Below are 57671 nucleotides of genomic sequence, written 5' to 3'. Positions count from 1 at the left end.
TCGAATTCATCGGGCGGCTGCGCATGTCCGATGTCTCCTCGGCGACCCTGGACGCCATTCGTATTACCGCGGACCGGCTCTGCTCGGAGTATCCGTGCGCGGATCCGCATGAGCTGCACTCCGAGGGCACGGCGTGGCTGCGCCGCATCACCTCGCTCTTGGATGGACGACTCACGCTGGGGCAGCATCGGGAAGTGCTCGTGCTCGCGGGATGGGTTGCGCTGCTGGTCGGTTGCGTGGATTACGACCTGGGTTGGCGGACCGCGGCCGAGGCCACTCGCCGGGCCGCCCTGTCGCTGGGGCAGGAGGCCGAACATGCCGAAATCATCGGCTGGGGTGCGGAAATGGCTGCCTGGTTCGCCCTGACCCAGGGGAACTATCGGGGAGCCATCGAGACCGCCGAGGCCGCGCACTCGGATACCGGGCACCTCGGCGTCGGGGTGCAGCTGTGTGCCCAGCGGGCCAAAGCCTGGGCCCGGCTGGGCGACCGGCGTCAGGTGGAAGCCGCACTCGCCCAGGGGCGTTCAATACTGGACAGATTGGACCATCCGGCCAATTTGGACAATCACTTCGTGGTCGACCCGCAGAAACTCGACTTCTACGCAATGGACTGCTGCCGTGTCGCCGGGGACGATCGCCTCGCCGAAAGCTATGCGCGGCAGGTCATCCTGTCCGCCACATGCCCCGATGGAACCGTTCGCAAACCCATGCGGGTCTCCGAGGCACATCTGACGCTCGCGGTTGTCGCGGTGCGCGATCGCAATCTGGAGCTCGCCCTCGACGAGGGTATGCGCGCCTTCACCGGCAAGCGGCGTTCACTCCCCTCGCTCATGTGGATTGCCGGGGAGACCGCGCGCGAGATGATCCAGCGCTTCCCCAGCGATCCGCGCACCCGCACCTACCTCGATCAGCTGCGCGCCCTCGCGGCGGGCTGAACCCGTTCCGGTTACGCTCGCGCCCATGGACTTCAGTCTGTGGACCTGCGCTCTTCGCGGGCATGAGACCTATGCGCCCGATGAACCCGAGTTGGCCGCGCGCCTGCATGTGACAACGCCCGCCGGGGAGTCGTGGCGTTGCCTGCGGTGCGGTGATTTCGCACCGGGTGAGCCGCGCGGGTACGGCCCCGCGGACAATGCGCCCGAGGTGCCGCGCGGGCATCTGCTGCGCGACCGCATCATCATGCGACTGCTCGCCGCCGAGCGCGTGATTCGCGCGCTGGTGCTGATTCTGGTGGGTGCGGGTGTGCTCAAACTCCGTGGCTCACAGGAGCATTGGCGGTCCAAGTGGGGTGAGGAGCTGCCATTGATCCGGCAGCTGGCCGATCAGATCGGCTGGGATCCGGATCATTCCAAGATCGTGCACTGGATCGATACCGCCTTCACGCTCTCCCCGACGGTGCTGGTGTGGGTGGCGGTGGGCATATTCGCCTATGCCACAATCCAAATCGTCGAGGCCGTGGGACTGTGGCTGGTCAAGCGCTGGGGCGAATACTTCGCGGTCATCGCCACCAGCCTCTTCCTGCCCTTCGAGATCTACGAGCTGACCGAGAAGGTGACGGTATTGCGCGCGGGCGCGCTGCTGATCAATCTCGCGGCCGTCATCTGGCTGCTCTGGAGCAAGCGACTCTTCGGCATCAATGGTGGCGCGAAGGCGTACTACGCCGAACACCACACCGAAAGCCTGCTGACCGTGGAGCGTTCGGCCGTGGCGGCCGAAGCCGCCACCTGAGTATCAGCCGTCACCGGCCTGTCACGCCGAGTGCCTGGATCGCGAGCCGGGTGGCATCGGCGATCAGGGCATTGTCGCCCTCGGCGTGCGGGTCGGGTTTGGTGGTCTGCACGACAATGACGATGGGCGCGTGGTTCGGGGGCCAGACGATGGCCGCGTCCGAAGCCGAGCCGTAGTCCCCGGAGCCGGTTTTGTCGGCGATGGTCCAATCGGCCGGCAGGGCCGCGCGGACGCGTTTGCCACCGGTGGTATTGGCCAGCAGCCACGATTTCAGTTGGGCGCGTTCGGGTTCGGCGAGTGCGTCACCGACGACCAGGGCGCGGTAGTCGGCGGCGAGCGAGGCCGGAGTGGTGGTGTCACGTTCGTCACCCGGGATGGCGGTATTCAGTTCGGTCTCCCAGCGGTCCAGTCGGGTAATGGGATCGCCGAGGGTCCGAATGACGGCGGTGAGACCTTCCGGGCCGCCCAGCAGTTTCAGGAGTTGATTGCCGGCGGTGTTGTCCGACAGCGTGATTGCCGCCCGGCACAGTTCGGTGACGGTCATCCCGGAATCGACATGCTTCTCGGTCTCGGGCGAGTAGGTGACGAGATCGCTTGCCGGATAATGGATTACCTGATCGAAGTAGCCGGAGGACAGCGGGTGACCGCGCAGCAGCGCGCCGCAGGCCAGGCCCTTGAAGGTCGAGGCGATCGGGAATCGTTCACCGTCCCGGTAGGTGACGGTCTTACCGGTGGCGGTATCGATCGCGTATACGCCAAGTCGCCCACCGGCTTTCGTCTCGAGGTCGGCGAACGGCTGGGTATCGACGGCGGTCGTGGGCGTCGCGGCGGCGGTGTCATCGGACTGTTCATCGCAGGCGGTGGCAACGGTCAACGCGCCGACCGCGAGCACCGCCGCGAGGAATCGGCGGTGCGGAAGCAGGTGGCTGAGCACGGAGGGATTCACCGGCGCAGCTCATCACCCCCAATGGCGAACTGGCCAATAGCGCACCATCGGGGCGGCGAGTCGCAGTGGATATCACCGCAGTTCACCTCCTACACTCGCGCCCCGATACCGGACGACGACCCTCGGCCGGACGAGTTCGCCGGAACGCTGCTGGTTCAATGGCGGCATGGATCTGGTCCGCCATCTTCGCTTCTTCGTATCCGTCGCGGACGAGGGGCATTTCGGTCGGGCGGCGGCCGCATTGGATATGACCCAACCGCCGCTGTCACAGGGTTTGCGCAGGCTCGAGGAGCATCTCGGCGTCGAGCTCATTCATCGGACCCGGCAGGGCGCGATGCTCACATCGGCTGGGGTGCAGCTACTTCCGCGTGCCCGGCTGCTCGTCGATGATGCCGAGCGGCTGCTCGCCGAATCGCAGCGCATTGCCCATGCGCGTGGGACCGTCGCCTGGGGTGCGGCCACGGCGCTGCCCGACCGGATGGTCACCGGTTGTGTGACCGCACTGCGCGCGGTGAGCGGACCGGGTACCGCCGTATCCACGACCATCGCGACCAGTGTCGATCTCGTCGCCGATGTGCGGGCCGGGATATGTGAGGTGGCGGTGATCGAGCATCCGGCCCTGGTCGACGGTGTCGAGATCGGACCTGTCATCAAGGTGCCGCGGTGGCTGGTGGTACCGGCCGATCATCGCAGCGCGGACGCCGAGCGACCCACGCTGCCCATGCTTACCGGACTGACCTTCGCTCACTCACCGCGCGGGGCGAATCCGCCCGCCTTCGATACCGTGGTGGATCTGCTGCGTGAGCGCGGCCTCGATGCCATCGCCGTCACGGCTCGAGACGATCGCGCCGTGCTCGCGGCGGTCGCCGCCGGCACGAGTTTCGGGCTCACCGCGACACCTCCGGCCGATACCCCGGGAGTCACCTGGTTGCGCCTGGCACCGCAGGCGATCGCGTTGCGGCTCAGGGTGATTCACCGGCCCGGTGCGAGTGCGCACGCCGATGCGGTGGATCGCGTGCTGTATCGGGAGCGGCTGCGATGAGCACCGCCGCGGACCGCATTCGCGCCGTATTCGCCGATGCCGGCTGCAGCGGTTGGCTGCATGCCCGCCGTTGCGCCGACCCCACCGCCGAGGTCACGGTGGACGGCCACGCGCGCGTGGTGACCGCGTCGGTCTACAAACTGCCACTGTTCGTCGCCTTCTGCCGCAGCGTCGACGCCGGGCGGATCGACCCCACCGCACGGCTCACGGTGATCCCCTCGGATTGCACGCCCGGCCCGACCGGTATTGCCGCACTTCATGATCCGGTCACCATGAGCTGGCGCGATCTGGCCACCTCGATGATGACGGTCTCCGACAATGCCGCCGCCGACGTCCTGCTCGGCGAGATCGGTCTCGCCCCGGTCGAAGACCTGCTGCGCGATCTCGGCCTCACCGAGACCCGCATTGTCGGCGGCACCGCCGACCAGCACGAAAGCCTGGTCCGCGATACCGACACCCCCAGCACCGCAGCCGCTTTCGCCACCCTCGCCGACAATGACGAAGCCTGGTCCATTTCCGCCTACGACCCGACCTACGCCAGCGCCACCACCCCCGAAGAGATGACGCGCTTCCTCGCCGCCCTCTGGACCGGCACCCTGATCTCCCCCGCCCAAACCGATTTCGTCCGCGCCGTCATGCGCAACCAGGTCTGGCCACACCGCATCGCGGCCGGCTTCCCCCACCGCGGCGTCTCGGTGGCAGGCAAAACCGGCACCGTCGGCATCATCCGCAATGAGGTCGCCGTAGTCGAATTCCCCGGCGAATACCCCGTCACCGTAGCCGTTTTCACCCGCGCCGCCCGCGCCGACCCGGTCCTGCCCGCGGTCGACGCGGCCATCGCCGAAGCCGCCCGCATAGCCGTAACAGACCTCCGTCGCCCCCTGCCCGAGTAGCCACCCCTTCCTGGTTCGTGCGTACCACTTTCATGGTACGGTCATACCATCAACGAGGATCAAGGGGACGCTGTGGCCAAGATCGGACGGTTCAAGAATGACCAGGCGCGGGCTGAATACCTGCGCGCCTACGATGCACTGGAGACGCTGTGGCCGCTGCCGCAGACCCAGGTCGATATCGAAACCTCTTTCGGCACAACACATGTGCGCAGTTCCGGATCGGGGTCGGGTCTGCCGCTGGTGCTACTCCCCTCCTTTCCGGGCAATGGGCTTCAGTGGCATGGACTGATCAAGGATCTGACCCGGGATCGAACCGTCTACGCCTTCGACGCGATCGGCGCGGCGGGCAAGAGTGTGCAGACCGCGCCGTTCACCGGTGAGGCCGATATCGCCGCCTGGCTGGCGGAGGTCTTGGCGGGCCTCGGACTGACGCGGGCGCACGTGCTCGGCTACTCCCAAGGCTCTCGGCTCGCATCACTGCTCGCGCTGTACGCACCGGAGCGGCTGGCCAGTGTGACGCTGATCGAACCCAATGGCCTGCTCGTCAAGATGAAGTGGAGCGTGCTGTTTCGGATCATGCGCTTCGGGATCCGGCCGACCGAGGCCAACCGGGTGAAGATGGCGGCGTGGCTGACGCCCGGCGTCACCATGAACGAGCGCGAAATCGCCTGCCTCCATGCCGCACTCGCATTCCATAACACTCTCGGCTGGCCGCGTCTTCTCGAAGATGCCGAACTACAGTCGATCTCGACCCCGGTGCTGGCCGTGTTCGGCGGCGACTCGGTCGCCGGTAATGCCGTCGCCGCCGCGGAGCGCGTCACCGATCTACTGCCGCACGGGCAGAGCCGGATCGTTCCGGGAATGGGTCACGGCGTCATCGATCAGGCGCCCGATGAAGTGGTCCCGCGGGTGCTGGAATTCCTCGCACAGCATGATCACTCCGATGCCACGCCTCGGTAGCCGGGGACGCGTTCCCGGCTACCGAGCGGGGCGGATGCGGGTGCGGGCGCGCCGAGACCGGGCGCAATGCCGGACCGGTCGGTGGGCGGTACTAACCTTCCTTCGGTGACCGAAGCCGCTGACGGATTGCTGTCCGACCCCGGAGGGGCCGGGGTCGAGGAGTTTCCGCATGCCGGGCGGCTGCGTTTGTTCTCCTTCGCCACGGCCGAGAAGCGGGGCGACTACCTGTGGGTTTTGCGTGCTTTCGATATGGCGCGCGGGGCCTATGTGGTGCTGTTGCACGCCTCCGATGTTGTCGAGACGCTCAATCGTTGCCCCGGTGCACCGCAGTTGACTCCGACCGAGGTGGGGCCGCTGCTGGAGCAGCTGCATCAGTGGGGGGTGCTGGAGCGCAGTTATGACGGGACGCGGGCCGCGACGCTGGCCGAGTATCGGAACCGGCACTTCGTATATCAGTTCTCCCAGGCCGGGTTTCAGGCATATCGGGCAGTGTCGGAGGTATTGGAGGCGCGGCTCGACGAGGCGTCGCTGTCGCGGCTGGTGCTGCCGGAGTTGCTGGCGGATCTGCACACTCTCGCCGAAGCGAACAAGAGCGGGGACGCGCCGCGGGTGTATCGGGTACTGAATCGGCTCGATCGCGCGCTCTCGGATCTGGCGGACCGGGCGGCGCATTTCTATCTGACGCTGGGCGATCTGGTGCGCACCACCGAGGCCACGCCCGAGGCGTTCCTGGCGCACAAGGACGCGCTGCTCGCGCATATGCGGGAGTTCTCCATGGATCTGGCGCGGTTCGCGCCGCGCCTGGCCACGGCCATTCGCGAGGTCGAGGAGACCGGCGTCGAGGAGCTCATCGAGCGGGCGGCCCGGTGTGATGAGCGAGTCCTGCTCAATACCGCTGAACGCCAGGCGGATTGGCGTGCCCGCTGGCAGGGACTGCGGTCCTGGTTCGTCGGTGATGGCAGCGAGGGCGGGCTCACCGAATGCGAGCGGCTGCGCGAGGCGACCATGAGCGCCATCGCGGCGGTGCTGTCGCTGCTGCGCCGGGTCACCGAGACCCGCAAGGGCGGGGTCAGCCGGGAATCGGCGCTGCGGCATCTGGCGGGCTGGTTCACCGCCGCGCCGACGGCCGATGCGGCGCACGCGCTCTTCGATGTGGTCTTCGGATTGGGGCGGCCGCGACATCTGGCCATGCACCATCCGGACGCCGATGTCATTCCGGCGATTCGATCCTGGTGGGACGCACCACCTTTGGAGATCGCACGCACCCTCGCCGAGACCGGACGCCCGCCGACACCCGGCGCTCCGGCACGCCTGCAGCGCAATGACGCCGGAATTCGCCGCCTGCGTGAGGCACAGCTGGAGACCCAGCGCGCCCGCGCGGCGGCCGCCCGCTCCCTGGCCTCGGCCGATGTGCACGACCGCGAACTCGACGAACGCGAGACCGAGGTGCTGCTGCGTTTGATCGACGCCGCCTCCACCGCCTGGGTGCCGGTCAGCGGAAGACTCTCGGGCACAACAGGTTCCGACAGCGGCGTCACGCTCACCGTCTCGGAACACGAGGGGTCCACGGTGGTGCGTACCGCGCGCGGGCTGTTGCATCTCAACAATCGCAAACTGCAGGTGCGCGAGACGGTGTCCGCCCGCAAGAGCAAGGCCGCCGGGAAGGACGTGGGCTGATGCACGCGCGCACCATCGACTCACTCGCGCTGGACAGTTATCAGCGGGCCGCGCGGGTGGTGCTGGCCAATCATCTGATCACCCGGACCTATCCGGATCGTATTGCGCTGCCGTTGATTCGGCGCTGGGCGACCGAATTGCGGGAGGACCTCGCGGAGCTCTTCGGCTACCGCCTCGAGGTCACCGAGACCACGGCGCGACTGTTCCCCGTGCTGGACAAGCTCGATGCCGGACGGCCCGCCCGCACCACCGCGGACCGGTTGTTCGATCGGCGACGGTACGCCTACCTGGCGCTCGCGCTCGCGGCGCTCGGGCGGGCCGGCGACCAGATCACCTTGTCCGAGTTGGCGGATCAGGTCGCGGCGTACACCGAACGGGTCGACGGGCTGGACCTCGCCGCCGACCGCGCCGGAGATCGTGATGCCTTCGTGGACGCGGTCGGCTGGCTGGCGGCGCGCGGCGCGGTCACTCTCGCCGATGGTGATGCGGGCGGCTGGGCCAGCGATCCCGAAGCGGGAGAAGCGCTTTACGATATCGACCGCTCGGTGGTGTTCGCGCTGTTCCGGCCGCCACGCGCACTGCAGCATCTGCAGAGCGTGACCGGGCTGCTCGGCGAAGAGGCCGGTGGTGGCGATACCCGCTCCCCCGCACTGGCTTTGGCTTCACGGGCGGTGCGACGGGCGCTGGTGGAGCAGCCGGTCGTGTACGCAGACGACCTCGCCGAACCGCATCGGTCGCTGCTCGCGCAGGAGAAACTCGTCCAGGAGGTCGAGCAGGTCACCGGGCTCAAGGCCGAGCGGCGCGCGGAAGGCGTTGCGCTGATCGACAGTTCGGGTCGGCTCTCCGATGTGCGGTTCCCCGGCACCGGGACGCTCGCGCAGGTCGCGCTGCTGCTCGCGGGTGAAATCGCCGATCTGGTATTGGATCTCGACAATCCGGTGGCTCGTATCCCCCGGCCCGAGAAACCCCTGGCAGATCTCGCCGAGCAACTCGATTCGGCGATACCCATGACCACGGTGTTCGCGCCGCTCGCGGACAGCATGGATATCTTTGCCACCGAAGAGGATTCGGAGTTCGACGAGCCGGAAGAACCGGAGATTCCGGTGTACCCGTTCATCGAATCGGCGTGGATCCGCGACACCGTCAAAATGCTCGCCGCGCGCTACGGTGCCACCTTCGCAGCGCAGTGGCAGGCAGACGTACCCGGTCTGACCACCGAGGTGGTGGGCCTGCTGGAACGGCTGCAGCTGATCGAGCGCATCGATACCGGGGCGTCCGGTACGCCCCCACCGCCGCACGACCTCGGCTCCGGGCTGCTCATCTTCCCCGCGCTCGCTCGCTATCGCGGCGCGATCGTCACCATCCGCACCCGCGCGGAAACCGAATTGTTCATCTCGCCAACCGATATCGGCGCGGGGGCCGACCCGGTCTCGGCTGCGCACGCCACTGCCGCCGATCCGGCAGTGGATCACACCGAGCTTGTAGCTACAGAGAAGGGATCCGGGAACTGATGGCCGACCTCATTCACGGTGGAGTCCGCTTCGTCCCCACCCGCGCGGGCATTGTCAATCTGTGGGACTACCGGGACCAGGAGTTCTGCTTCGCCGACGGGCGACTGGTGCTGCGCGGGCCCAACGGTTCCGGTAAGACCAAGGCTCTGGAAGTGCTGTTCCCCTTCGTATTGGACGGGCGCATCGAACCGCGCCGGTTGAATCCGTTCGCGGGTGAAGAGCGCACCATGAAGTCGAACCTGTTGTACCGCAAGCAGGAATCGGCCTACTCGTATGTGTGGATGGAGTTCGCGCGCGGCACCTGGGACGAGCCGGAGACGGTCACCGTCGGTATCGGTATGCGCGCCACCCGCTCCTCGGACAAGGTGACGCGCTGGTATTTCGTCGCCGATGGCCGGGTGGGCGTGGACTTCTCGCTGTTGGGACCGGATGATCGGCCGCTCACCCGCAAACAACTGGCCGAGCAGATCGGCGGCGACGCCATCGTGGATCGGCCGGTGGAGTATCGCGCCGCCATCGACGCCCGCATGTTCGGGCTCGGGCAGCAGCGCTACGACCAGCTCATCAATCTGATTCTCACGCTGCGCCGCCCGCAGCTGGCCAAGAACCTGGATCCGCGCGGGCTGTCGCAGGCACTCACCGATGGTCTGCGGCCCCTGGACGAGCAGTTGATCCTGGACGCGGCCCGCTCGTTCAGCGATATGGAGGAGGTCGGGCGCACCCTGGAGGGGCTCGTCCAGGCCGATACCGCCACCCGCGCGTTCGTCGGCGTATACCGCAAATACCTTGCGGTGCAGGCGAAGACGGATATCGATCAGGTGCGTTCGCGCCTGGACACGGTGACGCACGCCAGTACCGCCCTGCATGCCGCGGCGGCCCTGCGCCAGCGCCGCGAGACCGATCGTGCCGCCGCCGAAACCCGCGCCGAGGATGCCGACCGCTCCTATGAGCAGGCGCTCTCGGATCGCGAAACCCTGCAGCGCTCCAGCGCCTACGAGGGCAAACAGCAGCTCGACGATCTCGCCGATGCCGTGCGCCGCCTGGAGACCTCCGCCGCCGCGCACCGCGACAAGGCGCTCAAGGCCCGTCAGACCGTGGACCAGCGTGCCCAGGAATCCGAGCGCGCCCAATCCGCCGTCCAGCACGCCTCCTCCGCCCTGGCCCGTGGTGAGGACGAATTGCGTTCCGCCGCAGAGGAAGCCGGCATCCCCTGGACGTCGCTGCCCGAGCAGTCCCGCGCCGACCACCTCACCACCACCGTCCGCAGTCACGCCGAGGAGCGCGACGCCGACGTCCGCGCCGTCCGCCGTGCCCTCACCCTGGTCGACGCCGCCGTCACCGAACGCACCCGCGCCGAACGAGCCGCCCAGCGCGCCACCGAACTCCGCGAATCTGCCGCCGCCGAACTCGCCGAAACCGAAGCCTCGGTAGCCCTGGCCCGCTCCAATACCGCAGTCTCGCTCCGCAATTGGTGGGACGAACACCGCGAGGTCTACACCCCCATCCGCGACGGCCTCTTCGAAGCCCTCAACGACGCCCTCGCCTCCGCCGGCACCGAGAACCCCGCGCCGCAACGCCAGAACTCCGCCGCCGGAATGCTCGGCACGACAGGCGGTTCCGGCTCCGGTAAGAGTCGCGGACGCAAGGGCGGAGCCGCCGAGACCACGGCGGTCAACGGCGCGACCAATCCGACCGCCGTCAGCAAAGCCGCGAACGGCACCGAAGTACCAACTGCCGCAGCCGATGCCGACGCTCCCGCGAATGCCCGCAAGGGTGCCACCTCGGCCGCGGGTTCGAGCGGCCGACACGACTCCGCACCGGACGGCGGCCCCTTCGGCGAGGGCGAAGCGGTCCCCGCCACCCCGGCGGAGGTCCTCGCGGATCGCACCGAGCCGCTGACCGAGGAGATTCGCGGCCGTCGCCAGGAGGCGCGTGCGCACGCCGCTCAGGCCAAGGCGCGCACCGCCGAACTGCGCGCCGAGCGGGAACAGGTCGCGGCCGAACGCGATGACGCGCCAAAGGCATTCGCCGCACGCACCGATGTGCGCGGCGACCGCCCCGGCGCACCACTGTGGCGACTGGTGCGCTTCGCCGACCATGTGAGTCCCGAAGCCGCGGCGGGTATCGAGGCCGCATTGCAGGCCGCGAACCTGCTCGACGGCTGGGTATGTGCCGATTCCGCACTGCCCGACCACGCTTCGGATCAGTTCCTGGTACCGCTGCCGAAGGCACAGCGCCCCACCGGGCGCACGCTCGCCGATGTGCTTGTGGTGGAGGACGATTCCGACGCACTCACGGTGCCGCGTCGAACCGTCGCCGATGTGCTCGCCTCTATCGCCCTGCACGAAACCGCGCCCGGCGTCGGTAGCACGACCAAGGGCACGAAAACAGCTGCGGGGCAAAGCGCCACGAGCCCGGCGACCGCCACAGCCACGGCGGACGGCGCGATCACTGCAGCCGGAGAGACCGGCGCTGCCAACGGTCGTTCGAAGGCGGGCACCGATTCGCACCCCAAGACTCGAAACTCGGTCGCCGACACGGCCGAGCCGCTCACCATTGCCACCGATGGCTGCTACCGGCAGGGCGTTCAGGTCGGGCGGCACTTCAAGGGCGATGCCGAATTCATCGGAACCACCGCTCGGGCGCGACGGCGTGAATTGCGGCTCGCGGAGCTGGCAGCGGCAATCGAGGCGGCCGAGACCGCCACCGAGGACGCGCTGAACGAAGAGCGGGCCGCTACCGAGGAGCTCGCGCGGGTTTCCGCTGCGGCCAAGGCATTACCGCGCACTACGGCGGTTACCGCTGCGCTGCGGGCTGTTTCGGAGGCGGCGGGCATGCTGCGGTCGCGGTCCGAGGCGGCGGCGCAGGCGGAGCGGGATCTCGATCAGGCGGTGGGCGAGTATTCGACCGCCGATAAGAAGGTTCGGGCCATCGCCGCCGAGCACAAGGCCCCGCGCGATCCAGCCGAATTGGATGCGCTCGCGGCTGCCGTGCGGCACTTCGAGAATGCCGGGACCGCGCTGCTGCGACTGCGCGGCGACCATCAACGCGAGAATGAACGGTCTCGCGAGTCCGGGGACCGCCTGGACGAGGCCACCGACCTCGCGGAGGCGTTCGCCGAGGAGGCCGAGGCGGCACGAAGCGGGTACGAGGAGCAACAGCGCAAGCTGGAGACGCTGCGGGAGGCGCTCGGCGCCGGGGCCGCCGATATCGATCGGGAGCTGGAGCTCGCGCGCGAACGCATCGATGCCGCACGCGCGGAACAGAAGTCGGCGCGTAAGGCCGCGCATGAGGCGATCGAGGCCGTCGGTACCGCCGAGGGTGCGCATCGGGCCGCGCATGACGCGCTCGGGACCGCGCTGACCGAATTGCTCGCCGATGTAAGGCATCTGGCCCCATACGCGCGTCCGGATCTGCTGAGCCTGCTGGGCGCTCCGGTCGAAAGCCGGTGGCCCAGTAGCGATGCCGCCTGGTCCACCCCCGAGCAGCTGCTGTACCGGATCGAGAACGGCGACCCCGAGCAGGAGCCCAAGGTGCTGCCCGACGAGGTGGCCGAACTGTTCGAGAACCTCTCCACCGCAACGGGTTCCGTGCGCGCCGGGGAGGCCACCCGCAAGTCGACTCGCAGTGCGGTCACCACCGCTCTGCAGGAGTTCGATGCCGCGCTCACCGCCGCCCGGCAGGACTACCGCCTGCACTGGGATGCGGCGGACGGGCTCACCGTCGTGCAGGTGCACGACGATCACGGACTCTCCTCCCTCGCCGATTTCGCCGAGCGCATCGGCGGGGCGCGCCGCGATCAGGAACTGCTCCTCACCGACTCCGAGCGCCGGATTCTGGAGGATGCCCTGCTCACGGGTCTGGCCCAGCAGATTCACGAACGCACCAGTGACGCACGCGATCTCATCAATCGCATGGGTATGGAGATGAAGCAGCGGCGCATGTCCTCGGGCAACACCATCGGCGTGCACTGGGTACTGGCGGACGCGCTCTCCGAACCCGCACGCGTGGTGTGCAAGCTGCTGGATCGCGACTCCTCCGAGCTCAATCCGGACGATCTCGCCACCATCCGTTCGCATTTCGCGGCCGAGATCCGCTCCGCGCGCGCCTCGCATCCGGAGCGTTCGTTCCCGGAGATTCTGGCCGCCACCCTGGATTACCGCACCTGGCGGGCGTTCTCGTTCACCATCATCACCTCCGACGGCACCGAGGACCGGCTCACCGTGGCCCGGCACAGCGCGCTGTCGGGTGGTGAACAGTCCGTCTCCCTGCACCTGCCACTGTTCGCGGCCGCGCACGTCATGCTGGATTCGGCCGACCCGCAGGCGCCCCGCCTACTCGCCCTCGACGAAGCCTTCGCCGGTGTCGACGACAACGGCAAGAGCGAACTGCTGGGCCTGTCCGTCCAATTCGACCTCGACCTGTTCATGACCGGCTACGACCTCTGGATCACCTACACCCATGTCCCCGGCTGCGCCCACTACGATCTCGCGCACTCCGCCGCCGAAAACACCGTCAGCGCAACCCTGCTCGTCTGGGACGCCGACGACCTGCTCGCCGAACACGACGGCACCGATCTCGCCGCCGCCCTCGGCTCCCCCAACCGGCGCCGCCTCCCGCATCGCGTGGAAGGCGCGATCGCCCTGCTCTGAGCATCACCGGAATCACCTCCGTGCGCTGTCCAGCCTCCTGGACAACGCCGCGGCACGCCCGCTCCGCACTCGGTCTGAAACGGCCCTGGTAAACACCCCGTGTCCCATCGGATTACGCGTGTCGCGGCGCGCCACGCCGTAGGGATTGGTGTATCGGCAAATCAACAGTTTCGCCAATGGCGGTGTATGGACTAGAAATGTTTTCCGTGCCGATCCCTATCGAGTTCACCTGTCAGCCATCGAAACTCCCCGGGCGGGGGACCCGATGACGATCGAACATCCGCTCGAGGACGAGGTCTCACTCCTCGCCCGGCGCGTCGAGAAGGCCCGCGGTCGACTGGCCTACCAATTCGACCCCGCGCTCACCGAAGCCCTCTCCGAGAACGAACTCCAAGCCGAGCGCGAGCTAGCCGAGCGCATCCGCGATGAGGATCGTGCTCAGCGTCTGAAGCAAGTCAACGCGGCGGCCGCCACGGCGGACCGGGCGCGCCAGACGACCGAAGAAATCGAGAAGGCCGACATTCGGGACTTGTTGATGGCCCGCAAGGCGATTGCCGCGCAGCGGCGCGAATCCAGCCCGCACGCCAAGCTGGCCTCGCTGTACAAGCATCGCGCGTGGTCGCTGCGCGCGCTGGCGGGCGTGGTCGCGGCGGGCATGCTGTGGTCCGCGGTCAATGTGCAGCACAATATCGCTCCGGGTGGCGCGGTCGATCCGCTGTTCTGGTTCAGCTACCTACTCGAAGGCATGATCAGCGTCTGCCTCGTGATCATCATGATCGGCACCAACAAGGTCGCCGAGTGGGGTGTCATCGACAGCACCAAGCAGGTCCTCGCGGCCGAGATGGCGCTGCTGGGCCTCACGGTCACGCTGAACACCTACCCGTACCTGAAAGTCGGTAGCTGGTACGACGTCTCGGTACACGCCATCGCACCGGTGATGATCGGTGTCGCGCTGCTCATCCACAATGCCGCCAGCGCCCGGTACGGTCTGGCCATCGTCCGCGCCACCGATCAGATCCGGGATCTGCCGGATCCGGCCGAGACGATTCGCCGCACGCTGCCAAGCATGGTCACCTGGCCGACCCGGCCGACCGCGACCACGCCCAACCCGAGCATGGTCGCGCCCACCCCGGCATTGACCGCGGCCCCCGAGGCCGAGGCTCCCCGGGTGGTGGAGAGCGAGCCGGATCCGGTGCCGGTCAAGCCGACGCCCAAGCCCGCGCCGAAGAAGGAAGAGCGGACATCGGCCACCAAGTCGACCAAAACCGCTGAACCGGACAATCATTCAGATATGAACGACGGTACGCCGCCGTTGAACGTGTACGACACCGGCCAGTTCCGCATTGCCGAGACCCTGGAGCAGGAACTCGCCGAACTCCAGGCCGCCCGCCGCCGCGCCCGTGCCGCGGCCCGCGCACGCAATGGGGGAACCGACGTCGACTGACCCCCTCCCGGCACCCGCAACCGCCCGCAGCTTCGGCCGCGGGCGGTATTCGCGGTTCGAGGGACAGATCGATTTCGAGGTGTAGTACGAACGATTCGGCCCGCCGCGCGGCCGGCCGAATCCGTTCAGGCGACTCCGGCCACGCCCGAGAAGTCGCGCAGCACAACGTGATTGCGGTCCGCACAGCTGCCCAGCGAGTGATCCGGGTGCAGCCCCAGGTATTGCCGCCGGGTGCGGGTGCTCCAGCGCCGCGCCCGCTCGGAACGGGTCTTGTAGAAGTTCGCCATGTACCCGCCCTCGTAGAGGCGCAGCAGCATGTACCCGCCCGGATACTCCTTGACCGCCGCCACTTCCAGGAATTCGACCGGAATGCCGGAATCGGCTCGGGTGACACGGTTTCGGTGCGTATGACCGCTGTGATGCAGGAAAACGCCCGGGGCCGATCGGTAGAGGGCGTGTAATGCCGCCGCATTCGCCCTGTCGAGCACGAAACCCGGTCCGCCGGGGTTGCTTACCGCCGCGTGCGTCGTAACCGGGTGGTGGCCGAATACGAGTGTCGGCCGCTCCGGATCGGCATGCAGCAGATCCCGGAAATGCGCCAGCTGCGGGAAATCCAGGGTGCCCCCGCCCCCGCGTAGTCGGGTGGTGTCCAAGCCCACCAGACGCAGTCCGCCCAAAGCGAATTCACCGAGCTGCTGATACGGATAGAACACCGAACCCCAGTGATCGGCCTCATCCTTGGGCGGCATATCGTGATTGCCCCGGCAAGCGAAGTAGTCCCGCCCCAGCTCACCCCAGGTATCCAACTGCGCCCGCACACCTCGCGACTGCGCGAGCGTCCCGGAGTCGGTCAGATCCCCCGCCGCGATGAGATGGTCCGCACCCCTACCGGATTCACGCAGATCCTCCAGCATCGCGCCCAGCATGAACTCCGGATAATGCTCGGTGCCGTCCCGCAACCCCTCGACCAGCCCACCCGGCAGCAGCCCGCTGTACTCCTCGCCATGGTGCAGATCGTTCGCGAGCGCGATAGTCCGCAACAACCGCCCCGGCGGCGGAATGAGCGTGGTGATAATCCCCGTAGACTCCGGAGCCCCCGACCGCCGAGTCACCAACGTCCGCGCCGGCATGGCCCGGCACCCCTGCGAGTACGCCTCGAACCGATAAGCCCGCCCCGGCTCCAGCCCGCCGATCTCCGCGTAATGGTATGCCGTAGGCGAGCTTTCGAGAAACCGCACCGGCAACATACCGATCCCATCGGCAGGCCCGATCCGCACCTCGGTATCGGCCACCGCCGGCTGCAGCCTCCCCGCCCGATTCCGACTCCGCGAGGTCCAAGTCAAAATCACCGAACGATCGGTAACAGTGACAACCTCCAAATCCGAAACCGTCAACGAATGCCGTTGCACCCGAGCCCCATACGCGGCAAACCCCGGCCGCTGCGCCCGCACCGCCACCGCCGCAGCCCCCGTAGCCGCATTGGCCAGCCACAATGTCCGAAGTCGCGGATCCAACATGCCATTCTCCGTCCGCCGCCAACAGCTATTACCCGACGGTACGTTCACCGATTGAACGCCGATGCCCTCGAACATGACGGATCAGTTGCCAGCACGACACAAGGACGAAAGCCCCAAAGACAAAAGACGCCAGGACAAGAAGAGAAGAAATAGGACAAAACACCCACCCCGACCTGGACGTGCAATCACCGGGAACTCACCGTCGCCACTCGCGGCGTGTCGCCCCGGTCAGTTCCCGGTGATCAATCGTCCAACCCCGTGAATGCCTGGTTTGGTGTCTTTGTCTTTGTCTTTGGTTCTTTGGCTCGAGAAGGTGACCACGGCCAGTCTTCCCGTCGAGAACGGGACGATCCGGGCGTAGTCCGGTAGCTCGAGTCGGGTACGGCAGGTGACGTGCCCAGCGATGCCTGCTTTGCCACGGAAATCGCATGCGCAAAATGCAACCGTCGCCGCATTGGGCGGCCTCGAACCGCGATCCGTTCCCAGGGCATACCCGTGATGCTCCAACCGATGTGCCGAGTGTGCACTCGCGGCGGTGTTTTGTCTTTTTCCCCGCCACAGTTGCACACTCGCCCGCCATACCTGCACACTCGGCAAGCACCCTGCCGGTCGGTAGATGAATCCCGCCCCGCCGCTGCCGGTTTCGTCCAGTTCGGGCGGCAAATCGTGGTGCAGCAGAGGAGTGCAGCCCGCCCGGCGGTTGTCTCAGCGGCCCTGGACAGGGTGGTCCGCAGGGACCACTACCGCGGGGCGGGGTTGGGAGGGGGTGCCTGAGGGTTGGGCGTAGCCGAGCCAGCCGGTGCCTACGAAGATTGCCAGGAGGATGGCGGTGGGGAGTTCGAGGAGGAGCCAGTTCGGGGCTGCGGCGGATTCGCGGGCGGGGTGCTGGGTGCGGGCCGGGTGGGTGAGGCGGTGTGAGCGGATGGGCGAGCGCTGCCTGCCGATGCTGTTGTGCCTCGAATGCTGTTGTTGCCGGACCACCCATTGCCTCCGTAGCTAGAAATGTGCCGAACCCCAGGATGCCGAATATGCGGCGTGCGCACAGCGGTGAACGACCGGACAACAGGGTGTCCGGTCCTTTTTCAACGCACGCTCGCGTCGGGTAGTCGTGCGGGACACGACATTCCGGGCACGGTCACCAGCTCGAAGTGCCACCATTCATTGTCGTAGGTGCGGCACAGACCCCACCGATTTCCGTTGTCCTCCAACCACTGTGCGCCCGCGCGCGGACCCACATCGATGGCCTTGCCGGACACATGGGTGGAATCCTCCGGCGGCAGCACCCACTGCCGCGCCGCCTCGGGACTGCCGTACTTGCGAATCCCGTCCTCCCACATGGCCTGCTGCTCGGCGGGCGTGCGATACCCGGAGGTGATCCAGATGGTCACCCCCTCTTCCCGCGCCGCATCCGCCGCGTGCGAATACGCCGCCGCGAGCATGGGATCGAGACCGTCGGTCTCCTCCGCGATCGCCGACGCCGACGGCAGCAGGCCGATCTCACCGCCGACCGTCGAGTCCGTCGGCGCCGATCCGGGCACGGTGACAACGCTTTCGGGCCCGGCGTGCGCGAACGGCGCCGCAGCCGGCAGACCGGCCGCGAAGAGCCCCGCCCCCGCGACCAACGCGACAACAGCCGCCCGGGACGCCCCGCGCGCCGACCGGTCTCTGACCACCGCACTGCCGATTGCCGGGTTTGCCTGGGGGGCAAGCATTTTCGGCTTGCTCAGCGGCATTTCATCACGGCGCTCGGCGCGCATGCGGTGCTCTCCTTTGTTCAGACTCGTTCCTTGGACCGTTCGCGGACGCGCAGGGCGATCGGCTTCGAAGTTTCGGCGAAGAAGTCATTGCCCTTGTCGTCTACGACGATGAAGGCGGGGAAGTCCTCGACTTCGATCTTCCAGACCGCTTCCATGCCGAGCTCAGGGTATTCGAGAACTTCGACGGATTTGATGCAGTCGAGGGCGAGTCGCGCCGCGGGTCCACCGATCGAGCCGAGGTAGAAGCCGCCGTGCGCCTTGCACGCCTTGGTGACCTGCGCCGAACGATTACCCTTGGCGAGCATGACATGCGAACCGCCGGCAGCCTGGAACTGATCGACATAGGAGTCCATGCGGCCCGCGGTGGTGGGACCGAAGGAACCCGAGGCGTAACCGTCGGGGGTCTTGGCGGGACCGGCGTAGTAGACGGCCATATCGCGCATGTACTGCGGCATGGGCTCGCCCGCGTCCAGGCGCTCCTTGATCTTGGCGTGCGCGATATCGCGCGCCACGACGAGTGGACCGGTCAGCGAAAGCCGGGTCTTCACAGGATATTTCGACAGTTCGTCACGGATCTCCGCCATCGGCCGGTTCAGGTCGATCTTGACCACGTCGCCGCCGAGAATGCTGTCGGTCTGCTCCGGAAGATACTGCGCCGGTTCACGTTCGAGCTGCTCCAGGAACACGCCCTCGGCGGTGATCTTGGCGCGTGCCTGACGGTCCGCCGAACAGGACACCGCGATGGCGACCGGCAGCGACGCCCCGTGCCGAGGCAGACGGATCACGCGCACGTCATGGCAGAAGTACTTACCGCCGAACTGCGCGCCGATCCCGAACGACTGGGTGAGCTTGAAGACCTGCTCCTCCAACTCCAGATCTCGGAAACCGTGCGCCGACATCGACCCCTCGGTCGGCATATTGTCCAGGTAGTGCGCGGAGGCGTATTTCGCTGTCTTCAAAGCGAATTCGGCGCTGGTACCGCCGATGACGACCGCCAGGTGGTACGGCGGGCAGGCCGCGGTGCCGAGCGAACGGATCTTCTCGTCCAGGAACTCCAGCATGCGATCCGGGTTCAGAATCGCCTTGGTCTCCTGGAACAGGAACGACTTGTTGGCCGAGCCGCCGCCCTTGGCCATGAACAGGAACTTGTACGCCGGATGCGTGGGATCGCCTGCGTCCGAATACAATTCGACCTGCGCGGGCAGATTCGACCCGGTGTTCTTCTCATCCCACATATTGATGGGCGCGAGCTGCGAGTACCGCAGATTCAACTTGGTGTAGGCATCGAACACACCGCGCGAGATCCACTCGCCGTCATCGGCCCCGGTGAGCACGCCCTCGGATTTCTTACCCATCACGATGGCGGTGCCGGTGTCCTGGCACATGGGCAGAATCCCGCCCGCGGAGATATTGACGTTCTTCAGCAGATCCAGCGCGACGAACCGATCGTTCCCACTCGACTCCGGATCATCGATGATCTTGCGAAGCTGTGCGAGGTGCGCGGGCCGCAGATAATGGCTGATGTCATGCATCGCCTCCGCGGTCAGCATGCGCAGCACCTCGGGCTCCACCTGCAGGAAACTGCGCCCATTCGCCTCGAAGGTACTGACGCCCTCGGTGGTGAGCAGCCGATAAGGCGTGTCATCGGCACCGGTGGGCAGCAGATCCGAGTACAGGAAATCAGGCGCGGTCACGGTTCGCACTCCTCGAGCAGGGCTGGGGGCTGTTCAGCCGACGGTTCAAGCAGACAGACTCTATCCAGCACCCGGACAACCCCGGCAACCAGGCGAACCTAATCGCCCCTCGCCACCGCGCGAATCAGCGGAATCGGCATGTCGATGCCATATTCCACGCGTCCGCCGCGAACTCCGCGGTAGCGGCCGTCACACCCCGGTGCCAGGGTGTTGCCATCGGACCGATCAGCCATTCCGACGCCCTCCTCAGCTGCCTCCGGGAGACGGTCACCTCAGGATCACCACACACCGGATCCGCCTTGTACCACCAGATTCACTCCGCGGTGACTCGTACATATGCAATCTCATTTGCACATACGTAGTTTGCTGGGGACATACCAATCCCCTTCTGCGCGTGCCAAACTCGCTCGGTGTTGAACACACGGAAAACGGCAAGAAAACGGACGATCCAGTCGAATCGCCGCCGAATCCACACCAAGACAAAGCCTTTGCCCGCCATCCTCGGCGCGAGCATAGGTCGGCTCCGGACCGCGAGTGGCGTCCCTCGAAAGCGCGCCGCGCGGGCCTTGCACCTTGACGTCTCGATGATCAGCAGGCTCGAAGCCGGGCAAACCACCTTCAACGACGAGTACCTGGACACCCTATTGCGGCTGTACGGCGTCGACCCCTGCGAACAGTCGAGGTATCGCGCATGGGCGGGTCGCATACGGACCGATGCGGCGTGGTGGCCCGACACCCGGCACAACGAGAGCTCCGGCCTGGACGAACTACTGGACCTGGAGCCCCCCGCCCTCATTCGGAGTTATGACCTGGCCGTGGTGCCCGAACTTCTGCAAACCCCCGACTACGCGCGCGAGCTGCTACGGCTCGAGCATGAAGAACTCGCCGCCGACCGAGTTGACCGACTGCTCGAAGCGCGTCTGACGCGCGGGCGAATCCTCTCCGGCGAAAGGCCGCCCGTGGTGTGGCTGATTGTCGAAGCCGCCGCGCTGCGCCGCCGAATCGGCGAATACATGGTGTGGCGCAGGCAGATTCACCACCTGCTCAGCACCCTCGAGATGCCGAACGTGCGCGTACAGATACTCGAGGACTACGAGCACGGACCGGTACTGGCACACCACGCCTTCGCTTACCTCCGGTTCGCTGATCCCAGCCTGTCGGACCTGGTACGAGTGCGGCAATTGACCGGAACCATGTGCCTCGCGGATACCGAACGCTATCTGCAACTCGCCGATGAATTGGCGATCATGGCGAACCCACCGCAGTGCACCGCGGACCGACTACGCGAGCTACTGCACTGAGGGTTCCGCTCACCATTCCGCACGCACCCACGCCTGGAGAGCAATTCCATGACACAGCAACACAATCCGTGGCTCGATCTCGCCGCACTGGTCATCCTGATGGCCACCGTCGTGGCGCTGGTCGTCTTCGGGAACGCGGGCGCGGCCGTACTCACCGCCGCCGGCACGCTCATCGCGGCCGGTATGCGCGGATGGGTGCGAATGCGCCGCGGCTGAACTGCGGGGCTGTGCGGATGTTCGCGAATTACGCTGCGGATTGTGCGAATCGGCACAGGTTGCACCTTCAAGTCGGGGGGTGTTACCTGTGATGATGCGCTTGTCAGCGGCGGAGGGGAATTAGCATGGCAGCAGAACCCGGGAGTGGAACCGTGACCGAAACCCGTTGGCTCGACGATGTCGAGACGCGCGCGTGGCTGGGATTCGTGTTCACCCGCGACCTCATTGCCGCCGCGGTCGGACGCGATTCACTGCGCGAATCCAACCTCACCTATGTCGAGTACACCGTACTGGCCAGACTCGCCGACGCGCCCGATCATCGGCGCAGTTTCGCCGAACTCGCCGCCGTGCTGGAGTGGTCGCAGAGCCGGCTCTCGCATCAGATCACCCGAATGGAGAAGCGCGGCTTGGTCGCTCGCGAATCCATCCCCGACGATGCCCGGCGCACCGCCGCGGTGCTGACCGCGAAGGGCGAGCAGGTGCTGGCGGGGGCGGCGCCGGCACATGTGGAGAGCGTGCGCCGGCACATGATCGATGTACTGGACAACGGTCAGCTCACCGCCCTGGCCGATATCTACGACACCTTATTGGCGCATCATCGAAGACCCGATACGCGCAACCCCATCTGATGGCACCCTCGAAGGAATCCACAACCCCGCCCGGCAAGATCATCGAACGCGGGGCAAAATACCTACCGACCGGCGTTTGGTTTGGCACACGGGGGGTACTGGGTAAGACTAGGCTCGGCACCGGCTACCGACGGCGGTCGGCACCGAGCGCACGGACGGCAAACCAGCCGACCGCACCGATCGAGTACCCCAACCTGACCTTAGCGAAAGGGGCAGGAGTTTCCATGTCCGACGTGTCCATCAGCCTCTCGGCGGATTCGCTGCCCGCGGGTTCAGTCGACAACCTGCTCCCGCAGCTCGTCGAACACCTGCGGCAGAACCGCACCGAACTGCGCGAGGAGTGGGCGCGTCGAATTACCGATGCCCAGCTGCTGACCGCCATGACCCCGGAGGAGATCTTCTCCGAAGCGACCTCGGTCTACGACAACTATGTCGAGGTACTCGAGACCGGTAGCGTGGAAGCGCTGCAGGCCTACGCCCGTGACCTATCCGAACGCATCATTCCGCGAGGCGTCGAGACCGACGAGGTCGTCGGCATCGTGCTCCTGCTGCGAGATGTGCTGGCCCGCAGCCTCTTCGAGAAGTACCAGACCGACTTCGAGTTGCTGAAGCGGGTTTTGGACGCCTACGAACCGGCGGCCAACCGCATCGCCAATACCGTGGCCGTCTCCTTCGTGCAGGAGCGCGAGCGCGTTATCCGCCAGCAGCAGGAGGCGATTCGCGAGCTGTCCACCCCGGTGCTCCAGGTGCGTGAGCAGCTGCTGATTCTGCCCATCATCGGTGTGCTGGACAGCCAGCGCGCGCGTCAGCTCACCGAGCAGCTGCTGCGCGCGATTCGCGCCAATCGCGCCAAGGTCGTCGTCATCGATATCACCGGCGTGCCCGCGATCGACTCCACCGTGGCAAACCACCTGGTCCAAACGGTGGACGCGTCCGGACTCATGGGTGCGAATGTAATCATTACCGGCCTGTCGTCGGAGATTGCGCTCACACTGGTAACCATCGGCCTGGACCTGTCGAAGATGAACGCGGTCGGCGACCTCCAGGGCGGTATCGAAGAGGCGGAGCGACTCCTCGGTTACGAGGTGTCGCGTGTGCCCGCCGATCGCGACGGACGGTAATCCGGGACAGGGCCAATGCCGGTACCCATTCTTAAGCAGGGCACTTACCTCATCGCGTCCGTGCAGTCCGCACTGACCGATGCCGATACCGAACGCTTGCAAGACGATCTGATGAAGTACGTCAGCAAGTATCGCGCGCAGGGCATCATCGTCGATGTCACGGCAATCGACGTAATGGACTCCTTCGCCGCGAGATCGCTGCGTACCATCGCCCACATGACCAAGCTGCGCGGTGCGGAGACGGTCATTGTCGGCTTGCAACCCGAGGTCGCCTTCGCCATGGTGCAACTCGGACTCACCTTCGAAGATATGCACACCGCACTGGATCTGGAGGAAGGGCTGTCCTGGCTCAACCGCAAGATCAATGCCCGGGGTCAACGAGACGGTCGTGATCGTGGCCGCTGATGTCATGGTGATCGCGGTGAAGGTGTCCAATGACATCGTGACCGCTCGGCAGGCGGGGCTGGAGCTGGCAAGCACTCTCGGCTTCTCGCTATCCGATCGCACCATGATCGCCACGGCGATCTCCGAAGTCGCACGCAATATCACGAGTTATGCAGGCACCGGCGAGATCCGGCTCGCGGTCGGCGAGCGGGAGGGCCGGCGCGCCATGCTGGTGCAGGCCCAGGATCAAGGCCCCGGAATCATCGATATCGACCGCGCCCTGGAGGACGGCTACTCCACGGGACGCGGTCTGGGACTTGGACTTCCGGGCGCGCGCCGGCTCATGGACGGTTTGACCATCACCTCCAAACCCGGTCAGGGCACGCTCGTGGAGATGTGGAAGTGGGTGCCACGGGATGCGTGAGGACGGGTTCATCGGCACGGTCGAATGGGCCGTCGCCGGTCGTGCTCTGCCCGGACAGCGAGTCTCCGGGGACCGGTCGGTCGTCCTCGACGCGGGCGGTGGCTCAGTGCTTTTCGCGGTTCTGGACGGACTCGGGCACGGAGCCGCGGCGGCCGACGCGTCCGATCGGGCGGCGCAGGTGCTCTCCGAGAATCGTGCCGAGCCTTTGGATGTGCTGATCCTGCTGTGCCATCGCGCCATGTCCGATACCCGCGGCGCCGCGGTTTCGCTGGCGCTCTTCGACGCCGGGGACCGGCTGCACTGGCTGGGTGTCGGGAATGTCGAATCCCGTGTTGTCGCAGCGGCTCCCGGCAAACCGGCCATTCGCGCGGCGGCGCTGCTGTCGGCCGGCATCGTCGGCTATCTGCTGCCGCCGAACCTGCAATCGCAAACCGTGCCGGTGCGGCCGGGCGATCTGCTGCTCATGTCCACCGACGGCATCACCACCGACTACTCCGACGGAATCGACCTGGCCAAACCGACTTCCGAGATCACCGCCGAGATACTGGCTCGGCACGCCAAGGACACCGACGACGCCCTGGTGCTCGCGGCCCGGCATCGCGGCCACACCGTGAGGGGCCTGGGCCTGCACCCGGAGACCCCCGCATGAGCTCGGTGCTGGCGGCCTTCCGTGACGCGTACACCGGCGCGCTACGCCTGCACCTGCGCTCACCGAATCAGAACACCCTCGCCGAGGGCTATGAGCTCGGCCGCCGCGCACTGGTCGAGGGCGTGAGCATTCTCGACCTCACCGAACATCACTTCCGCATACTCGAGCAGGAGGGGTTGCTGCCGGTCGCCGATGACGAACGGGCCGAGGCCGCACTGGAATTCCTGCTGCAGACCATGGCGGCACTGGATGTGGCCACCCGCGGCTTCCTGGACGGCACCCGGCGCTATGAGCAACAGCGTTCGCGCGCGGAGGATCTCGCGGGGCGCGATGCCTTCCGCACCGCGCTGGTGGAGTCGCTGCAGGACGGCTTCTTCGTCGTGGACGCCGATGGCACACTGGTGGAGGTCAATTCGGCCTTCGGCGCGCTCACCGGGTACGGCCCGGATGGCGTCCCGTACCCGCTCCCGCACCCGTGGTCATTGGCCGAAGCACCGCGCTATCCGGCTCTGGGCACCGATGCGGCGCGCTTCGTCACCCCCATCCGGCATCGGGACGGACGGCGGCTCTGGCTGGCTGTCTCGACCAGTTCACTGGTGAAACCCGAGAACGGCGAACGGATTTTCGTCGGCACCATTCGCGATGTCACCGCCGAACATGATGCCCAGGCGCGCGATCAGGCGGTCTCGCGTTTGGCGACGGCGGTCGGCGCGGCCACCAGCGTGGTCGAGGTGCTGGCCGTCGGCCTGGAGGAACTGCGCCGCGCGGTCGGCGCGGAGTCCGCCGTGGTCTCGGTCTGGCCCAACCGGCATACCGGGCCGGAACTCTATGTCTCCGAGGACAATCCGCAATTGCAGACGGTCGCCGCCGGTGGCATCGCGCTGCGGTCGGGCGAGCGGGAGGCCGCAATGGCAGCGGCGGGCAGGGAATCCCGCCAGGTCCTCGACGCACGGGCCCGCGCACTGCTGGATCGGGCCCGCCTGCGGCCCGGCCGCACCATGTTCGCGATTCCCGAGGGCGTGTCGAGCTCGGAGGGCATAGTTGCCCCGCTCGGTGAGGCCGGGGATTCCGCGCTCTGGCTGCGATTCGCCGCGCCGCGCGCCATCACGCCCGATGATTGGGCGCTCTTCTCCCTGCTGATAGGGCATTTGAGCCTGGCGGTACAGCGTGCCCGCAACTTCGATCAGGCACGCTCCACCTCACTCACCCTGCAGCGCGCCATGCTCGGGCCGATCGAATTGCCGCCGCGTTTCTCGGTGCACTACGAACCCGCCCTGCCCCCATTGGAAATCGGTGGCGACTGGTACGACGTGGTGCGCCTGGCGGACGACACCATCGGCGTAGTGGTCGGCGACTGTGTAGGCCGAGGATTGTCCGCCGCCGTGGTCATGGGCCAATTACGCACCGCCGCACGTGCTTTGCTGCTGCGCGGCGCGGGACCGGCGCAATTGCTGGCCGAACTCGATACCGTGGCCGCCCGCATACCCGGCGCCATGTGCACCACAGTCTGCGCCGCCATCCTGGACCCCGTGCGTAATCTGGTGCGCTACTCCAGCGCCGGGCATATGCCACCGATTCTCGCCGAACCCGGTACGCGCGGCAGGCTTTTGGAGGGCGGCCGGGCGGTGCCGCTGGCCACCTTCGAGACACCGCGCCGCCCGGAGGCCACCACCGCCATGGCTCCCGGATCCACACTGGTGCTGTTCACCGACGGTCTGGTGGAACAGCGCGGTATCGATATCGACGACCGCTTCGTCGAACTGGCCGATGAATTGACCGGGGCCGCAACGCAACTGCCCCGCGAGGTCGCCGACGCCGTACTGTCGCGGCTGCGGCCCAGCGCCGGATACGACGATGATGTGGCCCTGGTGGTCTACCGGCAGCCGCCGAAACCGTTGCGGCTGGACACGCCGGCAACACCGGGCGAATTGTCCCGTATGCGACGCGAACTCAAATCCTGGCTCGCCGCCGCCGCCGTCCCGCACGACTGCGGCGCCGATCTCGTCGCGGCCGCCAACGAGGCACTCAGCAACAGCATCGAGCACGCATATCTGGACGGTGGAGCCGGCCGCGTCGAGCTCACCGCCGAATGTGGTCTGGACACAGTCACACTCGTGGTCACCGATACCGGTGTCTGGCGGCCTTTACCGGAGGATCCTGGACATCGTGGCCGCGGCATCGCCATGATGCGCGCGCTCACCGACCAACTGGATATCGATCACACCGGTCCCGGCACCCAGGTCCGGATGACCACCCGATTGCCGGCGGTCTCTTTCTCGGCGGCCAGTCGCGTGTGAACATGGAAGGCACATATGCGCCATCGCCTTCCGGAAGAACGAGAAAACCCTGCGGTAACTGGGCTTTTCGCGATTTCCCGGCAACCCGTAACGAAACCGATGTCGCAGACGATGCAGCACGAACGGACGGATCATGGCAGATTGTTCCAACGTGACCAATACATCCGGAGACGCGTATCCCCTCGGCGAGACGATGACCACCACGGTCACCGTGCACGAAGGCGCGACCGTGCTCGCGGTTGTCGGTGAGGTAGACCTGGCGACCGCGCCCGCACTCGAGAGCGCGATCGATTCCACCCTGTCCGGCAAACCGGGCGCGCTCGTCATCGATTTGTCGGAGGTGAGTTTTCTGGCCTCTGCGGGCATGGCGGCGCTGGTCGCCGCCCATCAGCGCGCCGGGGCCACCCGCATCGCGGTCGTCGCCGACGGGCCCGCCACCAGCCGCCAATTGAAAATGACCAATCTCGATCAGGTGTTCGCGCTACACGCCACGCTGGATCAGGCCCTCAGCGCGCTGAACGGGAACTGACACTCGAACCGATAACGAATCGAGCCCCACCGCGATCGACGCGGTGGGGCTCGTCCTTATTTTCAGGGCACTCAGTCGCAGATATTGCGAAGCTGCTCAACGAGCTTCACACGATCGGCGGAGGTCGCGGCCATCGGCACCACATTGAGCGCGGTCACCCCGGCCTCGCGGAACGCGGCCACGCGCTCCTTCACGAAGCCGGCCGAACCGATCAGGCTGGTATCGCGCACCAGCTCGTCCGGGACCACCTTGGCGGCCTCATCCTTCTTGCCCTCCAGGTACAGCTCCTGGATGCGGTCCGCCTCGGCACCGTAGCCGTACTTGGTGGCCAGGGTGTGATAGAAATTCTTGCCCTTGGCACCCATACCGCCGATGTACAGCGCCAGATGCGGTTTCACGAATTCGCGCAGCGGCTCGACATTGTCGCCGATGGCCAGGGCCGGACCGGCGAACACATCGAGCTTGCCCAGTGCCGGATCACGTTTGGCCAGACCGGCTTTGAGCGAACCGCCCCAAATGTCATCGGCCTTCTCCGGCAGGAAGAAGATCGGCTGCCAGCCCTCGGCCATTTCGGCGGCGAGCTCCACATTCTTCGGGCCGAGCGCGGCGAGCAGCACCGGAATGTTCTCGCGCACAGGGTGATTGATGAGCTTGAGCGGCTTGCCCATACCGGTGCCCTTTTCGGCGGGCAGCGGAATCGTGTAGTACTTGCCGTTGTACTCCAGCCGCTCGCGCTTCCATACCTTGCGGCAGATCTCCAGCACCTCGCGGGTGCGGCCGATCGGCGCGTCATACGGCACGCCGTGGAAGCCCTCGATCACCTGCGGACCGGACGCGCCCAGCCCCAGAATGAAACGCCCGTCCGAGACGTAGTCCAGACCGGCGGCGGTCATGGCCGTCAGCGTAGGCGTGCGGGTATAGAGCTGCATGATGCCCGAGGCCAGCTGCACCCGTTCGGTCTTCGCGGCGATGTAGCCGAGCGCGCTCACCGCGTCGAACGAATACGCCTCCGGCACGAAGACGATGTCGAGGCCGGCCCGTTCGAGGTCGGCGACCTCGCCGGCTACCTCTTTGAAGCCGTCGGTGTAATTGATCGATAGCCCGATACGCATGACCGGAAGCTTAAGGGCTGGCCAGAAGGAGGTTTCACCTCACCCCTGGTGAGGGGCACGCTCACCGAGTATGTCCCGCGCTGTCCGGGAGCGACCTGAGCCGTCCTGGGAAATTATGGCACGAGATCTGACACTGCGCGTCCTGGACTGTCCCCACCCCAGTCCGCCGAAACAAGATCACAAGAGGTCGCGACCAGCCGATCTCGAACCCTCCAGACCCACAAATAGCAAACTAGACAGCAACTCGATGACGACAACAGCGAAGACGAGAACGACCCGAGATTCGGGCCAGCAGTCGCAGACGTCGACGATCGCTACTGATCGGTTATTGGACAAGCTCAGCGAGCACTTTGAGAATCAGGCTCCCGGCATCACGGCCGTATACAGCTGAGTTCTTCAGCACCTCGAACATGCGCGCGTACAACTGGCATTCAGCTGGTTGCGTGACTTGGATACTCGCGGTGGGTGTTTCGAGTGCAACCAAGTCGTCGTCGAAGATCCAGAATCCGGCGGAGGCGACTGTCTCACGTTCGGTCATGAGTGGAATGATGCCGACCGATATGTGGGGAAGTGACATCAGTTCGAGGAGCCGGCCTAGAGGGCCTGTCGCGATCGGCATTGCCTATTGTGCTCCGCGTCACTATAGTGGGGTCGCTTTAGTCAAGCACTTGACTATTAATCCATTGTCCGCATGTGAGGCCGCCTGATCTTGGTTACCGCCCCTGTCCCGACCCGCACCCCGCTGCCGATAATCCAGACCGCAGTCTTCGACCGGTGGCGAGAGATGGTCGGTAGCCAGTTCGTCCTCCTCGATGCACTCCCATTCCAGGGCCGCCCGTTCCACGGCGCACTCGCCAGCGCGCAGTTCGGACCCGTGCTGGCGTCCGTGATCTCCGCGCAACCGCATCGCATCTCCCGGACCCCGCGCCACATCGCCAGGAGCTCGCCTGGCTACTACAAGGTCAGCTTCCAGCTGAAGGGAACCTGCCGGTTGTCACAGCAGGACAAGCAGGTGCTCCTGACCCCTGGCAACGTCGCGATCTACGATACCGACCTTCCGTACTCGATGCAGTTCGACGACGCGTACTCGATGCTGGTCCTGATGTTTCCCAGAAAAATGCTCGGCATCCCCGAATCACCGTTCAAAACCATCGCCGCAACCGCGGTGTCCTGCGATTCCGGCGTCGGAGCGGTGGTCAAGCCTTTCCTGACAGGCATGGCCGCCAACCTCGCGCAACTGGACGGGCTGGAGAACTGGGCCAGCGCCACGCCGATGGCGCGGTCCACGGTGGACATGCTCACCGTGCTTTTCAACGATCACTTGAACCGAACGACCCCGACCGCTGAGGCCTCGAAGAGCATTCTGCTGCAACAGATCCTCGGGTACATCGACGCGCACCTCGCCGAGCCCTCTCTCACGCCGGACGAGATCGCCGCGACCCACCACATCTCCCGGCGCCAGCTTTACAAGCTGTTCGAACCGCAGGAGCACACCGTCGCCGGCTGGATCCGTCAGCAGCGGCTGAATCGGTGCCAGGAGGATCTGGCCAACCACGCACTGGCCGACGACCCGGTGGGACGCATCGGCGCCCGGTGGGGATTCGGCGACCCCGCACACTTCAGTCATTCGTTCAAGCTCGCGTTCGGGATGAGTCCCAGGGACTTTCGGCAGACCTGCGCCTGACGGCCCGTGCGCAGAACGCCAACGATCGTGCACGGGTAGACATGGGGCGACTTCGGTCCACGGAGCAGCATCGATGACAGTCACGGCACTCCGGATGCAAAGGACCGTCAATCATGGACCGCAAGACCCAGCTGTATGTCGGGGGGAAGTGGCAGCCCGCCCGCTCCGGTGACACGTTCGAGACCATCGACCCCGCCACCGGCGAGGTGCACGCGCAGTGCGCCGCCGCCGGCGCGGCGGATGTAGACGCTTCGGTCGCCGCGGCACGAAGCGCACTGGTGGACCCCGCATGGGCCGAACTGACACCCGCGGCGCGGGCCAAGCTGCTCTGGCGGATCGGTGACCTCATCGACGAGCACGCCGACGAGCTTGCCGCGCTGGAGACCGCAGACCAGGGCCAGCCGCTCGCCATCGCCCGCGCGGTGAGTGTGGCTGGAGCCGCTGAGCACTTCCGCTACTACGCGGGCTGGGTGACCAAGATCGAGGGCGAGTCCGTACCGGTGTCCTTCCCTGGCGTGGTGCAGTACTCCAAACGCGAGCCGGTCGGGGTGTGCGCGCTGATCACCCCGTGGAACTTCCCGCTTATGATCGCCAGCTGGAAGATCGCGCCCGCGTTGGCCTGCGGCAACACGGTCATCATCAAGCCGGCCTCGCAGACTCCCTTGACCACGGTCCGGCTGGTGGAGCTGTGCGAGGAGGCCGGCCTGCCGGGAGGCGTGGTGAACCTGCTGACCGGCGGCCCCGTGGTGGGCAAGGCGCTGGTCGCCCACCACGACGTCGACAAGGTCTCGTTCACCGGGTCCACCGCCGTCGGTCGGGAGATCGTCCAGTCCAGCGCCGGCAACCTCAAGCGCGTCTCGCTCGAACTCGGCGGCAAGGCACCCGCGATCGTGCTGCCCGATGCCGACCTGGAGGCCACCATCGCGGGCTGCTTACAGGGCGCGCTCCTCAACAGCGGGCAGGTGTGCGCGGCATACACCCGGTTCTTCGTGCACCGCAGCGTGTCCGACGAGTTCGCCGAGCGTTGCGCGCGCGCGATCGAACAGATGACGGTCGGAGCGGGCGACGACCCGGCAACCGACCTGGGTCCGCTGGCCTCCGCCGGGCACCTCGCGCACGTGCAGAGCCTCGTGCAGGCAGGCATCGACGAGGGCGCGCGGCTTGTCACCGGCGGCTCGACCCTGGATCGTCCCGGCTTCTTCTTCCAGCCGACGGTCTTCACCGACGTGCGCGATGACATGCGGATCGCGCGTGAGGAGATATTCGGCCCGGTCATCTCGATCCTGCCGTACGACGACGAGTCGGAGCTGGTCGACCGCGCCAACGACACCGAATACGGTCTCGCGGCGTCGGTGTGGACCCGCGATGTCGGCAAGGCACACCGGTTCGCCAGCGCAGTCCGGGCGGGCACGGTGTTCATCAACATGCCGAATCCGGTCGACGCGGCTGCGCCGTGGGGCGGATTCAAGTCCAGCGGCTGGGGGCGCGAGATGGGCAAGCACGCGATCGAGTTGTACACCGAGCTCAAGAGCGTCTGGACGAACGTCGGCTAGTCCGAACGGAATTCGACGGCCCCTGGGATGCTGAACCGCGCCCCAGGGGCCGTCGTCGTTGATCGGGATCCGGACCATTCCTGTCCGATCTATGAGCGATGGATGGCGGGGAAGATCAGGGTGTCGAGGGCGCATGAGGTGTGGAACCGTCATCCGTCGATCTCGAAGCGGTGCGGGGTGGGGCGCAGTGTGAGGCCGCTGCCGACGATGAGGTCTGTCCAGATAACGGTGTAACTCGGGTCACCCCTCGCGCTATCGCTTCCCAGAACCGGACGCGGTCTTCACGCCATGCTCGAACCGTCGGTGGCCCACGCACGGCGAACGTGTCTCACAACACAAGAAACTACTCAATGGTTTGACCATATTTCCTCAGGTGCGGCGCTTCCGGGCCACCTCATCCATGCCGTGCATGAGTTTCTCGAGCAGACCTGTCAGCACTCGCTGCTCAGGCTTCGACAGCGCATTCGCCCAGGCCTGCTCACGGCGATTGTGCTGCTCGAACGCTCCGGCAATCGCATCTCGCCCCTTGTCCGTGAGCGCGATCTCGACGGCACGACCATCATGAAGCGCGCGCGTCCGAGTGACGAGCCCGTCTCGCTCGAGCGTGTTCACCAGCGCTGACACCGCAGCACGGCTGTTGCCGGACAGCTCCGCAATCCGCTTCGCTTCCATGGCCCCGGCCAGCCACACCACGAAGAGAACCCGGAATCCGGACCAACTCCAACCGTTCGGCCGATGCACGGTCGATTCCAGGTCGTACGCGAGCGCGCTGGTCACCCGATGCAGCGTCAGAACGAGTCGCATCGCCACCGGATCCACTTGGGGGAGTTCGCGATACGCCTTGTCGACGGCGTAGTCGACGAAAGTCAGGTAGTCGAGCTCGGCGGCAGCGTTCGACGGTTCGGTCATGAGTTCAGGCTAGCGGCATAAGCCTGCGCACCGAGGGGGACGGTCATCCACTTCCCAAGTGGGTGTGGGGCGAGTTACACTGCGATTTAATCAAAGCTTTGATCAAAGGAGCATTCATGAGTTCCAAAGCCTTCGCCTCATCCGCCGACCTCGGCGAAAAGACGCAGACTCTCGAGGTACTGGCTGACGGCGTGTACGCCCTGACCGCAGAGGGTGATCCCAACATCGGAGCGATCGAGGGTGAGGACTTCCTCGTATGCTTCGAGGCTCTGGCCACCCCCACCGCGGCCCGGGAGTGGCTGTCCAAGTTGCGAGAGCACACCGACAAGCCGGTGAAGTATCTGGTGCTGTCGCACTACCACGCTGTGCGAGTACTCGGTGCGAGCGCATACGACGCCGGGACGGTCATCGCCCACGACACCACGCGACGGCTGGTCGCAGAACGCGGTGAGCAGGACTGGGCCTCCGAATTCGGTCGCATGCCAAGGCTTTTCAAGGACCCGGAGTCTGTTCCCGGCCTCACTTGGCCGACGCAGACGTTCTCCGACACCGTCACTATCGATCTGGGTGGTGATCGCGGAGATCTCGAGCTCAAATTCCTGGGCCGTGGTCATACAGAGGGTGACATCGTCGCGTGGCTGCCCAAGCACAAGATCCTCTTCGCCGGCGATCTCGTCGAGGCCGAAGCTGCGCTTTACACCGGCGATGCGTTCCATCGAGAGTGGTCGACCGACACCCTCGACAGGGTCAAGGCACTCGGCGCAGAGCAGTTGATCGGCGGACGCGGCGCCGTCGCGCGGGGCCGCGAAGCGTGCGACGCAGCTGTCGAGCAGACCCGCAACTTCCTGAGTGTGATGCTCCGTGAGGTCGGTGTGGTGCATCAGCGTGGCGGAACTTTGAAAGAAGCCTTCGAGTCGACCCATGCAGCACTGTTCGAACAGTACGGCCGCTGGCCGATCTTCGAACACTGCTTGCCTTTCGATGTCTCCCGAGTGTGGGACGAACTCTCCGGCATCGAGCGCCCCGTCATCTGGACGGCGGAGCGCGATCTCGAAGTGTGGAACAAGTTGCAGGGAGAGACTCGATGAAAAACCAATTCATGCACCGTGTCGCTATCATCGGCAACGGTCCGGTCGGACAGACGGCAGCGCTGTTGCTCGCCCGGTGGGGCGTGCCGTCGGTCGTGCTCGACGGCCGCCCGCATCGCGATCCGATCGGTTCGAAAGCGATCTGTCAGCAACGCGACGTACTCGACATTTGGGAAGCGGCCAGCGGAGCGGGGCAGCGAATCGCGGCGGAGGGTTTGACCTGGACCACCGCGCGAACGCTGTACCGGGATCGAGAGTTGTTCTCCTATGACCTCGTCGATCGTGGCCGGTCACACTTTCCGGCCTTCGTCAACCTCTCACAAACGCGGACGGAACAGATTCTCGACGAGCACATCCTCTCCGAGGACTTGATCGACGTGAAGTGGGGGCACGAGGTCACCGGTGTCACGCAGGAGGACAACGGAGTTTCACTGTCCTGCACCACCGTCGACGGCAATCCGGCAACGATCGAGGCCGAGTACGTGATCGCCTGCGCAGGGGCACGCGGTGATGCGATCCGCAACGCAGTGGGGGTCACGTTCGACGGAGAATCGTTCGACGACCGATTCCTCATCTGCGATATCAAGGCAGACCTGCCTGGGTGGTCCAACGAGCGACGTTTCTACTTCGATCCCGCCTGGAATCCGGGGCGGCAGATCTTGATTCACCCCTGCCCCGACTCCACCTATCGCATCGACTGGCAGGTGCCAGGAGATTACGACCTCGAACTGGAAGAGTCCAGCGGCGCGCTCGATGCCCGCATTCGTGCCGTCATCGGCGACCAGCCGTACGAGATCGTGTGGAAGTCGGTGTACCGCTTCCACTCTCGCCTCGTCGACCGCATGCGGGTCGGCCGGATCCTGCTCGCTGGAGACTGTGCTCATCTGGTGTCACCGTTCGGTGCCCGAGGACTGAATTCCGGTGTCACCGACGCCGAGAACGCCGCATGGAAACTGGCGTTCGTCCTGAACGGCTGGGCGCCGGAAGCGCTGCTGGACACGTATCACGACGAACGGCACGCGGCTGCGCTGGAGAATATTCATGTCACCACCGACACAATGAACTTCCTGGTACCGCGCGATGACGACCGGCGGCGCAAGCGAGCGGAAACCCTCGACGCCGCAGTGGTCGATCCGGGCATGAGCAGCGAGGTTGACTCCGGCCGACTTGCCGAACCGTTCTGGTACACCGACTCGCCGCTGACCACAGCCGACTCCCGACGTCCCTTCGGCGGACGCCCACTTCGCGGAACGGTCCCACCGGCCGGACCCGGCGTGCTCGTTCCGGATGTGCCGGTGTCGGTGGGGAATTCACTGCACTCGCGGCTACGGGAGCTCGCTCGTGACGGCTTCTTGGTACTGGTCGCACCCGGAAACGAATTCGCGCCGGTTCGTGAAGCGGCCGTGACCGCGGTGACCGCACCGGTACGGGTATTGGAAACCTCCGAACTCGACGTGTGCGACGCACTCAGGGACGCGTTGGACCTGCGGCCGGGTGACGTGTGGGTGATTCGGCCGGATGCCCACGTCGCTGCGGTTCTGGACCGGCCGGAAACGGCCGAAGTGGTGGCGGCGCTCCGGCGGGCGGTTCACCACTCAACAGTTGATCACGTTGCACCGCTTGCCAATTAGAAGCATTACCAGACGACTTCACAGCGGGTATCCGAGGAGGCATACACGATGGCTTACTACCGCCAGGTGGGTGAGATCCCACCGAAACGACACACCCAGTTCCGAGATGAGGCGCAGCGGCTCTACTACGAGGAGCTCATGGGGGAAGAGGGCTTCTCCAGCGACTCGACTCTGCTGTATCACCGCCATATACCGTCGGCAATTGCCGAGGCCCAGCCGTGGCAGCCCGGCGACCTCGGGCTTTCGTCGAACTCTCCCCTCATCCCACGCCATCTCGTGTTGCACGATCTGTTTCCCGGCGAGGACTGGAAGGCGGCAAACGTTGTAACCAGCCGCCGGCTCGTCCTCGGCAATGACGACGTTCGTATCTCCTACGTCGCTGCGGGACAGACATCACCGTTGTATCGCAACGCGATCGGCGACGAGTGTGTCTATATCGAAGCAGGCTCCGGCACTGTTGAAACAGTGTTCGGGGTGGTGCCGTTCCGCGACGGCGACTACGTGATCCTCCCGCGTGCCACTACCCACCGGTGGGTTCCCGCGGCGAACACCATGATTCGGGCCTACGTGATCGAGGCCAATAGTCATATCGCGCCGCCGAAGCGCTATCTGTCGCGCTACGGGCAATTACTCGAGCATGCACCGTACTGCGAGCGCGATCTGCACGGTCCTGTCGAGCCCCTGCTCTCGGCTGAGACCGACGTAGAGGTGCTGGTCAAACACCGTGGACCTGCCGGCGTCAGTGGCACTCGTTACCTCGTACCGCATCACCCTTTCGATGTGGTCGGCTGGGACGGTTGCCTGTACCCGTACACCTTTCATATCTCCGATTTCGAACCCATCACCGGCAGAGTGCACCAGCCACCCCCGGTGCATCAGGTTTTCGAGGGCAACAACTTCGTGGTGTGCAACTTCGTACCGCGCAAAGTCGACTATCACCCATTGTCGGTACCCGTCCCGTACTACCACTCGAATGTTGATTCCGACGAGGTGATGTTCTACTGCGGCGGCGACTACGAGGCGAGAAAGGGCACCGGTATCGGCAATGGCTCGGTATCGCTGCATCCCGGCGGGCACACACATGGACCTCAGCCGGGTGCGGTGGAGCGCAGCCTCGGGCGTGAGTTCTTCGACGAACTCGCGGTCATGGTCGATACCTTCCGCCCGCTTCAGCTCGGTGAGGGCGGCTTGGCGAGCGACGACGGCAAGTACGCTCGGAGCTGGTTGCCGGGAGCGAGCGCGTGATTTCACCGCCCGTCTCACCGCTTGTCGCGCGCCTCATCGATGATGCCGGTCTGTTTCCGCCTACGGCGCTGAGCATGCACGACGCGGTTGCCCGCCACCGCCGCGACCTCGCCGGGGCGAGTTCGGTACTGACGCACCGTTTCTTGTGTCCCGCATCGAGGATCGGCGAATTGCGCGCCGAACTGACTTCGGCCGATCGAATCCATGTCGGCCTCATTGCCGACACCGGGTTGCACAGAGTCGATGCTGCGGTGGGCATTATCGACGCGGACCCTGCGCTGGAGCTGGCCGCGATCGAGTTCCCGCTGGCGAGCACCGATCAATCGACCGATGATGTCGTGGCCGCGCTGCCGACCGACGTACCGGTTTTCCTGGAACCGGTGGCTCTGGCCGATGTCGTTGCCCTCGCTCCAGAGATCGCTCGACTGTCCGTGGACCGGGCGGTCGGGCTCAAGTTGCGGTGTGGCGGCATGCGTGCCGAATTATTTCCTACCCCAACTGCTCTCGCGCACGCCCTCGTCACAGTGGCACGTCACAACGTCATGGTGAAGGCCACGGCCGGACTGCATCACGGTGTTCGCTATACCGACCCTGCTACAGGTTTCACCCACCATGGCTATCTCAATCTGCTGGTGGCCATAGCTGATGCCGTTGCGGGGGCCGACCCCGCCGCCGTGACCGCCAGGCTGCTGAGCACCGACCGTGCCGCATTGACCCGCGCGGCGCTCGATATGAAGGCGTCGCAATTGGTCGCGTCGCGCCGGTTGTTCACCAGCTACGGCTCGTGCAGCACCAGCACTCCACTCATCGAGGCCCGCGACTTCGGGCTCATCGGGAACTCGAAGGAGGTTCTCCTGTAATGACCGACACCTGGGTACCCGGAGCACACAGCTCGGGCTTCGGGATAGACAATCTGCCTTACGGCATCTTCTCGCTCGCGGGCGAGAGCCCACGCGTGGGCGTACGGATCGGAGACTCGGTACTCGATCTCGCCGCCGTCACCGGGCTCGACGTATTCACGCGCGGGTCGCTCAACGAATTCATGTCGCTCGGTCGTGAGTTCTGGACCGCGACGCGCGCGGGGATTATCGACAAGCTCACCGACCAGACGCAGCGCGAAGCGGTGGAGCCCGCCCTGTACCAGCTCCACCAGGTGCAACTGCACCTCCCGATCGAAGTCGCCGACTATGTCGACTACTACGCCAGCGAGCAGCATGCGACCAACCTGGGCAAGTTGTTCCGGCCCGATTCGGCTGCGCTACTGCCGAATTGGAAACACCTGCCGGTCGGCTACCACGGTCGCGCCGGCACGATCGTGCCGTCGGGCACCGACGTCGTCCGCCCATGCGGGCAACGTAAGGCACCCACCGACACCACGCCCGTGTTCGGTCCGTCGATAAGGCTCGACATCGAGGTGGAGGTCGGCTTCGTCGTCGGGATGCCCAGCACCCTGGGCATCCCGGTAGGCACTGCGGAATTCGCTGATCACGTCTTCGGCGTGTGCCTGGTCAACGACTGGTCGGCCCGCGACATCCAATCCTGGGAGTACGTGCCGCTCGGTCCCTACCTCGGAAAGTCTTTCGCCACATCTATTTCACCATGGGTCGTGCCACTCGAAGCGCTTGCAGCCGCGCGCGTCGAAGGGCCCGCTCAGGAACCGCTTCCGTTGCCCTACCTGCAGGAGTTCGAGCCGTGGGGTCTAGACCTTGCCCTCGAGGTCGAGCTCAATGGGCAGACCGTATCGCGCCCCCCGTACGCGCAGATGTATTGGTCGCCCGCGCAGATGCTGGCGCATATGACGGCCGCCGGTGCGAGCCTTCGCACCGGTGACTTCTACGCGTCCGGAACCGTGTCCGGGGAAAAGTCGGACCAACGCGGCTCGTTGATCGAACTCACCTGGAACGGCACCGAACCACTGACCTTCGACGCCGGCTACACCCGGACTTTCCTCGAAGACGGCGATGTCGTCACGATCAGCGGCACCGCGCCCGGCGCCAACGGCGCGAGGATCAACCTCGGCGAAGTCACCGGCCGAATCCTGCCCGCACTGCAGCGAGAGGCGTGACGACATGGACAAAACAGTATGGACCGCCTCGACAGCGGTCGCCGAGATTCCTTCCGGCGCTACCCTCGCGGTAGGCGGGTTCGGGTTGTGCGGCATCCCCCAGGCACTGGTCGAGGCTCTCTACGACGCGGGCACCGAAGATCTGAGGATCGTCTCCAACAATTGCGGTGTCGATGACTATGGACTCGGAATCTTGTTGTCTGCCAGGCGAATCAGCCGTATCACGGCCTCGTATGTCGGGGAGAACAAGGAATTCGCCCGCCAGTATCTGGCCGGTGAGATCGAGGTCGAGCTGTGCCCGCAGGGCACCCTGTCCGAACGGTTGCGCGCCGGCGGTGCCGGAATTCCGGCGTTCTACACCCCCGCAGGTGTGGGCACCCTGATCGCCGACGGCGGACTGCCTTGGCGCTACAACGCTGATGGCAGCGTCGCGGTTGCCTCACCTGCCAAGGAGGTCCGCGAGTTCGGTGGCCGCGATTACGTGCTCGAGCAAGCCATTACGGCCGACTACGCACTGGTGCACGCCGCAGTCGGCGACAGGCACGGCAACCTGGTGTTCAACCAGGCTGCAGGCAACTTCAACGGGTTGTGCGCCGCAGCCGGGCGAATCACCATCGCCGAGGTCGAGGAACTGGTCGAACCTGGTCAACTCGACCCCGGGAAAGTACATGTGCCAGGTGTGTACGTCCAACGAGTCGTGCACGTCCCAGTGCCCGAGAAACGAATCGAGAAACGAACCACAAAGGTGGTGACCGCGTGACGACAGCGCACATCGGATGGAACAGGCAACAGATGGCAGCTCGCGCGGCGGCCGAGCTCGACGATGGTCAATACGTCAACCTGGGCATCGGCTTGCCGACCCTTGTCCCGAACTATGTACCCGATGACGTGCACGTCATTCTGCACAGCGAGAACGGCATCCTCGGCATGGGACCGTACCCGTCGGAGGAGGAGGTCGATCCGGACCTCATCAACGCGGGCAAGGAGACCATAACCCTGCTTGCCGGCGCAGCCTTGTTCGACTCCGCGCAAAGTTTCGCGATGATCCGCGGTGGCCATATCGACGTTGCCGTCCTCGGCGGCATGCAGGTCTCCGCCACCGGCGATCTGGCCAACTGGATGGTGCCCGGAGCGATGGTCAAGGGCATGGGCGGTGCGATGGATCTGGTCCACGGCGTCCGGAAGGTGATCGTGCTGATGGAGCACGTCGCGAAGGACGGCTCGCCGAAGATCGTCTCGAAGTGTTCGCTTCCGATAACCGGGCTGGCGGTAGTGAACCGCATCATCACCGATCTCGCCGTCATCGACGTGACGACCGATGGACTCGAATTGGTCGAACTGGCCCCCGGAGTGAGCGTGGACACCGTCCGCGCACTCACCGATTGCCCGCTTCGCACCGAGTTGGTAGCCTGTTCGCCGCCGCACAGCACCTCTGCCCTTGGCAGTACGGGCGACCGACTCGAGGTGTAGGACCAAGATCCTTGTGCTCGATGGGCAGTTGCGAGTGCGGACCGACCGAGTAGCCAGACCCGCCGCCTCTTCTCAAGGTCGATCAGGACCATGTGGAGCCGGCGGCGGACTGGTGCAAGGCCCTGAAGACGAAGGTTTTCTGAGGTATTGGAACGGCACGGACTGGAAGGGTGAACCCGCACGCGCGGGTTCGGCCCTGTTCAAGCCGCCGCGCCGAACCATCGAGTCGATCAATCAGTATCTGATGTCGGCGCGTGCCGCGACAGCCGGAGCGTCATACATCCGCTGCAAGGACAACCGCACGCTCGCCCGGATCGGGCGTTGCCCGGACGGCTCTTACCTGACCGTTCTCGACGGGGTGAGGCTGCGTGTCATCGCCGCTGAGATCACCGTCACCGGCACCGGGAAACACCACCGCAAACACCACGTCGGCCGTTACCGCCTGCCGACCACCCTCACTGATCACCGACGGTTCCCGGCCACCGAGATCGTCGAGCTCTACCACCAGCGCCGGGAAATCGAAACCTGCTACCTGGAACTGAAATCCAGCATCCTGGGCGGGCGGGTGCTGCGCGCCCGCACCCCGGCCGGGGTCGAGCAGCAGGTCTACGCCTTGCTGGTCACCTACCAAGCCCTGCGCACCGCCATGGCCGATGCCACCGCCACCCGAATCGACCTGATCGGCGCGATCGGCCGCGTCCTGACCCAACTCCTACCGGCCCGCCGGACCCGCGTCAGCCCTCGGATCGTCATGAACTACCTGCAGCCCTTCCGCGCGACCGGCCAGATTCCCCGCCCGGTCCACAAGCCGCCCTCGGTTCGCCGGGTCGTCACCTGGATCATGACCGACCCCGCCAACCTCGCTCCCGACAATCGGCAACGGCTCGACGTGATCCTGGCCTCGAGCCCTGAGCTCACCGACTTGACCGGTCACGTCCGCGCCTTTGCCACGATCATGCGTCACCTCCGCGGGCGCGAACTCGAGCATTGGATGAAAGCCGTTGACGCCCACAACTTCCCGGCTCTGCACTCGTTCGTCCGGGGCTTGCGCCGCGACCTCGATGCGGTCACCGCCGGCCTGACGCTGCCCTGGAGCAGCGGACCGGTCGAAGGTCACGTCAACCGCATCAAGACGATCAAACGCCAGATGTTCGGGCGCGCGAAACCGGACCTTCTCCGAAAGCGAATCCTGTTGAGTGACTGAGCAGCTCGGCCAACCGCATCGCTGAGTAGGCCCGGGGCGCGGTGGCGGGATTGCTCCTGCTCCGTTTCCCCGGACCTCTCGCCGAACCCGCCGTGCGCCTCTCGACGCAACGGGCTCTCCACGGTTTCTCCCCGTCAGGCTGATTGAAGGGTCGCCCATCGGTTCGGGATCTTGTTGCCGCGCCAGCGATAACGACTGACGGTCACGCTGTTCAGGTCGAACAACTCGGTCCCGTCCGCCGCCGCGATTGGTCGCCACCGCCCAACAGGTGTGACGAACCGGCGGCGGATATCCGTCCAGCTCCAGCGGTGCCGGGTCTGCAACATCGCGATGAGCCGTCTCCATACGAACTTCTGGAGCACGGCGAACCGCCGTTTGGCCACGGCATGTTTGAAGTAGTTGGACCAGCCGCGCATAATCTGGTTGAGCCGCATGATCACGTATTCCAGACTCTGCTGTGACTGCCGATGGGTCAGGGCACGGACTTTCGCCTTCAGCGACCGGATGGGCCGGTCACCGATGAAGGTGTAAACGAATCGTTTGTCCGAGCCACGCTTGCGACGCCACTGGATGTGGAATCCCAAGAAGTCGATCCCGTTCGACAGATGCCGCACCTGTGTTTTCTCCGGCGAAAGCCGAAGTCCCAGAGGCGAAAGCATCTGCTCGACCTGTTCTCGTATCGCCTCGGTATCGTCCTTGCTCCCATGGACCAGGACGAGGAAGTCGTCGGCGTTCGGCGGCCCCGGCGTTCGAACGAGATTCCTACTTGACGAACACAGAGGAACCCTCGTCGACCCGCACCGAGATCTTTAGACCGGTGTTCGAACAATCCTGGGCTTGACAGCACACACACAGGAACCCTCGCCAGCCCGCACCAAGAATGAGGCGATGTTCGAACGCCGTGGGGTCTTGACGATTACAGAGAAACCCTCTCGATGAGCGGCTGAGTGGGGATCCGGTCAGGCCAAAGCTGGGGTGACGCCGCGAATCTCGGCGTATGCCCCGATGGGGAAGTTGGAGATCTCGTCGAATGTGAAACCCTTGTAGCCGAAGATCTTTCCGTCGGTCTTCATTCGATCGAGGTCAACCAGGACGACCCCCAGCGTCGGGACGATTTTCTCCCGCCACACGAACAGGAACAGGTTCTCCGCGATCTTGAAGTAGTGGCATCGATCGGTGTCCGCGAGTCCCTTCTCGACGCCGTCGATGCAGTGCCACGTGTAGAAGTGCGGGTTGAGGTAGATGTGTTCGTACAGTTCGGTGGGGCTGTAAGTGTAGAGCACCCGCTTGCCGATCAGCTCGTCGGTTGCCGCGTGCAAAGCTGATACCGCCGAACCGTCCGACGCAATGCGCCCATGCGTGATCTCGGTCTCGACCGCGGTGAGGGGCAATCCCTCCCGGGCCCTCGTGTACGCGCTCGTCTCCGCATCCTCGCTCGTGGGCAGGGTACCGACCACGCGAGTGACCAGGTTCTGCCCGATGTCCAGGACGAGGGTTACCGATTCCTTCGCCGCGCCCTCGATCGTGTAGTCAACGAGGAAGATCCCCGGCCGGATGGATGTCTCACGGAAGGCCGCAGTCCCACGCGAGTTCGGACCTGCCCATTCCAGGATTCCGTCACCCATGATCGCTACTTCCAGCACGTCGTTGTCGAACTCGAGCCGCATCCGCCTGCCGGGTAGCTCGCGGGACCACGTCAAGGTGTTGTTGTCGGCGGCGAACCCGTCACCGAGATCGCCGACGGAGATGAATGCGGGAGAGGTGATCTGAGGATTGGGCATCAAGGATCCTTGTCTGGTGAAGCGGAGGGTCGACGCGGTGAGCGCCGACGAGCGCAATACATTCAGTATGCGACCGGCGGTGCGGTGTGGCGTTTCCATCGCGTGCACGGCGGTTGCACACCCGTGCACAATGTGTCCCCCGTCACTGGGTCTGGCGCTGTCCGAACAAATGCCTCAGCTAGCGTCGGCGGCGGTGAATTTCCGCGGTGCCGACGCTGGCTGAGGTGGTGGATCGATTCCCACGCTTCCCGGCAGCAGCCGGGGCGTGGTCGGCGGATCAGGCCGATGCGGTTCCGACGAGAGCAAGCAGTCCGATGGCCGCGCCGATACCTGCGACGACGCCTCCGATCCCGCCGAGCAACCCGGCCGCGTTGCGGTAGAAGGCGTTGGACACCCCGTGACGGCCTGGCCCGCGCTCGATTCGGTCCGACTGCCTGACGCGCCGAGGTGATCGCAGATGTGGATCAGCTGGTGTGCCTCCTGAGTGGCGAAGACGATGTGGTGCAGGCGGGGCTCGTCGCCACCGGTCAGGGCCACGTCGTGCACGGTCGGATTCCGGCACATCCACGCCGCGTAAACGGTGTTGTCCGAGTCCTGGACGTCCTCGGACATCTTGAAGTCGAGCTTCTCGTAGTAGTCCCGGGGCCTCGGATACCGACGGCACCATGCGGATACCCGCTCGCGGTAGAACATCTCGGCCGCGTCCACCTCATGCGGCGAACGAAGGTAGACCAGCCCGCCCAGAGCCACCACGGGTCCGTTGCACAGCACCAGGGAGTGGTGCAGGTACTCCTCGAAGACCCAGAGCTAGATGGCGTTCTCGTCCTCGTAGGCAACCACGAGGCCAAGCAGGTCAGGGTGTACGGCCCGTCCCGAGTCGTAGATCGCGAAGTCCTGGTCTCGAGAACGGGCTCCCTGCCGTCCTGGATGAGCAGACCGCGCCCACTCAGTTGTACCGAGACCTTGTAGAACGGATCCGCCGGCCCCGTGGCCTGTTCCCCCGATCGCCGAACCCCATGGGCCGTCGCACGGATGGTCGACCAGCCGACACCGTTGACGGCGCACCGCTTCAATTCGCCAGTGAATCGCGCGCTGGTGCGTCGACCCGAGCGGGACAAACGAGGTGCTGATCAGGCGCCGCCAGTCGTCCTGCGCCGCAACTTGGTGAACACTTCCGCGCGTGCATCGCGCGCCAACCGCACATATACGATTTCGATATAGTGCACGTCACATGCTGGAGCGGCCATCGCTCAGTTCACACCGGTGCACTGAGAGCCAAGAGGTCTGCCCGCTGAGTCAAGTGGATCGGCCAGGTGTCGGCTCAGACTTGACTCAAGCGTGACCCAGCTCTCACCGCCTTGATATGCGGTCATCATTGGAGGTAGCACATGTCGATTGATAGGCCGTCGGCAGATTCGCCGGCATCCAGGACCGAACGCCCTGGTCAGCTGCGCAGCAACACGCTCGGCACCGGCGGAATCGTATTCCTGGTGTTGGCCGCGGTCGCCCCGCTCACAGGGATGGTGGTGATCGCGGGACTCGGCATCGCGCTCGGAAACGGCGGTGGAATGCCCGCATCGTTCCTCATCGCCGCGGTGGTGCTGCTGCTCTTCGGCATCGGCTACGCCCAGATGAGCAAGTACGTGTCCAATGTCGGCGGCTTCTACGTTTACATCACCCAGGCGCTCGGTCGACCACTGGGCCTCTCGGGTGCGTTCATCGCGCTGGCCGGATACAACTGTTTCGTCGCCGGTGCAGTCGGCACCTCCGGCGCGTTGACGTCCGGGGTGCTGAATAACGTCTTCCACCTCGACCTGCCGTGGGAGTTTTGGTCGGCCGTCTCGGTCTTCGCGGTCCTACTACTCAGCCGCCGTGGTCTCGACGTCTCGGCCAAGGTTCTCGCGACCTCGCTGGTGCTCGAGGTGGGGATCCTGGTGATCTTCGACGGCGCGGTGCTCGTCCAGTCGGGCTACTCCCTGGACGCCTTCTCGCCCAGTGTCGTGTTCTCGGGCTCGATCGGACTAGGGCTGCTGTTCGCTGCGACCTGCTTCATCGGATTCGAGGCGACCGCACTATTCAGCGAGGAGGCCCGAGATCCGCACCGATCGATCCCCCGGTCGACCTACATCGCCGTCGTCGCGATCGGAGTATTCGCCGCGCTCACCTCCCTGGCGCTGGTCAGCGCGATCGGCGTGCACGACGCGCAGTCGATTGCCCTCGATCATCTGTCCGCAGGCGATCTGCTGTTGGCCACCTCGCAGGACACGATGGGGACGTTCCTCACCCAAATAATGGAGGTTCTGCTGGTCGTCAGCCTCTTCGCTGCCCTATTGGCCCTGCACAACTCGGCGAGTCGCTACATCTTCGCTCTCTCCCGCTCGGGTGTGCTTCCGCGGGCGCTGGCACGGACCACGAATGGCACGCCGCGCAACGCCAGTGCGGCCCAACTCGCCTTCGCATCACTTGTCACCGCAATCTTCGCCGTCCTCGGTCTGGACCCGATCTCCTTCCTAACGTCGTCCATGACCGGGTTCGGGACCCTCGCGATCCTCTGCCTCCAGGCGATGGCGTCGGTCGCAGTGGTGGTGTTCTTCCGCAGGCGTCACGACCGCAGGTGGTGGAGCACCTTCGTCGCCCCGGCCCTGGGTGGCCTTGGGTTGATCGTCGTAATCATCCTGGCGATCATGAATTTCCCGACGATGGCAGGCTCGGATGCCGCGTGGATCGGGCTGCTCCCCTGGCTGCTGCCAGTGCTGGTCGTTGCCGGGCTCTGCACCGCGGCGTTCCTACGTAGGAACCGCCCGGCTACCTACGCGGCGCTGACCTCCGCGGGCGCGGTCGAGGTCCGGGAGCTCGAGGCCGACGCGGTGCCGGAGGAGGTGCGGTGATCCCAGCTTCCCGGTGCACACCGCCCGGGACGTGGCGAACAAGGTGCTTTTCCTGATGTCCCCGCTGAGCCGGGGGATCAACGGGGCCAGCGTGGTCTCGGACTTCGAATACATAGCGAGATGAGGGTTCCCGGAATGAGTGAGAGTTTCGAAGGCAAGGTGGCGATCGTCACCGGCGGCGGTTCCGGCATCGGCGCCGCCGTCACCCGCCGACTGGCCGACGACGGCGCCCGAGTGATCGTGATGGGCCGCAACGCAGATCGACTGCGCGGCGTCGTCGAGGCGACCGGTGCCACCAGATTTGTCGGCGACGCGGCCGACCCCGCCGATGCCGAACGGGTGGTGTCAGAAACCCTCGCTGCACACGGTCGGCTCGACGTGCTCGTCGCGAACGCCGGTGGGCACGGGTACAACATGGTCGGCGAGACGACCGACGAGGAGTGGGCGGACAGCCTCCGGGGCAACCTCGACACCGCCTTCGTCATGGCCAGAGCCGCGCTGCCTGCGCTGGTGGACAGCCGCGGTTCCATCGTGATGGTCGCATCGCTCGCTGCATTGTTCGCCGGCCCAGGCGTTGCGGGCTACACCGTCGCCAAGCACGCGCTGATCGGGCTGACCCGATCCCTCGCCCGCGACTACGGACCATCCGGAGTGCGCGTCAACGCCGTCTGCCCCGGCTGGGTAAGGACACCGATGGCAGACGCGGAGATGGCCGAATTTGCCTGTGCACGAGGGATTTCCACAGCATCCGCGGATGACGGCTACCGCCTGGTGAGCACGGATGTGCCGCTGCGACGGGCGGCCGAGCCCGACGAGATCGCGTCGGTCATCCGCTTCCTCGCATCACCGGAGTCGTCGTTCATCACCGGTGCGTCCATCGTCGCGGACGGCGGCGCGCACATCGTCGACCTCCCCACCGTCGAGATCGGACGGGCTGCGGAGCAGCACGGCGTCCAGGGCTGAGGCGGGCGGGGGTGCCATTGCCGGCTCAGATACGCGGGGGCGGGGGTGGCGGGTCCTCGACAACCACCTGCAGGGCCGCGTGCGCGGTGTTCGGCCGCACCGCGAGCCAGGCCCAGGGTGAGCGGCACTGGTCAGGGCCGTGGCCAGGTACCGGACCCGTTTGCGTCACTGCCGGCCATGCGGGTCCGCTCGCGTATGGGAGCCGCGTTGCCGCCGGTGAGCGTTTGGGCGGCCCGGTGGAGTGATCTGTCTGTCCACACGCTTGATGACGGGTCGAGAAGGACGGTTCTGCGTATCGATGGGACTGTGCGGTGGCGTCCTGGCGTTGAGGTCCATCGGCATGGGAATCGTAAGTCCGGCAACCCTTATCGGGTGGCGGTGCCTGTGTGGCTGGTGGCGGAACTGGATGCGCAGAGGCAGCGTGCGAAGCCCGCTTCGGAGAACACGCCGATCGTTCTCGGTGCGCGATCGAAGTCGTGGGTGAGTGTCCAGACGGCACGGCAGCTGGTGTTCCGGGTTCGCCGTGACAGTCCGGTGCCAGGGTTCCGGTTGTCAGATCTGCGGGACACGGTGGCGACCCATCTGGCGGTCGTCACCACGATGAGCGGGTGAGTGCTCGGCTGGGGCATACCGAGGGCCAACAGTCGATGGCGCAGAAGCACTATATCGATGGTGGCGTGAAGCGAATGATGGTGGTGGACAACGCCGATGCGCTGGAAGCGTTGAATCCGCGGGTTCGGGATCAAATTGGGAATCGGGTGTCGATCAGTCCGGTTCCGGAAGGCGGTTTCGGGTCTCGACCTGCATGAATCCCTGCTGTTCTAGCGTATCGACAATCCGATACGCATGACCCGGACCATACACAAAGTGAACCGGCGTTCGCGCAGCGGCCGGGTTCTCGGAGCCATGTCATCAGCGGGTACGGTGGGCCCGAACGCTTTTCGTCGCATTCGACATCCCATGGGAGGCCATCCGTCATGACTCAGGAAACCGCGCAGGGCACCACCTTCGGTGACTCGACACTGCAGGGGTACCTGGATCAACTGGCCGCCAAGGTGCCCGCGCCCGGCGGTGGCGCGGTCGCCGCCCTACACGCGGCCCAGGGCGCGGCCCTCGTCGCCATGGTGGCGCGCTACACCACGCGCGCCAAGGATGCCGAGAATCGTCCGGTCGTGGACCGCATCATCGTGGCCGCCGATACCGCGCGTGATCGCGCGCTCGCCCTCGCCGATGCCGATGCCGCCGCGTTCACCGCCGTCGGCAATGCCTACAAGCTGGCCAAGGAGACCGACGCACAGCAGGCCGCCCGTGGCGAGGCGATTACCGCCGCATTGCTCGGCGCGGCCCGGGTGCCCGCCGCCGTGGTGGCCGCGGCCGACGAAGTCGTCTCGCTCGCAACCGAACTCCTGCCGATCGGCAATCCGAACGTGGTCACCGATATCGGTGCCGCCGCCGATGCCGCCCGTGCGGCCGCGGCCAGCTCGCAGCTCAATATCGCCATCAATGTCGCCTCGCTCGATGCGGGCGCGGGCGCGGAATTCGCGCCGGTGCTCGCTCAGATCGACGAGGTCATCGCGCGCGCCGACGCGCTGCACAACGATGTGGTGCTCGCGATCACGAAGTAGGCGACCCGATAACAGCCCGGCAACGCGCCCCATTCCTCGCGGAGTGGGGCGCGGCGCGTTGTAGAGCTTCCTCGGTTACGGCCCGGACCTGCACTGTTACCCGGTCGCGCACTACCCGGCGGCACTGGTTATTCCAACTTCCCACGCCGAGAGATAGGTCACGAAGCGGGCACATTTCCGAATGAATGGGATGATCTGGTCATAGGCTGAGCCTCCAGACCACACCCTTTCGAAGGGATGGGACACATGCGGAACGCGATTCGCCTTCTGTTCGTCGCATCAACACTCGCGGCGGCAGCCGCATTCGGCTCCGGAGCGGCGGGGGCGGTGCTCACCGCACCCAATCTCCCGGCGGTGCAAGCGATTACGCCGGGGCCCGGGGAGAAGGTCGGGATAGCGGCACCGGTCAGGGTGCGCTTCACCGAACCGGTCGCCGATCGCGCTCGCGCCGAACAGGCCATGAGCGTACGCGCCGAAACCGCTCTCGCCGGGCACTTCTCCTGGGTAGACGACCGTCAGTTGACATGGACGCCGGCCGCTTACCTCCCCACCTCTGCACCCATCACGGTGTCGGTGGGTCGCCTGCACACCCAGTTCGAAACCAATGGCGGGACAACCGCCGACGCCGATATGTCGGCGCACACCTTCACCGTATTCATCGGTGGGGTACCGGTGCGGACCATGCCGGCGTCCATGGGTAAATCCGGGTGGGAGACACCGACCGGTACGTTCCCGGTGCTGTCGCACGATCGCTCGGTGACCTTCGATTCGCGGACGATCGGGATTCCGCTCAGCGACCCGCAGGGGTATCTGATTCAGGGCGAGTTCGCCGAAAGGCTCACGTGGGGAGGGGTTTACGTGCACTCCGCACCGTGGTCGGTGGATTCACAGGGCAATTCCAATGTCAGCCACGGATGCATCAATCTCGCACCGGGCGACGCCGAGTGGTACTACGACAATGTCTCGCTGGGCGATCCGGTTACCGTTCACTGGTAGGGAGATCGGTTGGGGGCCGAGCCCCCCCAACCCCCTAAGCCTCGGCGGCCTGAACTACGTGGCGCATGAGCAGGGCGGTGGTGACCGGGCCGACGCCACCGGGGACCGGGCTCAGGGCGCCGGCCTTGCCGGTGACGGATTCGGCATTCACATCGCCGGTGATATTTCCGTTCTCGTCCTCATTGGTGCCGACGTCGATGACCACCGCGCCCTCGCGGACATGGTCGGCGGTGATCAAGCCCGCGCGGCCGACGGCGGCGACGACCACATCGGCGGCCGAGGTCACGGCGGGGAGATCGGTGGTGCGGGAGTGCGCGACCGTGACGGTGGCATTCTCGGCCAGTAGCAGCTGAGCCAGGGGCTTGCCGACCACATTGGAGCGGCCGACCACGGCGACCAGACGGCCTTCCAGCGGAATACCGTGGAACTTGGCGAGCTCCACCACGGCCTCGGAGGTGGCGGGCGGGAAGCCCGGGAGACCCGAGGCGAGTAGGCCGAGCGAGAGCGGGCTGACGCCGTCCACGTCCTTGGCCGAGGCGATGGCCAGGCTCACGTCATCGAGGCCGACACCCTGGGGCAGCGGGGTCTGCAGCATGATGGCGTCCACGGCCGGATCGGCGGACAGCTCGGTGAGCTTGGCGCGAATCTGATCCGCGGTGGCGTCGACGCCGAGATCGACGTTCTCGCAAGTGATTCCATTGCGCTCGGCGGCGCGATTGAGCGACTTCACGTACCAGGCGCTGGCCGGATCGTCATTGGCGATCACCAGCGCCAGGCGCGGTGCGGCACCGGATTCGGTGAGCGCGGCGGCGCGGGCCTTGGTGTCGGCATTGATGGCGGCGGCGAGTTCCTTGCCGATGAGCGAAGTCGTATCCACGGGATCACACCCTATCGCGACGCGCGCGGGTTCCCGGCCACCGCTTACGCCGAACCGCGAGAATCACGTCGGCAAATACCCGACAACGGCTCTGGTCAGTCGTATCGTGTCCCCAGTTGCTGGCGAGCCATCAGTCAGCAAAGTCCATTGCAAGCCAAGCAAGCATGCGTGACCCTCTCTCGGAAAGGTCGACAGCAGTGCAGATCGCCAGGCGTTTGCCTACAGTCCTCGCGGCGGCAGCCGCCTTGACCCTGTTCGGCCCGGGCATCGCCCATGCCGACCCCGGCCCGCTCTACAACTCCGCGCAGGACAATTTCACCGACGGTGATGCCCCGGCGGGACTCGCCGACCTGCGACAGCTGCTCAGCGAATCCCCCGATGACGCGCAAGCACTTGCGCTGCAAGCAATTTGGTCGGATTACACCGGTGATCTGATCACCCGCGAGGTGGCACTGAACCGGCTCAACGGCGTCGACCGGGAACTCGCGGACGACACCCGCAACACTTTCCGGGCCATCGGTGCGGCCGTGGGCACACTGCCCAATCCGATTCCGGCGATCGCCGGACCCGCCACCGGTATCGCGGTGCTCGGATACGGTCTGCTGCCCGACGGCAGTATGCGACCGGAACTGGTGAATCGGTTGCAGGCGGCCTGGTTGCAGGCCATCGCCTCACCGATGTCGCCGATTCTGGTGACCGGCGGCAATCCGCAGAACGGGATCACCGAGGCGGCGGCCATGCAGGGCTGGTTGATCGGGCACGGCATTCCGGCCAACCGGATCATCGCCGATCATCGGGCGGGGTCGACCGTGCAGAACGCGCTGTTCGGCGCGGATATGCTGCGCCGGGCGGGCGCGACCAGCGCGATCGTGGTGACCTCGCCCAATCATGTGCGCCGCGCGGTGGCCGATTTCATTGTCGCGGGCATTCCGGTGGTCGGGGCGACGACGTCGCTGGAGCAGCTGGTTTCGCAGTTGCCGCCGCCCGCCAAGAGCAACCAGCGCGGCATCTACTTGGACGCGACCCGGACCATGCTGTTGCCGGTGGGACGCTAGCCACCACCCGGGCAGATCCCGGCCACAAGCACGCCGGGATGACGAAGAGATCCGATATTTGTGCCCGTCTCGACCCGCATGGCAAGTGCGCAGGTCGGGGCGGGCACAATGGCTCGGTGAGCACTTCCGGAACCGATACCCTCGTCGCGCGACTTCGGACGGCTGGGTGCGTATTCGCGGAGGACGAGGCGGCGTTGTTGATCGAGGCCGCAGATGACGCCGAACAGCTGGAATCGCTCGTGGTTCGGCGGATTGCCGGATTTCCACTGGAGCACCTGCTGGGATGGGCGGAATTTCGCGGGCTGCGGGTGGCGGTCGCACCGGATGTGTTCGTTCCCCGGCAGCGCACCGGGTTCCTGGTAGAGCAGGCAATTGCCTTGGGGCGGCAGCTGATTCGCGTCGAACCAACCGCGGGCTCGCCCACCGAGCCGCTGATTGTGCTCGATATGTGCTGTGGGAGTGGGGCGTTGGGGATGGCATTCGCCATCGAGGCCGCGACCGAAGGGGTTCCGGTGGAGCTCACCGCCGCGGATATCGAGCCGGCGGCCGTCGCATGTGCTCGGCGCAATCTGGCGGGGCTCGATGCGCACGTTTTCGAGGGGGATCTGTTCGCGCCGGTGCCTGCCGAACTTGCGGGGCGGGTCCGGATTCTATTGGCGAATACGCCCTATGTGCCTTCTGCCGCAATCGCTTCCATGCCGCCCGAGGCGCGGGATCATGAGCCGCGGGTCGCGCTCGATGGCGGGGCGGATGGGCTCGATGTGCTGCGGCGGATCGCGGCGGTGGCCACCGAGTGGCTGGCACCCGGAGGGCATTTGCTGGTGGAGGAGAGCGCGGAGCAGGCGGCTCTCGCGGTGCGGGTGATGCGGGATCACGGGCTGAGCGCACGCGTTGCCGAGGATGACGAACTGGGTGCGACCGTTGTCATCGGCACCCGGCCGCCGATCGGGGGCGAGATCGCATGACGATTCGCGGGATTCTCTTCGATATCGACGACACCCTCATCGACTACTCGGCCACGGCCCGGGTGGGTCTGCTGCGGCATCTGACCGCGGAGAACCTTCTGGATTACTTCCAGTCCCCCGACGAGGCGGTGGATCTCTGGCGCGCCTTCGAAGAGCAGGAGTATCCGCGCTTCCTGAGCGGTGAGCTCACCTTCACGGGTCAGCAGCAGGTGCGTACCAAACGGTTCCTGTCGCATATCGGGGTGAAGGTCAAGGATCCCGTGGCGTGGTTCGCCCGCTATGCCGCGCGCCGCGACACCGCCTGGGCCGCGTTCCCGGATGTGCCGCCGACGCTGCGCGGGCTGGCCGGACAGGTGGCGCTGGGCGTGGTCTCCAACTCCTCACTGGCGCATCAGCGCGGCAAGTTGGAGGTGGTCGGCCTGCTCCAGCATTTCAGCGAAACAGTCTTGTGCTCAGACGAATTCGGTACGGCGAAACCGGACCCGAGTATCTTCCTGGCAGGCTGCGACATGATCGGTCTGCCACCGGAACAGGTCGCCTACGTCGGCGACCGCTTCGATACCGATGGCATCGGCGCGCGAGATGCGGGCCTGCGCGCGTATTGGCTCGATCGCACGGCCCGCGGCGTCGACCATCGCGACGGCATCACGGTGATCCCCTCACTCGCGGTGCTCAGCGCCACCACATTCGGCAACTTCGACCTGTGAGCTGAACCCATTGCGGCTCAGTTCGATTCGGCGGCCGTGCGGACATCACTTCTTCCGGCCGGTGAATTCGTCCATGGAGTGGTAGACGCCGACGGTGTTGAGGTAGAAGTCGCGCACCTTGAGGGGCAGCAGGCCGGAGATGGCGCGGTTCAGGCGTGAGGTCCACGGCAGTACGACCAGGGCGGAGCCCTTCTTCATCTCCTCCCAGGAGGTGTTGACGACCTCGTCCTGCTCCAGGATGGGGGTGAACAGGAAACCCTTTGCGCCGTCGAACATTCCGGTATTGATGTACGTCGGGCAGACCGTGGTCACCCTGACGTGCGGGTTACCGGACTGCTCCAGCTCCAGTCGCACCGAATCCGACCAGCCCAGCGCCGCCCACTTGGAACCGGCGTACACGCTCATGCGCGGGTTGGCGACCAGGCCCGCCGAGGAGGCGATGGTCATGACCCGCGCCTCGCCGGTGTTCCGCACCATGGCGGGCAGGAATTCGAGCGTAATGTACATGGGCGCAAGCGAATTGATCGCCATGGTCTTCTCGATATCGGCCCGGTTCGCGGTCTCCCAGAAGTACCCGTTGCCGCGCACGATGCCCGCGTTATTGATGAGCACATCGATATCGCCGACCTCACCGCGCACCGCCGCACCCGCCTCGGCAATGGCGTCCCGGTCGGAGACATCGACCACATAGTGGTGAATTCGACTGCCGCCCAAGGCCGCGAGCTCCGCCGCGGTCCGTTTCAGCGCCTCTTCATTGACATCCCACAGCACCACATCGGCGGCCCGCTCGCTCACCGCCCGCTCGGCGAACGATTTGCCCAGCCCCATGGCGGCGCCGGTGACGAGGACCTCCTTGCCCGCGACATTCTTCATATCCCGGTGTACCCCTGTCTCGATTTCAGCGGATCACTGCTGCCGCAACGTCTTCATCACGCCGAGGAAGAGCGTCATGGTCTTGGCCCACATCTGCTCGGACATGCCGGGCAGGGGCGCGATGGGCAGGCCGCGCTGCACCGCGATGGTCTGGGTGTCGACATACTTGAGCAGGCCCTCGGGACCGTGACGGCGGCCGGTGCCGGAGATACCGAGCCCGCCGGAGGGTGCGGCAACCGAACCCCAGGCGGCGATGAAGCCCTCGTTGACGTTCACCGATCCGGCATTGACGCGTGCGGCGACCTCGCGCCCGCGGGCCGTATCCTTGCTCCACACACTGGCATTGAGGCCGTAGACGGTGTCATTGGCCTGCGCCACGGCCTCGTCGTCACTGCTCACGCGGTAGACCGAGACGACCGGGCCGAAGGTCTCCTCGCGGTAGGCGGTCATACCCTCGCGGACATCGGCGAGGATGGTGGGCTCGTAGAAGTACGGGCCGAGGTCCGGGCGAGCCTTACCACCGGCCAGGACCTTCGCGCCCTTGCTCACCGCATCCTCGACATGCGCACTGACAGTGTCGATTTGGCGCGGGAAGGTGAGCGAACCGATCTCGTAATCGAAATCGAGGGTCTTGCCGAGGGTCAATTCCTTGGTGTTGGCGACGAATTCGGTGACGAACCGGTCATACACCTTGTCGTGCACATAGATTCGCTCGATCGATTCGCAGAGCTGTCCGGCCGAGGCGAAGCAGGCGCGCACCGCGGTCTTGGCAGCCTTGGACACATCGGCGTCCGCGAGCACCAAAAGCGGGTTCTTACCGCCCAATTCGAGCGAGTAGCCGATGAGCCGCTCCCCCGCCTGCTGGGCAATGGTGCGGCCGGTGGCGCTGGAACCGGTGTAGTCGACATAGTCGGCGCGGGCGATCACCTCGGGGCCGAGCTTGGTGCCGCGACCGAGTACGGCCTGCCACAGGCCCTTCGGCAGGCCCGCGCGCTCGGCGATATCGATGGCCCACAGCAGGGTCAGCGCGGTCTGATTGTCCGGGCGGCCGATGACGGCATTACCGGCGAGCAGTGCGGGCAGTGCGTCCGAAGCACCGAGCGCCAGCGGGTAATTCCACGGCGAGATGACCGCGACCACGCCCTTGGGACGGTTACGCACCTCCACCTGGGTGAGCACCGGCATGACGCCGCGCGGCTTGCGGTGTGCGAGCAGGCGTTTGCCCTCGGCTGCGTAGAAGCGAGCGTTGACCGCGACATCGGAGACCTCGTCGAAGGCGTGCACGCGGGACTTACCGGTCTCGGTCTGCACGATATCGAGAATGGTGTCCTGCTCGGCGAGCACCAGATCGTGAATGCGGCGCAGGATTGTGACCCGCTCGCCGACGGGAACCTCGGCCCACTTCGCCTGGGCGGCGCGGGCGGTGGCGAAGGCGGTCTCCACATCGGCGGTGGAGGACTGCGGCAGGTCCGCGATCTTGCGTCCGGTGGCGGGGGCGAACACCTCGACCGAGGGCGCGCCACCGGCGACAGCGTGCGCGAGCAGCCGCTGCACCAGGTCGAACGGCAGTGCATCAGCGGCAGCGAGCTGCGGGGCAGTCGACATTGGTCGCCCTTTCGATAGGTATGCGCGGGCCCGTCCCGCGAATTATTTGAACACCGTTGTTAGATGAACACTAGTGTTAGATTAATAGCCGTGCCACTCCCCATGTCAAGCAGCCGGAGCAATCGATGACCGCGGCCACCCCTACCGCCCGGCGCGGCCGCCCACCACAGACGGCCAAGCAGGCCGACCAGGTGCGCGCCCGCATCATCCTGGCCACCGCCGAAGTCTTCGCCGAGCATGGCTCGCGCGGACTCAGCGTCGCCCGCATCATCGAAACGGCGGGTCTGGCACGCCCCACCTTCTACCGCTACTTCGCCAATGCCATCGAACCGCTGCACGCGGTCTTGACGGTCTCCAATGACGATCTGGTCGGCGGTATCCGCTCGGCGCTCGAACGCACCGAGGAACCGGTTGAGCTGGGCATCAACATGATTGAGGCCTACCTCTACTGGGCTGGCGGACATGGCCCGATGCTCTCCCCGCTCTTCGCGGAATTGCACGACCCCGGATCCCCGGTCTCTCCTTATCGGGAACGCGCCATGGATGAGATCCGAGCCCTCATCCGAGCCAAATTCACCAAACTCGGGCGCACTGTTCCCGCCGACCTCGATCTCGACACCTGCCTGCAAACCTGCGAATTCGTGGTCTACCGCATCTCCGCGGGGGGTGAGCCCACCCCGGAAACCATTGCGGCGGCGCGTCTCACCATGATCCGCAGCTGTTTGGTGACGCTTGGCAGCCGTGAAGACGTCGAATATGCCCTGACCATCCCTGGCTTGTTCGCATAGCGATGCCCTGTGGGGCGTGCGGCGTGATGCTCCCCGGGCCGGGATCTGTTGTGGAAGTGCATGCGGAAAGAAGAGGTGTGGGAACCTCGTGTGCCGTACCCGGCTTTCGCTCCCCCATCAGGTGCATAGGTGGCAGTACCTGACGGGGAGACTGGCCGTGGTCCCGTTTCGGGACAAAACCCAAAGAGACCGAACCCGAAATACTCAAGCGGGATAACCCAAAGCCTCGTGACACCGGCAGGTCGGGACCTGCGGTGTCACGGGGGTGTCGGGCTATTCGGTTGGGGTGGAGCGGCGGCGGTTGAGCCACTCCTTCAGGCGTTGTCGCTCAGCCTCATTGCGGGTTTGGATTCGCGATAAGGTGGCGGCCATCAACTCACCCGGGTGGTGGCGGTGATTCACCTGGGGTGTTCCGGTTGGATCGATGTGGGGCGGGGCGATCCAGGCGGTGCGGCCCGGAAACTTGCTGTCCGCACCGAGTTTGATCGTTTTCCAGCCGCCGGGGCCGTCGTGGACCAGGGCGTGGCAGCTGTCGCAGGCCAGGGTGAGGTTTTCGATGTCGGTATTGCCGCCCTTGGACCATTCGGTTACGTGGTGGACGGCGGACATGGTGGCGGGGGCGGTGCAATTGGGGCGGGTGCAGCCCTTTTCGGCGGCGATGAGGGCCAAACGTTGTGCCTTGCTTGCCAATCGGTTGTCGCCGCGGCCGAGATGCAGGGGCATTCCGGCGGCGTCGAAGACGGCGAGGTACTTGGTGGAGTTGGCGGCCAGTTGTATTGCCTCACCGATGGAGAGGGTGACGCCGGAGGCGGTGGTTGCCACTCCGGAGCGGTTCTCCAGGTCGGTGAGGCTCATGGTGAGGATCGTCGAGACGGGCAGGCCGCGATGCGTGCCGAGTGCGGTGGTATCGGCCTCGTAGCGCAGGAAGGCAAGCAGCGCATCGTGATTGCGCTGGGCGGCGGTGCGGGTGTCACGCTTGGCGGCTGCCTCCAGCCGTTCGCGATCGGTGGATTCCGCTGCGGTGCGGGGGCTTTCGGGATCTTCGGGATTACACATGCCGGGGCGTGCGAGCTTGGCGAGCACCGGATCGAGAACGGCACGCAGGTCGGGGGTGATCTCGCCGATCAGTGCCGACATGCCGTCCACCCGCTGGGTGCCGACGGTGATACCGCGCATGCGCTGCCGGTCGGCGTCGCCGGTGAGCTTGCCGTCCGGA

General features: G+C 65.8%; 53 protein-coding genes and 2 pseudogenes (2 of these 55 running past the window's edge). 38 read left to right on the top strand and 17 right to left on the bottom strand.

Annotated elements, in window-relative coordinates; genetic code table 11:
* Nucleotides 1-935, top strand: partial view of an XRE family transcriptional regulator gene (locus GFY24_RS13750; RefSeq protein ID WP_309230819.1) — the 3' portion only. The gene continues 298 nt to the left of window position 1, outside the view; only the last 935 of its 1233 coding nucleotides appear in the window; its start codon lies beyond the left edge, outside the window; it ends in the stop codon at nucleotides 933-935.
* A gap of 25 nt (nucleotides 936-960) precedes the next feature.
* Entirely contained in the window at nucleotides 961-1728 is a 768-nt protein-coding gene (locus GFY24_RS13745) for a DUF2127 domain-containing protein (RefSeq protein ID WP_153805407.1), read from the top strand.
* A 10-nt stretch (nucleotides 1729-1738) separates the two neighbouring features.
* On the opposite strand, the gene bla is transcribed toward GFY24_RS13745, so the two are convergent.
* A complete protein-coding gene (gene bla, locus GFY24_RS13740) occupies nucleotides 1739-2602 on the bottom strand; it encodes a class A beta-lactamase (protein ID WP_228566315.1) in 864 nt (287 codons plus the stop codon).
* Between the two features lie 238 nt (nucleotides 2603-2840).
* On the opposite strand from bla, the gene GFY24_RS13735 reads away from it, so the two are divergent.
* The 7 genes from GFY24_RS13735 (at nucleotide 2841) to GFY24_RS13705 (ending at nucleotide 14853) form a co-directional block, all read left to right on the top strand.
* Nucleotides 2841-3716 (top strand): LysR family transcriptional regulator, encoded by an 876-nt coding sequence (locus GFY24_RS13735; protein ID WP_153805406.1) that lies wholly within the window; start codon nucleotides 2841-2843, stop codon nucleotides 3714-3716.
* Nucleotides 3713-4609 carry a serine hydrolase gene (locus GFY24_RS13730; RefSeq protein ID WP_153805405.1) on the top strand — a complete coding sequence of 299 codons (897 nt, stop codon included), beginning with the start codon at nucleotides 3713-3715 and terminating at the stop codon, nucleotides 4607-4609. The genes GFY24_RS13735 and GFY24_RS13730 overlap by 4 nt, the downstream gene beginning before the upstream one ends.
* 72 nt (nucleotides 4610-4681) lie before the next feature.
* A complete protein-coding gene (locus GFY24_RS13725; protein WP_309230818.1) occupies nucleotides 4682-5569 on the top strand; it encodes an alpha/beta hydrolase in 888 nt (295 codons plus the stop codon).
* Between the two features lie 180 nt (nucleotides 5570-5749).
* Entirely contained in the window at nucleotides 5750-7246 is a 1497-nt protein-coding gene (locus GFY24_RS13720; protein ID WP_375336047.1) for a TIGR02677 family protein, read from the top strand.
* Nucleotides 7246-8757 carry a TIGR02678 family protein gene (locus GFY24_RS13715; protein ID WP_153805403.1) on the top strand — a complete coding sequence of 504 codons (1512 nt, stop codon included), beginning with the start codon at nucleotides 7246-7248 and terminating at the stop codon, nucleotides 8755-8757. The genes GFY24_RS13720 and GFY24_RS13715 overlap by 1 nt, the downstream gene beginning before the upstream one ends.
* Entirely contained in the window at nucleotides 8757-13409 is a 4653-nt protein-coding gene (locus GFY24_RS13710; RefSeq protein WP_228566272.1) for an SbcC/MukB-like Walker B domain-containing protein, read from the top strand. The genes GFY24_RS13715 and GFY24_RS13710 overlap by 1 nt, the downstream gene beginning before the upstream one ends.
* Before the next feature lie 265 nt (nucleotides 13410-13674).
* Nucleotides 13675-14853: a hypothetical protein gene (locus GFY24_RS13705; RefSeq protein WP_153805402.1), complete on the top strand. Its 1179-nt coding sequence runs from the start codon at nucleotides 13675-13677 to the stop codon at nucleotides 14851-14853.
* A gap of 125 nt (nucleotides 14854-14978) precedes the next feature.
* Here GFY24_RS13705 and GFY24_RS13700 read toward each other — a convergent pair whose 3' ends face one another.
* The 5 genes from GFY24_RS13700 to GFY24_RS42930 all read right to left on the bottom strand — a co-directional run bounded on the left by GFY24_RS13700 (nucleotide 14979) and on the right by GFY24_RS42930 (nucleotide 20054).
* The gene (locus tag GFY24_RS13700) at nucleotides 14979-16370 is read right to left on the bottom strand and encodes a metallophosphoesterase (RefSeq protein WP_153805401.1); all 1392 of its coding nucleotides are present in this window, start codon (nucleotides 16368-16370) and stop codon (nucleotides 14979-14981) included.
* Between the two features lie 705 nt (nucleotides 16371-17075).
* A complete protein-coding gene (locus tag GFY24_RS13695; protein ID WP_153805400.1) occupies nucleotides 17076-17351 on the bottom strand; it encodes a hypothetical protein in 276 nt (91 codons plus the stop codon).
* Nucleotides 17352-17452: 101 nt separating this feature from the next.
* Nucleotides 17453-17866 (bottom strand): M15 family metallopeptidase, encoded by a 414-nt coding sequence (locus tag GFY24_RS13690; RefSeq protein WP_309230845.1) that lies wholly within the window; start codon nucleotides 17864-17866, stop codon nucleotides 17453-17455.
* 278 nt (nucleotides 17867-18144) lie between these two features.
* Nucleotides 18145-19821, bottom strand: coding sequence for a fumarate hydratase (locus tag GFY24_RS13685; RefSeq protein WP_309230817.1), 1677 nt, complete (start codon nucleotides 19819-19821; stop codon nucleotides 18145-18147).
* Nucleotides 19822-19919: 98 nt separating this feature from the next.
* Nucleotides 19920-20054: a hypothetical protein gene (locus tag GFY24_RS42930; protein WP_255458654.1), complete on the bottom strand. Its 135-nt coding sequence runs from the start codon at nucleotides 20052-20054 to the stop codon at nucleotides 19920-19922.
* A 177-nt stretch (nucleotides 20055-20231) separates the two neighbouring features.
* Between GFY24_RS42930 and GFY24_RS13680 the strand changes: the two genes are divergently transcribed.
* The 9 genes from GFY24_RS13680 to GFY24_RS13640 all read left to right on the top strand — a co-directional run bounded on the left by GFY24_RS13680 (nucleotide 20232) and on the right by GFY24_RS13640 (nucleotide 27371).
* Nucleotides 20232-21122, top strand: coding sequence for a helix-turn-helix transcriptional regulator (locus GFY24_RS13680; RefSeq protein ID WP_153805399.1), 891 nt, complete (start codon nucleotides 20232-20234; stop codon nucleotides 21120-21122).
* 48 nt (nucleotides 21123-21170) lie between these two features.
* The gene (locus tag GFY24_RS13675) at nucleotides 21171-21338 is read left to right on the top strand and encodes a hypothetical protein (RefSeq protein ID WP_153805398.1); all 168 of its coding nucleotides are present in this window, start codon (nucleotides 21171-21173) and stop codon (nucleotides 21336-21338) included.
* A 152-nt stretch (nucleotides 21339-21490) separates the two neighbouring features.
* Nucleotides 21491-21967, top strand: coding sequence for a MarR family transcriptional regulator (locus GFY24_RS13670; protein WP_309230816.1), 477 nt, complete (start codon nucleotides 21491-21493; stop codon nucleotides 21965-21967).
* A gap of 224 nt (nucleotides 21968-22191) precedes the next feature.
* Nucleotides 22192-23088: an STAS domain-containing protein gene (locus GFY24_RS13665; RefSeq protein ID WP_153805396.1), complete on the top strand. Its 897-nt coding sequence runs from the start codon at nucleotides 22192-22194 to the stop codon at nucleotides 23086-23088.
* 15 nt (nucleotides 23089-23103) lie between these two features.
* Entirely contained in the window at nucleotides 23104-23493 is a 390-nt protein-coding gene (locus GFY24_RS13660; protein WP_067562687.1) for an STAS domain-containing protein, read from the top strand.
* Nucleotides 23483-23896, top strand: coding sequence for an ATP-binding protein (locus tag GFY24_RS13655; RefSeq protein WP_309230844.1), 414 nt, complete (start codon nucleotides 23483-23485; stop codon nucleotides 23894-23896). The genes GFY24_RS13660 and GFY24_RS13655 overlap by 11 nt, the downstream gene beginning before the upstream one ends.
* Entirely contained in the window at nucleotides 23889-24545 is a 657-nt protein-coding gene (locus GFY24_RS13650) for a SpoIIE family protein phosphatase (protein WP_153805394.1), read from the top strand. Before GFY24_RS13655 ends, GFY24_RS13650 begins: the two co-directional genes overlap by 8 nt.
* The gene (locus tag GFY24_RS13645; protein WP_153805393.1) at nucleotides 24542-26842 is read left to right on the top strand and encodes a SpoIIE family protein phosphatase; all 2301 of its coding nucleotides are present in this window, start codon (nucleotides 24542-24544) and stop codon (nucleotides 26840-26842) included. The genes GFY24_RS13650 and GFY24_RS13645 overlap by 4 nt, the downstream gene beginning before the upstream one ends.
* 193 nt (nucleotides 26843-27035) lie before the next feature.
* Nucleotides 27036-27371 carry an STAS domain-containing protein gene (locus tag GFY24_RS13640; protein ID WP_153805541.1) on the top strand — a complete coding sequence of 112 codons (336 nt, stop codon included), beginning with the start codon at nucleotides 27036-27038 and terminating at the stop codon, nucleotides 27369-27371.
* Nucleotides 27372-27442: 71 nt separating this feature from the next.
* Here the strand turns inward: GFY24_RS13640 and GFY24_RS13635 are convergent, their stop codons facing one another.
* Together GFY24_RS13635 and GFY24_RS13630 are read right to left on the bottom strand one after the other, a co-directional pair.
* Nucleotides 27443-28483, bottom strand: a complete 1041-nt coding sequence (locus GFY24_RS13635; protein ID WP_153805392.1) for an LLM class F420-dependent oxidoreductase — start codon at nucleotides 28481-28483, stop codon at nucleotides 27443-27445.
* Between the two features lie 325 nt (nucleotides 28484-28808).
* A complete protein-coding gene (locus tag GFY24_RS13630) occupies nucleotides 28809-29102 on the bottom strand; it encodes a Scr1 family TA system antitoxin-like transcriptional regulator (protein ID WP_228566271.1) in 294 nt (97 codons plus the stop codon).
* A 165-nt stretch (nucleotides 29103-29267) separates the two neighbouring features.
* Between GFY24_RS13630 and GFY24_RS13625 the strand changes: the two genes are divergently transcribed.
* Entirely contained in the window at nucleotides 29268-30167 is a 900-nt protein-coding gene (locus GFY24_RS13625) for a helix-turn-helix domain-containing protein (RefSeq protein WP_153805391.1), read from the top strand.
* A 113-nt stretch (nucleotides 30168-30280) separates the two neighbouring features.
* Nucleotides 30281-31720, top strand: a complete 1440-nt coding sequence (locus GFY24_RS13620; RefSeq protein WP_153805390.1) for an aldehyde dehydrogenase — start codon at nucleotides 30281-30283, stop codon at nucleotides 31718-31720.
* A gap of 369 nt (nucleotides 31721-32089) precedes the next feature.
* Here GFY24_RS13620 and GFY24_RS13615 read toward each other — a convergent pair whose 3' ends face one another.
* Nucleotides 32090-32629, bottom strand: a complete 540-nt coding sequence (locus tag GFY24_RS13615; RefSeq protein ID WP_153805389.1) for a MarR family winged helix-turn-helix transcriptional regulator — start codon at nucleotides 32627-32629, stop codon at nucleotides 32090-32092.
* Nucleotides 32630-32745: 116 nt separating this feature from the next.
* Here GFY24_RS13615 and GFY24_RS13610 point away from each other — a divergent pair, with 116 nt between their 5' ends.
* The 9 genes and pseudogenes from GFY24_RS13610 (at nucleotide 32746) to GFY24_RS41940 (ending at nucleotide 41332) form a co-directional block, all read left to right on the top strand.
* Nucleotides 32746-33717: an MBL fold metallo-hydrolase gene (locus GFY24_RS13610; RefSeq protein ID WP_153805388.1), complete on the top strand. Its 972-nt coding sequence runs from the start codon at nucleotides 32746-32748 to the stop codon at nucleotides 33715-33717.
* Nucleotides 33718-33728: 11 nt separating this feature from the next.
* Nucleotides 33729-35348, top strand: coding sequence for an FAD-dependent monooxygenase (locus GFY24_RS13605; RefSeq protein WP_255458653.1), 1620 nt, complete (start codon nucleotides 33729-33731; stop codon nucleotides 35346-35348).
* A 48-nt stretch (nucleotides 35349-35396) separates the two neighbouring features.
* A complete protein-coding gene (locus GFY24_RS13600; protein ID WP_153805386.1) occupies nucleotides 35397-36593 on the top strand; it encodes a homogentisate 1,2-dioxygenase in 1197 nt (398 codons plus the stop codon).
* Entirely contained in the window at nucleotides 36590-37453 is an 864-nt protein-coding gene (locus GFY24_RS13595; RefSeq protein ID WP_228566270.1) for a hypothetical protein, read from the top strand. Before GFY24_RS13600 ends, GFY24_RS13595 begins: the two co-directional genes overlap by 4 nt.
* Nucleotides 37453-38658 (top strand): fumarylacetoacetase, encoded by a 1206-nt coding sequence (gene fahA / locus GFY24_RS13590; protein ID WP_153805384.1) that lies wholly within the window; start codon nucleotides 37453-37455, stop codon nucleotides 38656-38658. The genes GFY24_RS13595 and fahA overlap by 1 nt, the downstream gene beginning before the upstream one ends.
* Nucleotides 38659-38662: 4 nt before the next feature.
* On the top strand, nucleotides 38663-39418 hold the full coding sequence (locus GFY24_RS13585; RefSeq protein WP_153805383.1) for a CoA transferase subunit A: 756 nt from the start codon (nucleotides 38663-38665) through the stop codon (nucleotides 39416-39418).
* The gene (locus GFY24_RS13580) at nucleotides 39415-40128 is read left to right on the top strand and encodes a CoA transferase subunit B (protein ID WP_309230815.1); all 714 of its coding nucleotides are present in this window, start codon (nucleotides 39415-39417) and stop codon (nucleotides 40126-40128) included. The genes GFY24_RS13585 and GFY24_RS13580 overlap by 4 nt, the downstream gene beginning before the upstream one ends.
* A 244-nt stretch (nucleotides 40129-40372) precedes the next feature.
* A pseudogene (locus GFY24_RS41945) lies at nucleotides 40373-40744 on the top strand (transposase); the annotation flags it as partial.
* Between the two features lie 30 nt (nucleotides 40745-40774).
* Nucleotides 40775-41332: a transposase gene (locus GFY24_RS41940; RefSeq protein ID WP_309230843.1), complete on the top strand. Its 558-nt coding sequence runs from the start codon at nucleotides 40775-40777 to the stop codon at nucleotides 41330-41332.
* Between the two features lie 134 nt (nucleotides 41333-41466).
* Here GFY24_RS41940 and GFY24_RS13570 read toward each other — a convergent pair whose 3' ends face one another.
* The 4 genes and pseudogenes from GFY24_RS13570 to GFY24_RS43690 all read right to left on the bottom strand — a co-directional run.
* Complete coding sequence (locus GFY24_RS13570; protein ID WP_375336046.1) at nucleotides 41467-42111, bottom strand: group II intron maturase-specific domain-containing protein; 645 nt, start codon at nucleotides 42109-42111, stop codon at nucleotides 41467-41469.
* Between the two features lie 180 nt (nucleotides 42112-42291).
* Nucleotides 42292-43113, bottom strand: a complete 822-nt coding sequence (locus GFY24_RS13565; RefSeq protein WP_153805380.1) for a MoaF C-terminal domain-containing protein — start codon at nucleotides 43111-43113, stop codon at nucleotides 42292-42294.
* Nucleotides 43114-43287: 174 nt separating this feature from the next.
* Nucleotides 43288-43863 (bottom strand): hypothetical protein, encoded by a 576-nt coding sequence (locus tag GFY24_RS41935; RefSeq protein ID WP_228566269.1) that lies wholly within the window; start codon nucleotides 43861-43863, stop codon nucleotides 43288-43290.
* 152 nt (nucleotides 43864-44015) lie between these two features.
* Nucleotides 44016-44186, bottom strand: a pseudogene (locus GFY24_RS43690) (hypothetical protein); the annotation flags it as partial.
* Between the two features lie 315 nt (nucleotides 44187-44501).
* On the opposite strand from GFY24_RS43690, the gene GFY24_RS13555 reads away from it, so the two are divergent.
* The 5 genes from GFY24_RS13555 to GFY24_RS13535 all read left to right on the top strand — a co-directional run bounded on the left by GFY24_RS13555 (nucleotide 44502) and on the right by GFY24_RS13535 (nucleotide 49585).
* A complete protein-coding gene (locus tag GFY24_RS13555) occupies nucleotides 44502-46001 on the top strand; it encodes an APC family permease (RefSeq protein ID WP_153805378.1) in 1500 nt (499 codons plus the stop codon).
* Between the two features lie 135 nt (nucleotides 46002-46136).
* Nucleotides 46137-46964, top strand: a complete 828-nt coding sequence (locus GFY24_RS13550) for an SDR family NAD(P)-dependent oxidoreductase (RefSeq protein WP_153805377.1) — start codon at nucleotides 46137-46139, stop codon at nucleotides 46962-46964.
* Between the two features lie 647 nt (nucleotides 46965-47611).
* Nucleotides 47612-47773 carry a hypothetical protein gene (locus GFY24_RS13545; protein WP_153805376.1) on the top strand — a complete coding sequence of 54 codons (162 nt, stop codon included), beginning with the start codon at nucleotides 47612-47614 and terminating at the stop codon, nucleotides 47771-47773.
* Between the two features lie 168 nt (nucleotides 47774-47941).
* Nucleotides 47942-48589 carry a cyclodeaminase/cyclohydrolase family protein gene (locus tag GFY24_RS13540; protein WP_153805375.1) on the top strand — a complete coding sequence of 216 codons (648 nt, stop codon included), beginning with the start codon at nucleotides 47942-47944 and terminating at the stop codon, nucleotides 48587-48589.
* 246 nt (nucleotides 48590-48835) lie between these two features.
* Nucleotides 48836-49585 carry a L,D-transpeptidase family protein gene (locus GFY24_RS13535; protein WP_153805374.1) on the top strand — a complete coding sequence of 250 codons (750 nt, stop codon included), beginning with the start codon at nucleotides 48836-48838 and terminating at the stop codon, nucleotides 49583-49585.
* Nucleotides 49586-49619: 34 nt separating this feature from the next.
* On the opposite strand, the gene GFY24_RS43330 is transcribed toward GFY24_RS13535, so the two are convergent.
* On the bottom strand, nucleotides 49620-50462 hold the full coding sequence (locus tag GFY24_RS43330; RefSeq protein ID WP_309230813.1) for a bifunctional 5,10-methylenetetrahydrofolate dehydrogenase/5,10-methenyltetrahydrofolate cyclohydrolase: 843 nt from the start codon (nucleotides 50460-50462) through the stop codon (nucleotides 49620-49622).
* A 197-nt stretch (nucleotides 50463-50659) separates the two neighbouring features.
* Between GFY24_RS43330 and GFY24_RS13525 the strand changes: the two genes are divergently transcribed.
* The 3 genes from GFY24_RS13525 (at nucleotide 50660) to GFY24_RS13515 (ending at nucleotide 53189) form a co-directional block, all read left to right on the top strand.
* A complete protein-coding gene (locus tag GFY24_RS13525) occupies nucleotides 50660-51517 on the top strand; it encodes a YdcF family protein (protein WP_309230812.1) in 858 nt (285 codons plus the stop codon).
* Nucleotides 51518-51633: 116 nt separating this feature from the next.
* A complete protein-coding gene (locus GFY24_RS13520) occupies nucleotides 51634-52482 on the top strand; it encodes a putative protein N(5)-glutamine methyltransferase (RefSeq protein WP_309230811.1) in 849 nt (282 codons plus the stop codon).
* Complete coding sequence (locus GFY24_RS13515) at nucleotides 52479-53189, top strand: HAD family hydrolase (RefSeq protein ID WP_153805371.1); 711 nt, start codon at nucleotides 52479-52481, stop codon at nucleotides 53187-53189. Before GFY24_RS13520 ends, GFY24_RS13515 begins: the two co-directional genes overlap by 4 nt.
* Before the next feature lie 45 nt (nucleotides 53190-53234).
* Here the strand turns inward: GFY24_RS13515 and GFY24_RS13510 are convergent, their stop codons facing one another.
* Together GFY24_RS13510 and GFY24_RS13505 are read right to left on the bottom strand one after the other, a co-directional pair.
* Complete coding sequence (locus GFY24_RS13510) at nucleotides 53235-54062, bottom strand: SDR family NAD(P)-dependent oxidoreductase (protein ID WP_153805370.1); 828 nt, start codon at nucleotides 54060-54062, stop codon at nucleotides 53235-53237.
* A gap of 33 nt (nucleotides 54063-54095) precedes the next feature.
* Nucleotides 54096-55667: a succinic semialdehyde dehydrogenase gene (locus GFY24_RS13505; RefSeq protein WP_153805369.1), complete on the bottom strand. Its 1572-nt coding sequence runs from the start codon at nucleotides 55665-55667 to the stop codon at nucleotides 54096-54098.
* A 125-nt stretch (nucleotides 55668-55792) separates the two neighbouring features.
* Between GFY24_RS13505 and GFY24_RS13500 the strand changes: the two genes are divergently transcribed.
* Nucleotides 55793-56455: a TetR/AcrR family transcriptional regulator gene (locus tag GFY24_RS13500; RefSeq protein ID WP_153805368.1), complete on the top strand. Its 663-nt coding sequence runs from the start codon at nucleotides 55793-55795 to the stop codon at nucleotides 56453-56455.
* Nucleotides 56456-56728: 273 nt separating this feature from the next.
* On the opposite strand, the gene GFY24_RS13495 is transcribed toward GFY24_RS13500, so the two are convergent.
* Nucleotides 56729-57671 carry the 3' portion of an HNH endonuclease signature motif containing protein gene (locus tag GFY24_RS13495; RefSeq protein WP_153805367.1) on the bottom strand. It continues 542 nt past the right edge of the window, so 943 of the gene's 1485 nt are visible here — the last part of the coding sequence; its start codon lies off the right edge, out of view — the gene reads right to left on this strand; the stop codon is at nucleotides 56729-56731.

The organism is Nocardia sp. SYP-A9097, from assembly GCF_009649815.1.
Lineage (GTDB): Bacteria > Actinomycetota > Actinomycetes > Mycobacteriales > Mycobacteriaceae > Nocardia.
Note: the sequence above shows the minus strand (reverse complement) of the source record. Positions and strands in the feature narration are given on the sequence as shown.

Bases quoted from the DNA above. Each gene is read 5' to 3' on its own strand.
- GFY24_RS13620 (WP_153805390.1), top strand. From the start codon at position 30,281: ATGGACCGCAAGACCCAGCTGTATGTCGGGGGGAAGTGGCAGCCCGCC.
- GFY24_RS13545 (WP_153805376.1), top strand. From the start codon at position 47,612: ATGGCGCAGAAGCACTATATCGATGGTGGCGTGAAGCGAATGATGGTG.
- GFY24_RS13500 (WP_153805368.1), top strand. From the start codon at position 55,793: ATGACCGCGGCCACCCCTACCGCCCGGCGCGGCCGCCCACCACAGACG.
- GFY24_RS13630 (WP_228566271.1), bottom strand. From the start codon at position 29,102: ATGCCGATCGCGACAGGCCCTCTAGGCCGGCTCCTCGAACTGATGTCA.
- GFY24_RS13705 (WP_153805402.1), top strand. From the start codon at position 13,675: ATGACGATCGAACATCCGCTCGAGGACGAGGTCTCACTCCTCGCCCGG.
- GFY24_RS13640 (WP_153805541.1), top strand. From the start codon at position 27,036: ATGACCACCACGGTCACCGTGCACGAAGGCGCGACCGTGCTCGCGGTT.
- GFY24_RS13710 (WP_228566272.1), top strand. From the start codon at position 8,757: ATGGCCGACCTCATTCACGGTGGAGTCCGCTTCGTCCCCACCCGCGCG.
- GFY24_RS13745 (WP_153805407.1), top strand. From the start codon at position 961: ATGGACTTCAGTCTGTGGACCTGCGCTCTTCGCGGGCATGAGACCTAT.
- GFY24_RS13510 (WP_153805370.1), bottom strand. From the start codon at position 54,062: ATGAAGAATGTCGCGGGCAAGGAGGTCCTCGTCACCGGCGCCGCCATG.
- fahA (WP_153805384.1), top strand. From the start codon at position 37,453: ATGACCGACACCTGGGTACCCGGAGCACACAGCTCGGGCTTCGGGATA.
- GFY24_RS13650 (WP_153805394.1), top strand. From the start codon at position 23,889: ATGCGTGAGGACGGGTTCATCGGCACGGTCGAATGGGCCGTCGCCGGT.
- GFY24_RS13515 (WP_153805371.1), top strand. From the start codon at position 52,479: ATGACGATTCGCGGGATTCTCTTCGATATCGACGACACCCTCATCGAC.
- GFY24_RS13535 (WP_153805374.1), top strand. From the start codon at position 48,836: ATGCGGAACGCGATTCGCCTTCTGTTCGTCGCATCAACACTCGCGGCG.
- GFY24_RS13645 (WP_153805393.1), top strand. From the start codon at position 24,542: ATGAGCTCGGTGCTGGCGGCCTTCCGTGACGCGTACACCGGCGCGCTA.
- GFY24_RS13700 (WP_153805401.1), bottom strand. From the start codon at position 16,370: ATGTTGGATCCGCGACTTCGGACATTGTGGCTGGCCAATGCGGCTACG.
- GFY24_RS13610 (WP_153805388.1), top strand. From the start codon at position 32,746: ATGAGTTCCAAAGCCTTCGCCTCATCCGCCGACCTCGGCGAAAAGACG.
- GFY24_RS13585 (WP_153805383.1), top strand. From the start codon at position 38,663: ATGGACAAAACAGTATGGACCGCCTCGACAGCGGTCGCCGAGATTCCT.
- GFY24_RS13615 (WP_153805389.1), bottom strand. From the start codon at position 32,629: ATGACCGAACCGTCGAACGCTGCCGCCGAGCTCGACTACCTGACTTTC.
- GFY24_RS42930 (WP_255458654.1), bottom strand. From the start codon at position 20,054: ATGGCTGATCGGTCCGATGGCAACACCCTGGCACCGGGGTGTGACGGC.
- GFY24_RS13600 (WP_153805386.1), top strand. From the start codon at position 35,397: ATGGCTTACTACCGCCAGGTGGGTGAGATCCCACCGAAACGACACACC.
- GFY24_RS13605 (WP_255458653.1), top strand. From the start codon at position 33,729: ATGCACCGTGTCGCTATCATCGGCAACGGTCCGGTCGGACAGACGGCA.
- GFY24_RS13540 (WP_153805375.1), top strand. From the start codon at position 47,942: ATGACTCAGGAAACCGCGCAGGGCACCACCTTCGGTGACTCGACACTG.
- GFY24_RS13660 (WP_067562687.1), top strand. From the start codon at position 23,104: ATGCCGGTACCCATTCTTAAGCAGGGCACTTACCTCATCGCGTCCGTG.
- GFY24_RS13715 (WP_153805403.1), top strand. From the start codon at position 7,246: ATGCACGCGCGCACCATCGACTCACTCGCGCTGGACAGTTATCAGCGG.
- GFY24_RS13565 (WP_153805380.1), bottom strand. From the start codon at position 43,113: ATGCCCAATCCTCAGATCACCTCTCCCGCATTCATCTCCGTCGGCGAT.
- GFY24_RS13730 (WP_153805405.1), top strand. From the start codon at position 3,713: ATGAGCACCGCCGCGGACCGCATTCGCGCCGTATTCGCCGATGCCGGC.
- GFY24_RS13735 (WP_153805406.1), top strand. From the start codon at position 2,841: ATGGATCTGGTCCGCCATCTTCGCTTCTTCGTATCCGTCGCGGACGAG.
- GFY24_RS41940 (WP_309230843.1), top strand. From the start codon at position 40,775: ATGGCCGATGCCACCGCCACCCGAATCGACCTGATCGGCGCGATCGGC.
- GFY24_RS13555 (WP_153805378.1), top strand. From the start codon at position 44,502: ATGTCGATTGATAGGCCGTCGGCAGATTCGCCGGCATCCAGGACCGAA.
- GFY24_RS13665 (WP_153805396.1), top strand. From the start codon at position 22,192: ATGTCCGACGTGTCCATCAGCCTCTCGGCGGATTCGCTGCCCGCGGGT.
- GFY24_RS13505 (WP_153805369.1), bottom strand. From the start codon at position 55,667: ATGTCGACTGCCCCGCAGCTCGCTGCCGCTGATGCACTGCCGTTCGAC.
- GFY24_RS13550 (WP_153805377.1), top strand. From the start codon at position 46,137: ATGAGTGAGAGTTTCGAAGGCAAGGTGGCGATCGTCACCGGCGGCGGT.
- GFY24_RS13635 (WP_153805392.1), bottom strand. From the start codon at position 28,483: ATGCGTATCGGGCTATCGATCAATTACACCGACGGCTTCAAAGAGGTA.
- GFY24_RS13625 (WP_153805391.1), top strand. From the start codon at position 29,268: ATGGTCGGTAGCCAGTTCGTCCTCCTCGATGCACTCCCATTCCAGGGC.
- GFY24_RS13675 (WP_153805398.1), top strand. From the start codon at position 21,171: ATGACACAGCAACACAATCCGTGGCTCGATCTCGCCGCACTGGTCATC.